We start from the raw sequence: 42,918 nt of genomic DNA, 5'->3' as shown, positions 1-42,918 counted from the left end.
GGTCGGGGGTCGGGGGGCGGGCTGAGCGGGCTGGAACGCTCTCAGCCTCGCACGTTCTCAGCCTCGTACGGTACGGCGACGGCCCCGGGCCGCGGCGGTACGGCGACCCGCGCGCGGGCGGGCGGTCACCAGCTCCGGCGCCCGGGTCGGAGCCGTCGGGGCGTGCAGGGCGCCGGCGACCTCCAGGGCCAGGGCGATGTCGGCGGGGCCGGTGCCGGCGCCGGTCGCGGTGTGCTCGACCTGCGTGATCATGACGTGCTCCTTCGCGTGGTGTCGGCTCAGTTCTGTGAACCCGACCGCAGCTTCGCCAGGTCGGCCTTGACGGTGTTGATCGGGATGGCGAAGCCGAGGCCCACGCTGCCCGCGTCGGAGGAACCCGAGCCGGCGGCCGAGTACATCGCCGAGTTGATGCCGATGATGTTGCCGTTCATGTCGATCAGCGCGCCGCCGGAGTTGCCGGGGTTCAGGGACGCGTCGGTCTGGAGCGCCTTGTACGTCGTCGTGGACGAGCCCGTGTCGCCGTTGAACTCCTGGCCGCCGAACTCGAACGGCCATCCGCCGCCGCCCTGCTGCTGTTGCTGCTGCCCCTGTCCCTCGTCCGTCGAGACCGTCACGTCACGGTCGAGCGCGGACACGATGCCGCTGGTGACCGTGCCGGTCAGGCCCTCGGGGGAGCCGATCGCCACGACCTCGTCGCCGACCTGGACCCCGTCGGAGTTGCCGAGGGTGGCCACCGTCAGTCCGGAGGCGTTCTGGAGCTTGATCAGCGCCAGGTCCTTGCTGCTGTCCGTGCCGACGACCTCGGCGGTGTACTGCTTGCCGTCGCTGGTGGTCACCTTGACCTGCGAGGCGCCGGAGACGACGTGGTTGTTGGTGATGATCTCGCCGTCACTGGTGATGATCACGCCGGAGCCGGTGGAGGAACCGGCGTTGGACTGGGCGCTGATCTCGACGATGCTCGGGCTGACCGCCTTGGCGACCCCGGAGACGGTGCCCTTCTGGCTGGAGGGCACGACGTTGGTGCTGGTGGAGCTGGAGGAGGCGACGGTGTCGTTGCCGGTCAGCTCCTGGATGCCGTAGGCCGTGCCGCCACCGATCGCGGCGGCGACGATCGCCACGGCGGCGAGCAGCGCGACGGGGCCGCGGTTGCGCTTGGCCCTGCGCGGCCGGCCGACGGGCTCGGCGAGGAGAGCGGTGGGCGCCGACGGCTGGTGCGCCGGCGGGGGCGGCCACTCCGGGTTCACGGGGGAGGAGGCCTGCTGCTGGTACGGGTTCTCGTACTCGCCGCTGCGGCGGAAGCTCTCGGTCATGGATACGAGCTTGTCGCCCGACCATGAGAGCTTCCTGAGCGCCGGCTGAGAAGCCCGGCAGAAGGCCGTATGCCCGATGTAAGGACGGTTCTGGCGACTGTCGGAGCGTTCTCAGAGAAGCTTCATGCAGGCGCCCCGACAGGCCCCAAGAGGGGCGCGGGGAACTGCGCGACCCGCCACGGACGACCGTGCGGCGCATGACGGCCCTCGCAGCGGAGCTACCCGCACCCGCACGACCGTCGGGCGACAAGCCGCGACGGAAACACCTTCAGCCGCTCCCGCCGCGACCCCGCGACCCGCAGCCCGTCATCGAGGACCAGATCCACGGCAGCCCGCGCCATGGCGGACCGGTCCGACGCGACCGTCGTCAGCGGCGGATCCGCGAGCGCCGCCTCCTTGATGTCGTCGAACCCGGCGACCGCCAACTCCCCCGGCACATCGATCCGCAGCTCCCGGGCCGCCCGCAGCACACCGAGTGCCTGGTCGTCGGTGGAGCAGAAGATCGCGGGCGGCCGCCGCGGCCCGGCCAGGATGTCGAGCGCTATGCGATACGCGTCGTAGCGGTTGTACGGCGCCTCGAAGATGCGACCCTCCGTGGGGAGCCGCGCCTCCGCCATCGCGCGCCGCCAGCCCTCGACGTGGTCGGAGACCGGGTCGCCGACCGCGGGGGTCTCCGCGGTGCCGCCCATACAGGCGACGTACTCGTAGCCGTGCTCGATGAGGTGGCGTACGGCGAGCTGGGCGCCGCCCAGGTCGTCGGTGACGACGGCGACGTCGTCGATGGCCTCGGGCCGCTCGTGCAGGAGGACGACCCGGGCGTCCCAGGCCTCGATCTCGGCGGCGGCCAGGTCGTTCAGCGCGTGGGAGACGAGGATCAGCCCCGAGACCCGCATCCCGAGGAACGCCCGCAGATAGTGGACCTCGCGCTCGCCGACGTAGTCGGAGTTGCCGACGAGAACCATCTTTCCCCGCTCGGCGGCGGCCCACTCGACCGCGTGCGCCATCTCCCCGAAGAAGGGCTGGCGCGCGTCCGGGACGATCAGGCCTATGAGATCCGTGCGCCGCGAGGCCATGGCCTGGGCGACCCGGTCGGGCCGGTACCCCAGTTCCTTGATCGCGGCGAGGACACGCTCGCGCGTGGCCGGGGCGACCGGCCGGGGTCCGTTGTTGATGACATAACTGACGACGGCAGTAGAGGTCCCTGCCAGCCGCGCAACGTCATCCCGAGTCACCTTGGCCACGCGCGGAGTCTACGCGGATGGACCCACTCTGGGCAGGGCGTGAAGGAGCTCCCTTGCCGCCCGGCCGTCACTCTCCTGTGCGAAAGCGACGCCGGTGACGCCCTGCCCGAGCGTCCGTCACGTCTTTCTACGCCTCGGCCCGGGCCTCGACGCCGTCCAGTGCGGTCATCTCGTCCGCATCCTCCGCCTTTGCCTGCCCGGCCTTGGCCTTGGCCTCGTCGCCGGAGCGGTCGCCCTTCTCCGGCGTAACGAATCGATAACCGACGTTCCGGACGGTCCCGATCAGCGACTCGTGCTCGGGGCCGAGCTTCGCGCGCAGTCGTCGTACGTGGACGTCGACCGTCCGGGTGCCGCCGAAGTAGTCGTAGCCCCATACCTCCTGGAGCAGCTGGGCGCGTGTGAAGACGCGGCCCGGGTGCTGGGCGAGGTATTTGATGAGCTCGAACTCCTTGAAGGTGAGGTCGAGGACCCGCCCCTTGAGCTTGGCGGAGTAGGTCGCCTCGTCGACCGACAGGTCGCCGTTGCGGATCTCCATGGGGGAGTCGTCGTTGACGATCTGCTGGCGGCCCATGGCGAGCCGCAGCCGCGCCTCCACCTCGGCCGGACCCGCGGTGTCCAGCAGGACGTCGTCGATGCCCCAGTCGGCGGTGACGGCGGCGAGGCCGCCCTCCGTCACGACGAGGATGAGCGGACAGCCCGGACCGGTCGAGCGCAGCAGCTGGCAAAGGCTGCGCACCTGGGGCAGGTCGCGTCGGCCGTCGATGAGGATGAGATCGGCGCCCGGGGTGTCGACGAGGGCCGGCCCCTCCGCCGGAGCCACGCGCACATTGTGGAGCAGCAGGCCGAGAGCCGGGAGCACCTCCGTCGACGGCTGGAGGGCATTGGTCAGGAGCAGCAGTGAACTCATACGTCTGGTTCCTCCTCGGTCCCTGCGAGGACGTGTGCGGTGCGTCACCTGCTCTGCGATCCCGGGGGCCCCGTACATCCGCGGTCACCTGGAGTTTCCCGCTTCGTATACAGCGCTTCCGAAAGCACAAAAGGACCCGGGGGCTACGCTGCCCGAGTCCTCTGTCCAGCAGAATAGCCGACATGGGCGCTGGCACGGCAGATCATGTGGCACGATCGACGGTTCGTCCGAACTCTGAGACGGCCAGACGTACACCTTTGCGGACGTTTCTGTACACGGACGACGGAGTGACGATCGATTCCGTATACGACCCGGGTGCGGTCGTATACGACGCCTCACGTCCATCTTCCGGCGACCTGGCGTTCGTCGTCGCCCACGGCTTCACGGGCGACGTGGACCGGCCGCATGTGCGACGGGTGGTGGAGGCACTCACCCGGCACGCCGCCGTCGTCACCTTCTCCTTCCGCGGCCACGGGGCGTCCGGCGGGCGATCGACGGTCGGGGACCGCGAGGTGCTCGACCTGGCCGCCGCGGTGCGCTGGGCCCGCGAACTCGGGCACACACGCGTGGCGACCATCGGCTTCTCCATGGGCGGCTCCGTGGTGCTGCGGCACGCGGCGCTCTACGGCGAGACGGGCGTGGGCAGCGCGGAGGTCGGGCCGTCCGGGCGCACCGGAGCGGGTACGGACGCGGTCGTGTCGGTGAGCGCCCCGGCGCGCTGGTACTACCGGGGCACGCCCCGGATGCGCCGGCTGCACTGGATGGTGACCCGGCCCGAGGGGCGTCTGGTCAGCCGCTACGGGTTCCGTACCCGGATCCATCACCGGGGCTGGGACCCGGTGCCGATGTCCCCGGTCGAGGCGGTCACGCACATCGCCCCGACCCCGTTGCTGATCGTGCACGGCGATCTGGACGGCTACTTCCCCCTCGATCACCCCCGCATGCTGGCCCAGGCGGCCGGTGACCACGGCGAACTCTGGCTGGAGCCGGGCATGGGGCACGCCGAGCACGCGGCCGCCGAGGAACTGCTGGCCCGGATCGGTCACTGGGCTGCCGCGCGGGCGGGCTAGCCTGGTCGATGCTCACCGCCCCTTGCTTCCTCTTGCTTCCCGGCGGTGATCACGTCGATCGATTGAGGAACCAGATGGCAAAGGTCACGGTGCGCTACTGGGCCGCCGCGAAGGCCGCAGCCGGGGTCGCCGAGGAGCCGTACGACGCGGCCACGCTCGCCGACGCGCTGGACGCGGTGCGTGCGCGACACCCCGGGGAACTGACGCGCGTACTGCAGCGATGCTCGTTCCTCGTCGACGGTGACCCCGCGGGCACCCGCGGACATGAGACGGTACGGCTGGCCGACGGCGGCACGGTCGAGGTGCTCCCGCCGTTCGCAGGAGGGTGAGATGACCAACCAGCCGTATGAGGGCGGGGCCCCTTATCAGGGCCAGGGCTCCCAGCAGGGGCACGAGGGCTACGACCCGTACCAGCGGCAGGCGCCGCAGGGGTGGCCCGCTCAGCAGCAGGCGTACGACGATCCGCACGCCGCCCAGCAGTACACCCAGCAGTGGCAGGGGCAGACCTGGGAGACCCAGGTGCAGCAGCCGGTGACGCCGCCTGCGTCGGCCCAGGCGCAGGACGCGGCCTATCTGCCGCCGCAGGACGGGGCGGCGGGGCCGTACGTCGGCTACCAGGGCGCCTCGGAGTACCAGGGCGGGGAGTACCGGGGCGCGCATGGCTCCGGCTATCAGGCGGGGGGCTGGGACGGTGTGCCGCAGGGGCACGCGCACGTCCAGCCTCAGCAGCAGGCGCAGCCGCAGGCACCGCAGGCGCAGGCCGACACTGACGCCGAGCAGGGTGACGGGCGCGGCTACGGTCCCGCCACCGTCGCCGGGAACTCCCGTGTCACCGACGCCCAGCGGGCCCGGCTGGAGGGACGTTCCCCGATCATCGAGCCGGGGATGCAGCCGGCCGCGCTCACGGCGCTGCTGGGGCTGCTGCTCTCGGTGGCGGCGGCGGTCGGGTCGTACGCACTGCTCGTACCGCTGGTCGCCCTTCAGGCGGTGACGGCCGCGGGCTGGTTCCGGCTGAACGGCATGTGGCCTGCCCGGCAGGGCATCGCGCTCGCCTTCGCGGGGGCGCTGACGGCGGACGTGGCGTTGCTCGTCGCCGACCGTGCGCCGGCCGCGATTCTCGGCACGCTGGGTGTGTGGGTGCTGCTGACGCTGGTTCTTCAGCTGCGTTCGCACGCCGATCCGGACGAGCGGATGTCCGGCCTGATGGCGACGGTGGCCTCGGCGGCGCTGGCCATCGTCGCGTCGGGGTATCTCGCGGCGGAGGCGGATGCGGTGACCGTGGGGGCGGTGGCGGTCGGGGTTGCGGTCGTGGTCCGTGCGCTGCCGTTGCCCGCGGCGGCTTCCGTGGTCGTGGCGTTGCTTGCGGGGCTCGGTTCCGGGGCTGTGGTCGGTGCGATCACCGGGGTGGGGTCCGGTGGGGCCTTGCTGGGCGGTGGTGCGGCGGTGTGCGCGCTGATCGGGCATCGGGTGGCCGGCTACGACTATCCGTCGCGGTTCGTTCACTTCACGGCGGGCGTTGCGCTGCCGCTCGCCGCCGCGGCGCCGGTGGTCTATGTACTGGGGCGGGCGTTGGCCTGAGGCCCCGGACGGGCGACAAGGCTCCGACCGGCGTCGAGCGTGACCCCCACCTGTCACAGGTGATCGACAATTCGCCGGTCGACCCCCGGCCCAGGGTTACCCTCGCGCTGGACGGCCACCCGGTCGTCCATGACCGCTCAGGTGGGGGAACACCACAACATGCGCGCCCTGCGGATACTGCTGATAGTCGTCGTGATCCTGGGCGGCCTGTTCGTGCTGGCCGACCGGCTCGCCGTCGGGTTCGCCGAGGACGAGGCCGCCGGGAAGCTCCAGGCCAGTGAGAACCTCGATGCCGCCCCGGACGTGTCCATCAAGGGGTTCCCGTTCCTCACCCAGGTCGCGAGCGGCTCGCTGGACGACGTCGAGGTCGGCATCAAGGACTACGAGGCCACCGCCGGCACCGAAGGCAAGACGATCCGGATCGACGACCTCACGGCGAACATGAAGGGCGTCGAGTTCTCCGGCGACTACAGCTCCGCCACCGCGGCCACCGCCACCGGCACCGCGTCCATCACCTACGCCGAGCTGCTGAAGACGGCCAAGTCCGAGCCCACCCAGGTCGCCCCGGGCGTCACCGCCAGCGTGGTCGGCCTCTCCGACGGTGGCAACGGCAAGATCAAGGTCGCCGTCGAGGCCACCGTCCTCGGCACCAAGCTGCCCAACCCGGTCTACGTCCTCAGCTCGGTCACCGCCCAGGGCGCCACCGTCCGGGTGAAGGCCGACACCCTGCCCAGCTTCGGCGGCGCCGACATCGCCGAGAGCCGCGCCCGCGCCATCACCGACTTCGAGCAGAAGATCGACGGCCTGCCCGGCGGCATCCGGCTCGACAAGGTCCAGGCGGCGCAGAGCGGCGTCGAGATCACGGTGCAGGGTTCGAACGTCCGCCTCGCCGGGTAGTACGGCGAGCGGCGGGCGCGCCGCGTCCAACTGGCGAGACGGCGTCGTCCGCACCGTAGATGTGACGGGCGGCGCATGCGGGCGGAAGCCGTGCGGCGGCGGTCCCGAGGACCTCTCCATCCCATATTCCGGACGATCGCGTCTCAGGATGCGACACGCCGGTGACACGCCCGCCTGTCCGTCCCTACGATCGAGCACATGAAGCGACAGGCGGATCTCACGAAGCGGCGGGCAGTAGACCTCTGCCGCGTTGCCGCCATGCTCTGTCGCCCCTTCTGAGCGGAAGCTCCGACTTCCGCGTTTCCCCGCGCCCTGACCAGGGCACAGGTGCGCCGTCTCGGCACGAGCGCGCGCACCCCTCTCGCACTCGCACGCCCCGCCGCAACTGCCCCGGAGGAGAGAAGAGCATGAGCCGCAGCGACGTCCTCGTCGACGCCGACTGGGTCCAGGAAAACCTGGATAACCCCGGTATCGCGATCGTGGAGGTGGACGAAGACACGTCCGCCTACGAGAAGAACCACATCAAGAACGCGATCCGCATCGACTGGACCAAGGACCTGCAGGACCCGGTCCGCCGCGACTTCATCGACCAGGAGGGCTTCGAGAAGCTCCTGTCGGCGAAGGGCATCGCCAACGACACGCTGGTGATCCTCTACGGCGGCAACAACAACTGGTTCGCGTCCTACGCCTACTGGTACTTCAAGCTCTACGGCCACGACAACGTCAAGCTCCTCGACGGCGGCCGCAAGAAGTGGGAGCTGGACGCCCGCGAGCTGGTCGAGGAGGTCCCGGAGCGCGCCGAGACCGTCTACAAGGCCAAGCCGCAGAACACCGCCATCCGCGCCTTCCGCGACGACGTCGTGGCGGCCATCGGTTCGCAGAACCTGGTCGACGTCCGTTCGCCCGACGAGTTCTCCGGCAAGCTGCTCGCGCCGGCCCACCTGCCGCAGGAGCAGTCGCAGCGTCCGGGCCACGTCCCGTCCGCCCGCAACATCCCGTGGTCCAAGAACGCCAACGACGACGGCACCTTCAAGTCGGACGACGAGCTCAAGGAGCTCTACGCCGACGAGCAGGTGGACCTGGCGAAGGACACCATCGCCTACTGCCGCATCGGTGAGCGCTCCGCGCTGACCTGGTTCGTGCTGCACGAGCTGCTCGGCGTGGAGAACGTCAAGAACTACGACGGCTCCTGGACCGAGTACGGCTCCCTCGTCGGCGTTCCGATCGAGCTCGGCGCCAACAAGTAACCGACCCAGCAAGCAAACCCGACCGGCCTTCCTTCCGGTCAGACCCCAATCTGGAGAAAGACATGTGTGGAGCGAAGGCCGGCGGCCCCGACGCCTCGACGATCAAGCCCGGTGAGACCACCATCCAGGGTCAGGTGACCAAGGACGGCGAGCCCGTCGTCGGCTACGTCCGACTGCTGGACTCGACCGGCGAGTTCACCGCGGAGGTCCCCACCTCCGCCACGGGCCAGTTCCGTTTCTACGCGGCTGAGGGCACCTGGACCGTCCGCGCCCTGGTCCCCGGCGCCACGGCCGACCGTACGGTCGTCGCGCAGCACGGTGGCCTGGCGGAGGTCGCGATCGCGGTCTGACGCGACTCGGTTCCTGAAGGGCCGTATCCCACGGGTTGGACGCCTGGGGTGCGGCCCTTCGGCATGCGCGGGCGGCAACCGGACCTACCCTGGACATATGTACGCACGGCGACGTCACCTCTACTTCGCCATGATGGGGACGTGCATCACGCTCTTCGTCCTGGCCTGGGGCGTCGTGCGCCTCTGGTCGATTCCGGCGGCCGTCGCCATGTGCGTGGTCGCCATGGTCATCCCGCCGCTCGCCGCGATGGTCGCGAACCGGCGGGGGCCGGAGGACCGCTGGTGGGACGACCCCTCCGGCGACCCGAAGTCCGACGAGTGGTGGGACGAGCTGGACGGCAAGAAGCGCCCCCACCCGTAAAGCGTGTTGCACAAGGCTGTGTTCGGGCAGGCCAGAGCGGGTGAGCGGGGTTGTCTGGTCATGATGCGAGGGCGAGGTTGTGCATGTGGGCGACGGCCTGGACCGCGTGGTGGAGGCCGTCGCCTCGTTGGCGGCAGTCGCGGAGGATCTTGTAGTTCTTCATCCGGCCGATCACATGCTCCACCCGCGCACGCACCTTCCGGTGGGCTGCGTTGTCGTCCTCCTCGCCCGCCAGCAGGGGCCGGTGGGGGCGTTTGCGGTGGGGCACGACCATCCCGCAGTTGAGGTACCCTTGACCTTCGGACCCTTGCGGAAGATGTCCAGGGTGCCCAGCAACTCGGTCTGGAAGCGCGACGCGTCCCGCACTGCCGTCCGGTTCTCCAGCCGGGTGAGCGTGAGGCTCACGCTGTAGATGTCCTCGACGAGATCCTGCTGGAGCCCGCTGCCGTGGCCGTCTTCGCCGTCGTCGGGGCCGGCACGGCGTACGGGATCGCCGGCATGGAGCGGACCGATGTGCCGGGGCTCAAGACCGAGTCGGACGGGCGGTGGACGTACCCGACGCTGAGCAAGCCGCCCCTGCCGTCGGGCAGCCCGCAGCCCTACGCGCCGGAGAACAAGGCCGAGGCGCACTACGCCGACCTGCGGGCGCTGCTGCTGCCCGCGCCCGAGGGAGCCGTGGACGACAAGGCACTGCGCGGCACGGACGGCTGGCTGGCCACGAAGGACTTCCTGGCGGAGTACTCCGACAAGGACGAGCGCGACGAGCTCCGGCAGAAGCTCGTGGACGCCGGCCTGCGCCATGTCGCCGCCCGCGGCTGGACCACGCAGGACGGCACCCACACCCGTATCTACCTGCTCCACTTCGACACCGCGGCCGTCGTGGACGATCTGACCGGCAAGGTCGCCCCGTACAGCGGTCCGGGCTACAAGGTGCGCGGTACCGAGGCCATGGTCCTGGACAACGGCTTCGCGGAGGTGCCCTGGCCCGGCAAGTTCTCGCGCGTCGCCTACGCCGAGTCCGAGCCGTACGGCGCCGAGCAGGTCCGGCAGGCGTACCTGGCCGCCGGGGACGTCCTCGGTGTGGTCGTCCAGTCACGGAAGGGCACCGCGAAGGCCGTACCGTTCCAGCAGACGGTGACGTTGCAGAGCCAGCTGCTCGGCTGACCCCGCGAGGGCGTACCTCGCAAGGAGGGCCGGACCCCGGCCGCGTAAGCTGGGGCCCGGCCCTTTACGTACCGCACTACCTCCGCTCAATCGAGGAGCACCCCGTGGAGATCTTCTTCGAAGCCCTGCTGGCCCTGGTCTGCGTCGGCGTCCTCGCCTTCGCCGGACTGGCCGTGAAGAAGCTGTACCAGGGCCAGCGCTGACCCACGTCTAGGAAAACGCCGCTCATGATCGAGATTCCGTCCGACCTCCACAAGGACCTCCTCCCGCTCGCCTTCCTGCTCGGCAACTGGGCCGGCGCGGGCGTGCACGACTTCCCCGGTTCCGAGAAGTGCAACTTCGGGCAGGAGGTCACCTTCGCCCACGACGGCCGCGACTTCCTGGAGTACCAGTCCCACACCTGGGTCCTGGACAACGACGGGAACAAGGTCCGTCCCCTGGAGTCCGAGCACGGCTTCTGGCGCATCGACGCCGACCGCAAGGTCGAGGTGACGATGGTCCGCGACGACGGTGTCGTCGAGATCTGGTACGGCGAGCTGGCCGCGAAGAAGCCCCAGATCGACCTGGTCACGGACGCGGTGGCCCGCACGGCCGCCTCCGGCCCCTACACCGGTGGCAAGCGGCTGTACGGCTACGTCAAGAGCGACCTGATGTGGGTCGGCGAGAAGCAGACCCCCGAGGTCGAGCTGCGCCCCTACATGTCGGCCCACCTGAAGAAGGTCGTCACCCCGGAGGACGTCGAGCGCTGGGCCAAGGCCCTCCCGGACGACATGCCGGACGACGGCATCGCCTTCTTCAAGTAGCCCTAGACTCGTCGGTGTGGTGAGCACCGACTGGAAGAGCGACCTCAGGCAGCGCGGCTACCGGCTGACGCCGCAGCGGCAACTCGTGCTCGAAGCCGTGGACACCCTTGAGCACGCGACCCCCGACGACATCCTCATCGAGGTGAGGAAGACGGCGTCGGGGGTCAACATTTCCACCGTCTACCGCACGCTGGAGCTGCTGGAGGAGCTGGGCCTGGTCAGCCACGCCCACCTCGGCCACGGCGCTCCCACCTACCACCTCGCCGACCGCCACCACCATCTGCACCTGGTGTGCCGCGACTGCGAGAACGTCATCGAGGCGGATGTCGCGGTGGCCGCGGACTTCACGGCCAAGCTGCGCGAGCAGTTCGGCTTCGACACCGACATGAAGCACTTCGCGATCTTCGGGCGTTGCAGGGACTGTTCCCTGAAGGGTTCAAGTACCACGTCGTAGGCTTGGCCCCATGAAGAGCCCCCTGCTGACCCTGCCCGGCGCCGTGCCCGCCGAGGGCGTGGACGAAGGTGTCGCCGCCCACTACGGCGATCTGTTCCGCGAGCAGCGCGCCCTCGCCGACGGCACCGGATTCGTCGACCTGTCGCACCGCGGAGTCATCGCCGTCTCCGGCGACGACCGGCTGAGCTGGCTGCATCTGCTGCTCACCCAGCATGTCAGCGACCTGCCCACGGGCGAGGCCGCCGAGGCGCTGATCCTCTCCGCGCACGGTCACATCGAGCACGCGCTGTATCTGGTCGACGACGGCACGACGGTCTGGATCCATGTCGAGCCCGGCACCCAGGAAGCGCTGATCGCATACCTGGAGTCGATGAAGTTCTTCTACCGGGTCGAAGTCGCCGACCGGACGGCCGACTTCGCGGTCGTGCACCTGCCCGCCGGGTCCATCGCCGAGGTGCCCGAGGGCGTCGTCGTACGCGAGACGGCGTACGGCCGTGACCTGTTCCTCCCGCGCGCGGACCTGGAGTCGTACGCGGAGAAGGCCGGCCCGCCGGCCGGGATCCTGGCGTACGAGGCACTGCGCGTCGAGCACCACCGCCCGCGCCTCGGCTTCGAGACCGACCACCGCACGATCCCGCACGAGCTGGGCTGGATCGGCACGGCGGTGCACTTGCAGAAGGGCTGCTACCGCGGCCAGGAGACGGTCGCCCGCGTCCAGAACCTTGGCAAGCCCCCGCGCCGCCTGGTCTTCCTGCACCTGGACGGCAGCGAGGTCCATCTGCCGACTCCCGGTACGGAGATCCGGCTGGCCGACGAGGACCCCGACGGCCGCAAGATCGGTTTCATCACGACGTCCGTACGACACCACGAGCTGGGCCCGGTCGCGCTCGCGCTGGTCAAGCGGAACGTGCCGCTGGACGCGCGGCTGGTGGCGGGGGAGACGGCGGCGGCGCAGGAGGTCGTCGTCAGTCCCTAGAGCTCCGGGGCCGCCTAGAGCTCCAGGAGCACGGTGAACGGGCCGTCGTTCGTCAGGGACACCCGCATCTTGGCGCCGAACCGGCCCGTCGCCACCGTGGCGCCCAGGGCGCGCAGCTGGGCCACGACCTCATCGACGAGCGGCTCGGCGACATCGCCCGGGGCGGCGGCGTTCCAGGTGGGCCGGCGGCCCTTGCGCGCGTCGCCGTACAGGGTGAACTGGCTGATGACGAGGAGCGGGGCGTCGATGTCGCTGCACGACTTCTCGTCGTCCAGCATGCGGATCGACCAGAGTTTGCGGGCGAGTCCGGCCGCCTTCTCCTTGGTGTCCTCGTGGGTGACCCCGACGAGCACGCACAGCCCCTCGCCGTCGATCTCCCCGACCGTCTCCCCGTCCACGACGACGCTCGCGCCGTCCACCCTCTGCACCACAGCTCGCATGGCGTCATCATGCCGTCTGCACGACGGTGCCTCATAAGGGGCTTCTTTTTTGATCCCTAACCCCCCATCTGGGGCTGTTCATGGGCACTCGGTCACATAGTGGCCACTTGGGATGGCACGATGCTCCTCACACGCCGGTCGAGGGGACGGTAGAGGCACATGAGCACACCGAGTACCGAGCAGCCTCCAGGGGCTGTCGTGTTGACCCACACCGCCCAGCTGGACGGCCTGCGGCCGCCCACACAGCGCACGGCCGACGATCCGGGCCCCGGCCCGCACACGCGGCTCCCCGTGGAACGGCCCGGGCAGGACCTGACCCCGCTCAGTCTGCCCGAACTGCGCACCCTGCGGCGGGACGCCCAGCGGGACGAGGCGGACCTGAGTTATGTGAGAAGACTGCTGCAGGGCCGGATCGACATTCTGCGGGCGGAGTTGGCGCGGCGCTCCCCGGCGGGCGCGGCGTCCGTCGTGGACCGTCTCCCGGAGATCCTCACCGACGCCCCGGCCCGCCAGCGCTCCTCGGCCCGCCATGTGACGCTGGGCACCCCGCAGAGCGAGGAGTACCGGCGGCTGGCGGCCGAGATGCTGGCGGAGGTGGAGCTGTCGGATCTCCAGGCCCGCACGGACGACGAGCTGAACACCGCGATGGGACGGCTCGTGCGCTACGAGCAGCAGGTGTCGGGCCGCCGCCAGCGCCTTCAGCGGACGGCGGACGACTGCGGCGCGGAGATCACCCGGCGCTACCGGGACGGCGAGGCGCAGGTGGACGACCTGCTGACGTAGTCAAGGGCGGGAGAGGCGAGTCATCCACAGGCTGTGGAAAGTTCGTCGGGAGTGGCGGGCGGCGGGGCGAGGAAAATTCGGCGACACCTCGCGCCCGCCCGCCTACCGTGGCCCCATGAGCAGTCCGCAACCCGACATCGACGTCCGCTCGATCACCGAGTCGGACTTCCCCGACTGGATCCGGGCCCTGAACACCGGCTTTCTGCGCAGCCCCGAGGTCGCCGAGACGGAGATCGCGGACCGGGCGTCCTACATCGTCCCGGACCGCACCCTCGGTGCCTTCGACGCCGGCCGCTGTGTCGCCACGTTCCGTTCCTTCGCGCAGGAGATCACCGCGGTCGGCGGCGCCACCGTCCCCGCCGACGCCATCTCGAACGTCACCGTCAGCCCCACCCACCGCCGCCGCGGCCTGCTCAGCCGGATGATGGCCCACGACCTGGCGGCCGCGAAGGACCGCGGGGACGTCGTGGCCACCCTGATCTCCGCCGAGTACCCGATCTACGGCCGCTACGGCTTCGGCCCCGCCACCTGGACCGCCCAGTGGACCATCGACGTCCCCCGCACCGGCCTCGACCCCAGATGGGCCGGGCCCGAGGGCGGCGGCCGTATCGACATCGTGGACGCGGCGGACGTACGCAAGATCGGCCCGGAGCTGTTCGAGCGGGTGCGGCGGGCCCAGCCGGGTGCCGTCGACCGGGGCGAGCGGTGGTGGCAGGTCAGCACCGGGGCGGTGCGCCTGGACCGGTCCCCGTGGACGGAGCCGTTCTTCGCCGTGTACCGCTCGGCGAGCGGCGAGGTCGAGGGGCTGGTGAAGTACACGGCGGACGACCACTGGGGCGACGGCAAGCAGCCGCTCAACACGGCGTCCGTGACCTGGCTGATCGCGTCGACCCCGACGGCCGAGCGCGACCTGTGGCACTACCTCTGCTCGATCGACTGGATCACGACGGTCAAGAGCGGCCGGCGGGCCCCCGACGACCTGCTGCCCTTCTTCCTCCCCGACCCGCGGGCGGCCAGGGTCACGACACTGGTGGACTGGCTGTGGGTGCGGATCCTGGATGTCGTACGGGCCATGGAGGCGCGCACGTACGACGGGCGGGGCACGCTGGTGATCGAGGTCGTGGACGCATCCGGGCTGACCGGCGGGCGCTACCGGCTGGAGACGTCGGCGGACGGGGCGTCCTGCACGCCGACGACGGCCGCCGCGGAACTCACCCTCGACGTCGCCGATCTGGGCACCCTGTGGCTGGGCGACGAGTCGGCCGTGCGGCTGGCCGCGCTGGGGCGGGTGCGGGAAGAACGAGCGGGCGCCGCCCTGGTGGCCGACGCCCTGCTGCGTACGTCCAGGCGACCTTGGTGCCCGGACATCTTCTGAGGCTCCTCTCTGTCGGACGACAGGTCTGCTCATCCGTAGCGAGCTGTTCAGTTGTGGTTGTTGTCCATTGGTGCCTGTTCAGTTGTGGCTGTGCGTTCGGTGTTCAGTTGTCGATGTGAAGTTGTGGCTGTGCTGACCGACCGGGCTCCCGGCTCCCCTCCGGAAGGGAGCCCGGCCAGCCGAACCTGGTCCCCGGGCCTTCGTGAGAAGGACCTAGTGGGCGAGCAGCATGACGAGGATCACCGCGCCGATGCCGCCGATCATGGTGTTCTTGGCCTTGATACCGATGGTCAGCGCGAGGAAGGCGATGATGCCCATCGGCCCGTACTTCCACTGGATGAGTTGCTCGAAGCCAATGACGAGCGCGGCGACGGCGAGGTAGACGAGCGGCATGCAGGTCTCCCTTCGGGGACGGTGGTCGACAGAACCGACGCTTGTGGCCAACACACTTGAAGTTTGACCATGTTGCTTAAGTTGGCGACCAACTTCACTGTACTTATCACCGCTTGGAAGCGACTCATAACCACCTTCCCCGGAACTGCCTAAAGATGGCGGGAAGTTGTAGTGTTTGGTCGTGGAGCCGAAACACGCCTCCGTCAATGGGCGGAAGAGGTCACAGCGGCCACAGAAGTCACATCGGCAGGTGGCCGACGAGCTGCGCGCCCGGATCACCTCGGGCGAGTTGCGGCCCGGTCAGCGCATGCCCACCCAGGCCAAGCTGGCCGACGAGTTCGGCGTCGAGCGCGGAGCCGTACGGCAGGCGCTGCGCATCCTGCAGTCGGAGCACCTGCTCACGAACGTGTCCAAAGGCGCCCCGGCCACCGTCGCGCCCGACCTCGCCAAGGCGCTGACCGGCCCCGGAGCCCCGCCGACGTCCACCATGGTGGCCCTCGCCCCGCGCATCGCCTCCGCCTTCGCCGCCCCGCACGTGGAGATCGACGCCCTGTGCCTCACCGCGGTCTCCCTCACGCTCGCCATGGGCGAACCGCTGCGCCAGATCCACGCCGGACAGCTGAAACCGGCCAAGGTCGACGTCCGTGTCCTGCTGCCGAGCCGGGACATCCCGCTCGCCTTTCCGATCTCGGTGGAGGACTCTGCCGAGGACGTGGACGCAACGCTGCGCCGCCGCTGGCTCGCCCAGCGCAACGCCCAGGGCCAGGTGCTCCGGCACAACCTGCTGGCGCTGCGCTCCACGCACGGCATCGATGTGCAGGTCACCTTCCGGGCGCTGCCGTTCACCCCGCCGGTGAAGCTGTACCTGCTCAACGGCACGGAGGCGCTCTTCGCCTACTACACGCTGAGCCGGCGCGACGTGGAGATCGGCCAGCAGCATCTTCAGATGTACGACGCCCCGGGCATCCAGTCGACGCTGTTCGCCTTCGAGCAGGGGGCCGGGCTGCGGGACATGACGTTCGTGGAGCAGTCGCACGTGTGGTTCAACGCGCTGTGGGAGACGATCAGTTCGGAGCTGGTGCTCACGAGCTGATCATCCCCCACATCGTGTGACCTGGGTGTTCGCCTTGACTCATAGAGCGGGTCCCGAGACCAGGACCGCAAGGACGACGGCCCCGATGGAACTGACGGCCGGGCTCTTGGCCTTGATGCCTATGGTGAGCAGCAGCAGGCCGATAATGCCGGTGGCACCGTACTTCCACTGGAGGGTCTGCTCGACGCCTACGACGAAGACGGCGGAGAGGAGTGCGAGGACGGGCATCGGTGTTTCCCCCTTCGGGTTCCTGGGGATGGAAGGATTACTTCCGCCAACTCAACCAACTAGTTGCCAACTCTGACTAAGTTGTCCCCACTTGGCCCATACTTTGAAACAAGCTACAAACAACTCCCACTAGATGGGTGCGAGTTGTAGCGTTTTGGTCGTGACCCAGGAGAACGTGGCAGTGAACGGCAGCAGGAGACTCTCGCCCCAGGAGATCGCCGACGTCCTGCGGGAGCGGATCCGCGTCGGAGACCTCAAGGCGGGCGACCGCCTGCCCACGCAGGCCGAGCTGGCCGAGGAGTTCGGCGTGGAGCGAGGCACCGTACGCCAGGCCCTGCGCGCACTCCAGGAGGACGGCCTCCTCACCAACGTCAGCAAGGGCAGCCCGCCGCGCATCGCGCTGCCGACCCCCACGCGGGGAGCCCCCCAGCCGACGATGGTCAGCCTGGCGCCCCGGCTGACGGAGGCCTTCGCCGCACCGCACGTCCGCGTGGACGTCGTCTGCCACACCTCCGAGACCCTGATGCTGGCCCTCGGCGAACCACTGCGCCTCATCCACGAGGGCTCGACCCACCCCGAGTCGATCGACGTCCGCATCCTGCTGCCGTCGCGGGACATCAACCTCGCCTTCCCGGTACTGGTGGAGGGCCGGGGGGAGGGCGACCCGGTCCACGACCGGTGGCTGGCGATGCGCAACGCCCAGGCGCAGGTGCTGCGGCACAACCTGCTCGCCATCCGGTCCACCCTCGGCATCGACGTCCATGTCACCTTCCGCGCGCTGCCGTTCACCCCGCCGGTGAAGCTCTATCTGCTCAACAGCGACGAAGCGCTGATCGGCTACTACGTCCTGACCGAACGGCAGGAGGAGTACGAGAGCCAGACCCTGGACATGTACGACGCCCTGGGCTCCAAGTCCCTGCTCTTCTCCTTCGTACGACAGGCCGGACAGCGCGACGCCGCGTTCGTGGAGGAATCCCAGAAGTGGTTCGACGCCCTCTGGGAAACCATCACCACGGACCTGACACTCTCCTAGTGACTTCAGATACGACGCAGACTGAACCCGTGACCGCAGAGACCGAGAAAGACACGGAACAGCTCCGGGAACTGATCGCGCGCACCCGCATCGTGCTCTGGGACTTCGACGGACCGATCTGCCGGCTGTTCGCCGGGCACAAGGCCGAGCGGGTGGCGATCGACCTGGTGGACTGGCTGGAGGGGCGGGGGCTGCACGGGCTGCTGACGCAGGACGAGCGGCAGTCGCTGGACCCGCACGTCGTCCTGCGCGCCGTCGACCGCCGGCATCCCGGCAGCGACCTGGTCGCGGAACTGGAGGAACGTCTCACCCAGGAGGAGCTGCGGGCGACCTCCTCCGCGATGCCCACCGCGTACGCCGACCCCCTGATACGCACCTGGACGGCGGTCGGATCCCGGTTGGCCATAGCCACCAACAACTCCCCCCGAGTGGTCCGTGCCTACCTGAACAGCCGGGGGCTGCTTTCCTGCTTCAGCCCCCACATCTACGGGCGCACCCAGAACCTCCACCAGCTGAAGCCGGACCCGCACTGCCTCAACCGGGGCCTGAGCGCCATGGGCGCGGCGCCCTCGTCCGCCCTGATGATCGGTGACACCCCCACGGACCTCGCCGCCGCCAACAGTGCCGAGGTCCCCTTCCTGGGCTACGCGCGTAACGCCCGCAAGGAGAAGCTGCTGCGGGAGGCGGGGGCCACGTGTGTCGTCGAGTCGCTGAGGTCGGTTCTGGCGCTGGTGCGCGCTCAGGCCTGACTCATCAGGAAGACGAACACCACCACCGCCCCCACCGCGAGCCGGCTGTGCCGGGCTCGGACGCCGACGATGACGGCCGACAGGACGAGCAGTCCAATCACCCCCAACCTCGCCTGCGCCATCAGGCCCAGGGTCAACTCCGCTAATGCGCACAGCGCCTGAAACAGCACCATGTCCCCCACCCGCACCCTTCGAATCCATGTGAGGCGCCCAACTGTCCGGTAAATTGGGCTGGTTGGCCTGAGATTGGTTTTCCCTGGCGGCGAGATCCCTTAACTGGACCGGCAGTTGGACTGACTGGTTGACTGAAATTTGTGTGCAGGTGGGTGAGAAGCGGTACGGTCGGCATGTGGGTGGACAGCGCGCCGCCGAGGGTGGCGGCAAGGAGTTCGAGCGGGTGCTGGAGGCACTCGTCCTCCGTATGTCCGACGGGACCTACCCCCTGGGATCCCTGCTGCCCCCGCAGCGCGAACTGGCCCAGGACCTGGCGGTCTCCCGGGACACCGTCCAACGGGTGCTGAAGGAGCTCTCCGAGCGGGGGCTCGTCGAGTCCCGGCAGGGCAGCGGATCCCGGGTGACCGGATCGCCGGCGGCCCAGGAGCGCCGCAGGCCCGCCGTCCACGCGGCGCGTTCCGGCCGTATGACGCTCGGCCCGCATCTGGACAGGGCGTTCGAGCGGTCCGAAGTCGTCCTGGACGTCTTCACCTTCACCTCCGAGTCCCTGGCCGCGCACATCTGGATCCAGGCCGAGCGGATCCGCTCCGGGGCGGTGGCCCCGCAGCGCATCGCCCTGCGCATGCTGCTGCCTTCGGAGGACATGCAGCTGCCCTTTCCACGCGCCATCGCCGACCCGGACGACCCCCGGCCGCTGGAGCGGGTGCGGGGGATAACCCGACGCAACACCCAGTCGCTGCGGCTCGCCCTGGAGGAGCTGAAGGCCGAGAGGTTCGTGGCGGACGTCGACGTCGCGGTCCGGTGGGCGCCGCTCACCCCGGCGTTCAAGCTCTACCTCTTCCACGGCACCGAAGCCCTGCACGGCATGTACAAGGTGGTCGAACGCCCCATCGTGCTGGACGAGGGGACGGTAGCCGCCATCGACGTCATCGGGCTCGGTGCCGTCCTGGAGCACTACGTGGCGGACGACGACCCTGACTCGCCCGGCTCGGTCTTCGTCACCGAGCGCCAGACGTGGTTCGACTCCGTGTGGGAGTACCTGGCGACCGAGTGAGGGGCGCGCGGGTCAGTGCGTCAGGGGTGCCGACAGCGCGTGCATGACCGGCTCGAACGAGCCGACCACGTCCCGCGCGCCCTCACGCCGCATCCGCGCCGCCGTCCCCGCGTCCCGCGTGAAGCCGAGGAACGGCACCTTCGCGGCCCGGGCGGCCGCCAGGTCGGTGAGCTGGTCGCCGATCAGCAGGGTCCGGGACGGGGACGGGTCGCCGAGCTCGGCCAGCGCGCGGGTGATCACGTCGGGGTGCGGCTTCATCAGATGCGGGTCCTGGGGATCGCGGCCCAGTACGGCCGTGAAGTGCTCCAGGAGGTCCTGCCGTTCGAGGTACTCGCGCACCGGCTCGGCCGAGTTGTTGCTCACGATCAGCAGGGCCTTGCCGAGCAGCGCCAGCGCGCCCACCAGCTCCCGCGCGCCGGGGGTGGGGGCCGCCCGGCGCACCGCCGTGTACTCGTGCCGGGTGACGATGCCGTCAGCCCAGTCCAGCCGCGTCCCGCGGCGGCCGCCCGTGCGCCGTACGGCCATGTCGGCCAGGTGGCGCAGCACGCCGTGGGAGTCGGCGCAGTCCTCCACACGACGGTCGAGCCGCCCCCACTCCAGCCGCGCCCGGTCCTTGACCTCGTCGGCGATGTACGCGGTGCAGGCGCCGCCGAACAGGTCGCACACGGGGCCGTCGAAGTCGAGCAGTACGGCGTCGGCCCGGTCGAGGACGTCGCGCAGCGTGTCCAGGTCACCGTGGCCGTCGTACGTGGTGCATGTCGTCGTCACCGGCACAGTGTGCGGCGGTCCGGACCGGCGCCGGACGCCGTGACCTGTGGTGTCGGCTCCGGCAGCGCCCGTACGGGTCAACGCGAGGCTCACCCGACTCACGGGTTCGGCGCGAACGGACGAATCACTTCTGGCACGATGCGCACTCACAGGGGGGTGCAGTGCACCACTTCCCCGCCACTTGCGCGGGGACCGGTCGAGAGAGCGGGCGATGTCAGCCGAACGGGTGTCCCCGACACGGGAACGAGCCGTCCAGATGAGCGGCGGTGACGCGAGTGCGGTCGAAGGGCCGCTAGAGGGCTATCACCACGAGACGTATGTGATTCCCCTGCCCGACCCCGCGGGCGAGGACGACGAGGACGCGGACCCAGTCCGGGCCAAGTGCCGTTCACCGCGCGGCGAGCTGCTCTGGTTCGACCGGCGCTGCTTCGTCTCGGAGGAGCAGCTGCTGGCGGCGCTCCAGGGCCGGATCAGCGGGATCCCGGAGCTCATCGAGGTGGGCGAGATCCGGCTGCAGCGGTTCATCGAGGGCCGCACGCTCGGCTCGCGATACGCCGCCGGACGGATGGTCCCCGAGCAGGTGCTCGACCAGATCCTCGGCCTGTTCCGGCAGTTGATCCATGTCTCCCCGGGGTCCCTGCAGGCCGAACGGCGCTGTCTGATCGAGGACCGCGCCGAGGACGGGGACTGCGAGGGGTTCCTGGAGGGGCTCGTCCGGTTCGCCGAGGAACGCGTCTACCAGGACAACCTCCCCTCCTTCGAGGGGCTGTTCCGCGCGCTGGGCGTGGACGAGGACTCCTTCCGCGCGCTGCGCAAAAACGTTGTGGTCCCGGGGCTGGCGGAACGACCCTTCTGCCTCCTGCACGCCGACCTGCATCGCGAGAACTTCGTCCTCGACCGGACAGCCCGACTGTGGACCATCGACTGGGAGCTGGCCATGCTCGGTGACCCGCTCTACGACCTCGCCACGCACCTGTATCTCATGCGCTATCCGACCGAGCAGGAGAACCGTTTGATCGACCTGTGGTGTGCGGTGGCCGACGACATCAGACCCGGCAGTACCGAGGGCTGGCGCGACGACCTGCCGAGACTGCTGGACTTCAAGCGGGCCCAGAGCGTGTTCACCGACGTCATCCGGGCGACCCAGATCCTGGACAACGGCGGGGCGTTCAGCTGGCGGCGATGGCCGGTCGAGGCCAGAAGGGTGCAGCGGGTACTGGCCCGGGCGGCCGTACCGCTGGGGCTCGACGACGTGCCGAGCCTGCGTACCGTGGCCACCTCACTGCTCGACTGGCACCGGCTGCACGGCCCGCGCACCTCATAAGGTCGGCAGGGAGACTTTCGCCCGCGAGGCGCTCCCACGTGCTCTACAGTCTCGAACTACCTGTTCTCCCTCCCTCAGGAACGCGCAGCACAGGAACGCCATTTGAACGCACGACTCGCACCTCAGCCCACCGTGTACGCGGAGTTCGTCCGGTTCGCCGAGGAACACGGACAGTCGCTCCAAGGGCATCACCACATCAACTACCGCGTGCCGCTGACCCCGCAGATGGCGTCGGTGCTGTGGCAACCGGTGAACATGCCCGTGCTGGTGCGGATACCCCGCCCCGACATCCTGCGTGTCGTGTTCAAGACCTGGGCGAACGAGGCCCGCGTCCTCGACGCCATCAGAGACACGGTCGACCACGCCCCGGTGTGCCTGGCGCACGACTGGATGAGCTCGGCCGTTCACTCGTACGTCCAGGGCGTCCCGCTGTCCAAGACCTGCCGTGACATCGCGAAGATCGACCGCTCGCTGATCGAGGTGATGGCGGAGGGGCTCGCGCGGCTGACCGGGGTCGACCGCGACGCGGTCCCGCCGCTGCCGCCCGGGTGGCCGAGGCCGCCCGAGAGCCAGGAGTTCCTGCGCACGGTCGTGGAACTGACGGAACGGGACGTCAGGGAGCCCAACTGGCAACGCTTCCACCGCATATTCGAGCGGCTCGGGGTGCGGCCCGGCGCCCTGATGCGGCTGGCCGGCCGGGTGCCCCGGATGACCAGGCGGCCCTTCAGTCTTCTCCATGGCGACCTGCACCGCGACAACGTCATCGTGACCCGCGACGGCGACCCGCCCCTGGTCTTCGTGGACTGGGAGCTCGCCTCGTTCGGTGACCCGCTGCATGACCTCGCCGTCCACCTCGTGCGCACCGGCCACACCCCGGCCCAGCGGGACGCGGCGATCAACGCCTGGACCAAGGAGGTCCAGCGGCACAGCCCCGAGGCCGCGAACGGGCTGGACGACGACCTCGGGCACTACATCGCCTTCGAGCGGACGCTGTCCGTCTTCCCGGACGTGATGCGGACCCTGGACGCGCTGGAACGACGCCCCCCGCACGAGCAGCGGCTGAGGGCGGCCACGGTCCGGGTCCACAACGCGCTGACGGCCGCCGCGGAACTGCTCGACATCGACCCCGTCCCGCCCCTGCCCGAGATCTGGTGGCTGCTGAAGCGGTGGACGGAGTTCATCCACGGCGCGCCGATCGACAGTGTCCGCCGGGTGCCCGTGCAGTGGACCCCGGACCGCGCGCATCCGTGCCGCCCGGAGTTCCGCGACCCGTGCGTGAAGAACGCCCTGGCCGACGAGTGCCGGGCCCCCGAGAGCCGGCTGCTGCGGGGCACGGCCCACGTCAACGCGGTGGTCGTGGCACGGGTCGCCGGGGCGGACGTACCGGTCGTCGTGCGGCGCCGCAGGACGGGAGCGGAGCGCCAAAACGATTCGAGGAGGCTCGACGAGTCCACCGTTCTGCGGGCCCTGGAGGAGGAGGACGTGCCGGTGTCGGCGCCGCGTGTGCTGGCGTCGGGCGAGGGCGGCCGGCGGCCCGGCGCGTTCGCCGTCCAGACCTATCTGGGCCCGAGCGACGGATCGGCCCCCGAGCACCCGGTGGACGGCCTGCGGCCGCACGAGGCGAAGAGCGTGGTCGACCAGCTGTGCGCCCTGACCAGGGTGGACTACCTGGCGCTGCGCCCGAGGGCGCCGCGCGACGACTACTACCGGCAGCTGACGGACGAACTCGTCGACGACGTCCGGTATCTGCCCGACGACGTGCGCGCCCTCGCCGAGGGCATAGGCCTGCCCGGCCATCGGCAGCTGCGCGCCATCCTGTCGCGGTACACGGTCGAGCCGCGCACGCCGACCCTGCTGCACGGTGACCTGCACCCGTGGAACCTGGTGCGCACCCTGGACGACCGGTTCAACATCGCCCTCATCGGCTGGGACCGGGCCCGGGTCGGTGACCCCCTCTACGACCTGGTGCGGCACACCTGCCTGGCGCGGACCGACGACCGCCGCAAGCACTTCATGAAGCGCCACTGGGAGCGCAGCCTGCCGCGCCACTACACCCGGGGCTGGCTGTCCGACTGGAGCAAGTACGAGCGTCTGGAGATCGTCCGCGCCGCCTACGAGGACCTCGGCCACCTGGTCTCGGGCAGACACCTGGACGTCCCCCGGGTCCGGACGGCCGTGGACTCGTACGCCTGGACGCTCCAGGCGGCCCTGGCCGAGCTGAACCTCGAACCCCGTCGCGACAACCCCTACCTCCTGCGCGCCCTGCCGCACTAGCCGCCGGGCGCGGGGCGGGCCGCGCGTAGGCTCACCGGCATGAGCGAGACCGGCATGAGCGAGGCGGGCGCGGGCGCGATGGGGCTGCGGGAGCGGAAGAAGCAGCGGATGTACGAGACCGTGTCCGAGACCGCCATCCGCCTCTTCGTCGAGAAGGGATTCGACGCCGTCTCCGTGGCCGAAGTGGCCGCCGCCGCCGAGATCTCCAAGCCGACGTTGTTCCGGTACTTCCCGGCGAAGGAGGACCTCGTCCTGTACCGGATCGCCGATCACGAGGACGAGGCCGCGCGGATCGTGCGGGAGGGGCCCTCGCCCGTCGAGGCGCTGCGGCGGCACTTCCTCGACGGGATCGAGCGGTGTGATCCCATCACCGGGCTCAATGATCATCCCGCGGTGCTCGCCTTCCACACGCTGGTGTACGGCACTCCGGCCCTCGTCGCCCGTATGTACGCCTACCTGGAGCGCTCGGAGGCCGCGCTCGCCGAGGCGCTCGGCGGAGGGCTCGACGCACGGCTGGCGGCCGGGCAGATCGTCGCCGTGCAGCGGATCCTCGCGCAGGAGAACTGGCGGCGGATCTCGGCGGGGGAGCCGGTGGCCGAGGTCAAGCGCGACGCGGTGGCGGCGGCGGAGCGGGCGTTCGGGCTGCTGGAGGCGGGGTTGCCGCCCTCGGTGGGCCGGGCATCCGAACATGAGGTCGAGTAAAGAATTTAACTCGGTTACGTTATTTGGGTACGCTTCCTGGAATGACGACCACCGACCCTGCCCTGCGGCACACCCTCATCCGCGAGCGCGTCCACCACGACCGCTGTCGCACCGCCCTCGCCGGCATGGTCGACGGCGCCGACGAACAGGTCGTCATCGGTGAGAACGCCTCCGCGTCCGGCGCCGACGCCGAGGTCCTCGGCTACCAGCTGCGCAGCAAGGCCAAGGCGCTGCACGAGCTGCCCGAAGGTCCGTTGTTCTTCGGGCGGCTCGACTTCAGCGGCGGGGAGCATCAGGCGCTGCACATCGGGCGGCTGCGGATCAGCGAGCACCCCGCCGAGCCGCCGCTCGTCGTCGACTGGCGCGCCCCCGTCTCCCGCGCCTTCTACCAGGCCTCCGCCCGCGACCCGCAGGGCGTCGCCGTACGGCGGCGGTTCGGCTGGGCGCCGGGCAGCCGAGGGGAGTCCGGCGACCTGACCGGCCTGGAGGACGAGCACCTCGACCAGGGCGAGTCCCGGGCGAGCGAGATCGTCGCCCGGGAGATCGAACGCCCCCGGGTCGGTCCCATGCGCGACATCGCCGCCACCATCCAGCCCGAGCAGGACGATCTCGTACGGGGCGACCTCGCCGTCTCCGTGTGTGTGCAGGGGGCCCCGGGCACCGGCAAGACCGCCGTCGGCCTGCACCGCGCCGCGTATCTGCTCTACACCCACCCGCAGCGCATCCGGCGCGGCGGACTGCTGATCCTCGGGCCCAACCCGACCTTCCTGTCGTACATCTCCGAGGTGCTGCCCGCGCTCGGCGAGACCGGGGTACGCCAGTCCACGCTGCGCGACGAGATCGGGCGGCAGCCGGTCAGAGGGGTCGACGGCGAACGCGCGGCCGTCGTGAAGCACGACGCGCGGATGGCGCAGGTCCTGCGGCGGGCCCTGTACGCGCGGGTGCGCGGGGGCGAAGGCGTCGGCCCGCTCGCCGTTCCCGACGGCTCGTACCGGTGGCGGGTGTCGGAGGGCGAGCTGCGGCGGATCGTGGCCGGGGTGCGCGCCGAGGAGCCGCCGTACGCCGTGGGCCGGGAGCGGGTGCGGACACGGGTCGTGCGGCTCATCCAGGAGCAGGCCGAGCGGCGCAGCGGGCCGCCGGGCGCCGCGTGGCTGCAGAAGATCTCGCGGGCGCGGGCGGTCGGGGCGTACGTCGACGCCGTATGGCCGCGGGTCCGGCCCGAGGAGGTCGTGGCCCAACTGTTCATGGAACAGGGGGTGTTGGAGGCAGCCGCGGACGGACTGCTCGACGGCGGCGAACAGCGGGCGCTGCTGTGGGCCAAGCCGCCGCGGTCCTGGAAGTCGGCCCGCTGGTCCGCCGCCGACCTCGTGCTCCTCGACGAGGTGGCCGGGCTCATCGAGCATCCGAAGGGGTACGGCCATGTCGTCGTCGACGAGGCGCAGGATCTGTCGCCCATGGAGTGCCGGGCCATCGCACGCAGGGCCGCCTTCGGTTCGGTGACCGTGCTGGGGGATCTGGCGCAGGGGACGACACCGTGGGCCGCGCGGTCGTGGCGGACGGTACTGGGACATCTGGGCAAGCCGGACGCGGTGGTCGTACCGCTCACCATCGGGTTCCGGGTGCCGGGGGTGGTGCTGGAGCTGGCGAACCGGCTGTTGGAGCGGGTGGACGTGGAGGTGCCGGCGGCCCGTTCGCTGCGCGGGGACGGTGAGCTGCGGTTCCGGGAGGCCGACGGCGATCTGCCGGGCGCGGTCGTCGGCGCCGTACGGGACGCGCTGGGCCGGGAGGGGTCCGTGGGCGTCGTCGCGGCCGACGCGGACGTGGCCCGCGTGCGGGAGGCGCTGGGGGCCGCCGGGATCGAGACGGGGGGTGCGGACGAGATGGGGGCCCGGGTGGCCGTCGTCCCGGCGAGCGTGGTGAAGGGGCTGGAGTACGACCATGTCGTCGCCGTGGAGCCGGCGGCGATCGTGGAGGCGGAGCGGCGGGGGCTGCACCGGCTGTACGTGGTCGTGACGCGGGCGGTGGCGGGGTTGGAGGTGGTGCATGGGAGGCCGTTGCCGTTCTGAGCGCGTTGCCGTTCTGAGGGCGTCGCGTTCCCGAGGGCGGTGCGGCGACGGCCTCCCATGCACCGTCGTTCTTATGCGGCGGCGTCCAGAATCGGGATCAACTGATCCTCCTCGTAGGCCAGATGCGCCTCCAGCTCCGTCGTGAGGCGCTCCACCTCGCGGCGGGCCGTGTCCGGATCGGCGTTCTCGTCGCCCACGACCCGGCGCAGGTCCTCGACCAGCTCGGCGATCCGTTCGTGCTCGTCCCGCAGCCGGGCCAGCGTGGGCGCGAGCTCGGGGTGGCGGTCCTCCAGGATCGGGAACATGGCGAGGCCCTCGCCGGTGTGGTGGTTGTGGAGCCCGGCGCAGAAGGTGAGGCAGTTGACCCGGAGTTGGGCGCCGAGGGAGGGCCCTGCACCCCCCTCGCCGCCCGCGTTGCTCATCTCCTTTCGGATCAGGGCGAGTTCGCGACGAAAGGCATCGTGGACGACCTTGAGGCCCTCGCCCATGGAAGAGGCGTTGATGGTCCCGGGGCCACCCTGGGCCAGGCTGTGCAGGGCGATCACCGGGATCACCCGGTCCGTCTTCTCCTGGTACTCCGCCCAGCCCGGGTCCGCCTCCACGGCCCGAGCGAAGGCCCGGTCCCGTTCCTCGCCTTCGAGGACGACCGCCTGCGCCTCGTAGGTGAACGCACCGCTCTCCACGGTGACCTGCGGGTTGGCGACGAGGTTGTGGAACCACGCCGGGTGCCGGGGCGCGCCCGCGGCCGAGGCGATGACCAGGACACGGTCGTCGACGTCGGGGAGGTAGCCGACGGGGGTGGTGTGGGGGCGGCCCGTGCGGGCGCCTGTGGTGGTGAGCAGAAGGAGCCGGGCGCCTTCGAAGTAGCCGCCGACGCGGCCCTTGTTGGCGCGGAACTCCTCGATGACCTGCTGATTGAAGTCGATGGGCATGCTCAGGTTTCTCTGTCTCTTTCTCTTCGGTGGTTCCGCACGGTCACTGGTTTCCGTACGGAGGGAAGGCGAAGAGAAAAAGAGGCGGACCCCTGGTCCGCCGCCACGACCTCAATCAGAGGCCGGGCAACACCCAACTCGCTCACGGCACAAGGCCGACCCGGCAGTCATACCGGCGACAGTAGCGCAGTCCCCCGCCAGGGGTGATCCTGTTTTTGCGATGCTCCTCTTCCTCGACGTCGACGGAACGCTCATCCCCTTCGGGTCGCAGCGGCCGTACCCGCTGTACGAGCCGCCCCGCACCCTGCCCGTACGAGCCGCCCCGCACCCTGCCCGGTCCGCCCGCCCACCCCCTGCTCACCCGGGTCGACCCCGCCCTCGGCACCCGCCTGGAGCGGCTCGCCGAGCTCGGCTGCGAGCTCGTGTGGGCCACGACCTGGCTCGACGACGCGAACGCCGCCCTGGCACCTTGGCTCGGCCTGTCCCCGCTGCGGGTGGTGGACTGGCCGGACGAGGACGCGGAACCCTGGCTCGGATCCCGCGCCCCGCACTGGAAGACCCGGCCGCTGGTGGACTGGGCGGCGGGCAGACCCTTCGTGTGGGTCGACGACGAGATCACCGACGTCGACCGGGCCTATGTGGCCGCCCACCACCCCTCGCCCGCCCTGCTCCACCGGGTCGACCACCGCCACGGACTCACCGAAGGCGACTTCGCCGTACTGGAGGAGTGGATCACCGCCGGGAACGGCCCAGCAGCTCCGTGATCCGCATGAAGCCGTCCGTCCCGTGACCGAGCCCGATGACCCGGCGGGCCTGGCCCTCGGCGGCGCGGATCACGGCCGCCTCGATGCCGTGGGATTCGGATGCCTGGACGATGTGGGCCATGGAGGAGGCGGCGGAAGTGATCGGGTTGAGCTCGCCGGAGTATGTGGCGTCGTCGACGTCCGTCGCGAGCTCCTCGAAGAGCGGCGGCAGGATCGCGCCGATGCCCTGCGCGAACGGGGCCAGCTCCCGCGCGGTGATCCCCTCGGCTCGGGCCACGGCCAGGGCGTGCGCATAGCCGGCCATCGCCGTCCAGAAGATGTCGAGCAGGGCGATGTCGTACGCCGCCGCCCGGCTGACGTCCGCACCGAGGTGGGTGTGCGTGCCGCCGAGCGTGTCCAGTACGGGGCGGTGCTCGCGGTACAGCTCCTCGGGGCCGCTGAGCAGGAACACCGCGTCCGGCGTGCCGATGGTCGTGGCCGGTGTCATGATCGCGCCGTCCAGGTAGCGGATGCCGTGCCCGGCGGCCCACTCGGCCGTGTCGCGGGCCCGCGCCGGGGTGTCGGCGGTCAGATTGACGACCGTGCGGCCCTTGAGCGCGGCGGTGACGGCGTCCTGGCGCAGGACGGCGTCGGAGGCGTCGTAGTTCACCACGCACACCACGGTCAGCACACCGGCGGCGACCGCCTCCGCCGGGGACGCCGCGGCCGTCGCTCCACGGTCGAGGAGCTCCCGGTCCCGCCCCGGCGTGCGGTTCCAGACGGTGACCCGCAGCCCCGCGTCCAGGAACGCACCGGCCAGCGCCCGGCCCATCGGCCCGAGGCCGAGGACGGTGACGGATCCGGAGCCGGGGGCGGAGTCTGCGGAATCGTGGTCGTGAGTGGGCATGACTGAACTCCCTGTAGGGTGAAGATAATTGAGGACAAAAGGGGTGTGCCATGACGCGTCGGCGCCTTGACCCGAACGTCTGCGGGGTGACCGCCGCGATCGCGGTGGTCGACGGCAAGTGGAAGACGGTGCTGCTGTGGCTGCTGGAGTCCGGCCCGCACCGCCCGGCGGAACTGCGCCGCCGGCTGCCGGGCCTCAGCGAGAAGGTGCTGACGCAGGTGCTGCGTGAGATGGAGACGGACGGTCTGGTGCACCGTGAGGTGTACGACGAGCTGCCGCTGAAGACCGTCTACTCCCTGACCGACTTCGGCCGTGACCTGGCCGAGGCGCTCGGCCCGCTCGCCGCCTGGGGCCACCGCCGCCTGGAGCGACTGACCGAGGCCCAGCCGACCTCCTGACCTGCACGCCACCTCCGTCCGCCGCCTCGTGGATCACCCACATCAAGGGTCGGACGGCGGGGGAGTGCTGCCAAGTACGCACAAATAAGTGGGTACGACGGCGGCTGCCGCCCCCCGCCGCCCCCCGCCCCTTCCCGCGACAGGGCTACGACCGCGCCAGTTCCTCCCGGAACCCCTGGCGCCACGACGGATAGCGCGGCTCCCAGCCGAGCTCACGCCTGGCCTTGGCGTTGGAGAACCCACGCCCCTCGGTCATCATCGTCACCACCACGTCCCCGGCGAGCAGCCGGGCCAGCCACTTGGGCACCCGCAGCGGAGGCTTCGCCCCCGCGCAGTCGGCCAGATACGGCAGCCACTCACTGGCCGGCGCCGGCTCGTCGTCGACGATGTTGAACACGCCCCGCGCCCGCTGCTCCACGGCCAGCACGGTGGCGCTCGCCGCGTCGTCCAGATGCACCCAGGAGCAGTAGCCGGTACCGCCCCCGACCAGCGGGAACTGCCGTTTGCGTACGAGTTCGACCTGGTCGTCGGTGGCGCCGGGGCCGTAGAAACCGCCGTAGCGAAGAACCGTCCCGTCGGCCTTGAGGACGGAGTCCTGGATGTGCCGGATCGCCTCGCCGAGCGCGCGCAGCTTCCCGGTCTCCACGGGCAGCGGGTCCTCCTCGGTCTTCACCCAGCCGCCCTCGCGGACGCCGTTCCAGATGGCCGCGCTCTGTACGACGACATGCGGGACGCCGGTCGCCTCCGCGGCGGCCAGCAGATGGTCGGTTCCCTCGGTGCGCAGCCGGTTGGTGGAGGCGAACCACCGGTCGAAGTGCCTGATGTCGGGCTTGCCGGAGTGCGGTGCGGAGATCGCCGTCATCTGGTGCACGATCACGTCCGGCCGCGCCGCGGCCACCGCCTCGCCGACCGACGCCGCGTCGAGCCCGTCCATCACCACGCCCTGCGCGCCCATCCCCTTCACCAGGTCGAGCTTGGCCGCGCTCGTCGTCGTGGCCGTCACCTGATGCCCCCGCTCCACGAGCCGCGGCACCAGCCGCCGCCCGATGACGCCGGTCCCACCTGCCACGAACACCCGCATGACACTCACCGTCCCGATCGCGGAATACGACTACGAAACCTTGGACGAGCGTGCCCGCCCGTTCTGTGACATGGCGATGAGTTCCGCGTGCCGCACGGGTCTCCCGCATGAGGCTCTGCGAGAACCTCGGAGAGAACCTCTCGGCGAATCTCGGAACGAACATCGGAACGCATTCCGGAAGGTTGTGATGGCCATGCCGACCAGCTCCGCGTACGCCAAGGTCAACGGCGTGGAGATGTACTACGAGGTGCACGGCGCCGCCCGGGACCCCGGTACGGACGCCGCAGGGGGCGCCGACGCCCGGCTTCCGCTGGTGCTGCTGCACGGGGGCGTCACCACCGTCGGTCTGTCCTTCGCCGCCGTGCTGCCCGCCCTGGCGGCCGGCCGGCACATCGTGGCGCCCGAACTCCAGGGGCACGGGCACACCGCCGACACCGACCGCGACCTGACCGTGCCGAATCTGGCCTCCGACGTGGTGGCACTGCTCGACGAGCTCGGCATCCAGCGGGCCGACTTCCTCGGGTACAGCCTCGGCGGGCTGACCGCGCTGGAGATCGGCATCAGGCACCCCGGCCGCGTGGGACGGCTGGTGCTCGCCGCGACCCAGTACCACCAGGACGGCATCCACGACGAGGTCCACGCCGGCGACTTCGCCTCGCCACGGCTGCCCGACCAGGCCGACTTCCAGGAGATGGCCGAGGCGTACGCGGCGTGCGCGCCGCATCCCGAGCACTTCCAGGACTTCCTCGGCAAGATCTCGGTCGCGGCGAACGCCCCGCTGCCCTGGACCGCCGACGACCTGCGCACGGTGCAGGCACCCACGCTGCTGGTCATCGGCGACTCCGACTTCGTACGCGTCGAGCACGCGGCCGAGATGCAGCGCCTGATCCCCCGGTCCCGGCTGGCGGTCCTGCCCGCGACGACGCACATGACCCTGATGCGACGGACATCGCTGCTGCTGCCGATGGTGGGCGAGTTCCTCGACTGAGGGGCTACAGCACGCGGAGGTTGGTGAGCGGGATGTTCCACTCGTTCCGCTCGATGTTTCCATGGCCGTCCCAATCCGCGGCCGCGGCCGCGGCCGGTACCGCGACCAGCATCAGCCCGGCGACGACAGTGGCCAGGACGGCGACGACACGACGCATCACGATGCCTCCTCGACGACGGCGATCCCGACCACCCTGCGTCGAGCCGACGGCTCCGCCCGCCCGGACACGCCGCTCGGCCGACGGGTTCAGCCGCTCGGTCGCGGCGACTCCACCACGACGCACCCCGACCCGAGCCGCGACGACCGCCCGCCGGGTCGCATCACGAAGCACCGAGCTCGCAAGCCAGCCGCCCCAGCGCCTCTCGGATGCCTTGCCCGTAGCCGTCGTCGTTCAGCGCGCCCACGTGATGCTGCGCCTCGGCCAGATGGGCGCGTGCGCGGGGCCGAGCGCGGTGGTTGGTTCAACGCCAGTCGTCGATCACATACGCGTCGGGGTGGCTGTACCCGGGTTCGTTGGGCCTGTGCATGGTCACGCCCTGCAACCAGGTGCGGAAACCGCGGTTGATCATGCGCCGGTAGGCATCCGGGCGACCCAGGTTCATGCCGGCGTCCAGTTGCCCCAGCCCGCGCTCGGCGGCCAGCCGCTCGCACGCGTCGAGCAGTCGCTCGAACCGGTCGGCGGCCTCCGGACCAGGACGTACGGCGCCGAATTTGACGAAGCACACGTCGGCGCCGGCCTCCGACCCGGCTCCGCAGTGGCAGACGGCCAGGCCGTCGAGCTCGGAGCCGGCGCCATGGAGCAGGATGGTGTCACCGAGTCCCTGCGCGTGCGCGCCCACGATCTCGCGTTCCAGGCTCAGGCCCTTGTACACGGCTGAGGTCAGTGCGCGACAGAGGCTCAGTGCGTCGGGCCGCTCGGCGGCGGGCAGTTCGCCGTAGAGCACCCGGCCGGGGACTGCGGCACCGTTTGTGACCTGCTTCTTCATGATGGCTGTGAGGAATCGAGGCCAGAAACCGTACCGGCGGTAGAGCTCAAGATGCTTGGGACTGTGCGCGAAGGTGAAGAGGCCGAGGTGGCGATTCCCCCAGGCGTCGAAGCAGTCGATGACCGGCTCCATCAGACGTCTGCCGATGCCCTGGTCCCACAGATCCGGACGTACGGTCAGCGGTCCGAAAAACCCGACGCTGCCCCAGTTGGTGGCGAAGTTCGATCCAACCAGTTCGCCCTCGACCGTCGCCGCGAACGCCGCCCGCGGATCGGCCGCCCAGCGGGTGCGGACGTAGTCGACGGTCCCGAACGGATCAGGTGCCCCCAGAAAGGTCCCGAAGGCGGCCCTGCAGATCTCATCGGCCCGGTCCAGGTCCGCCTCACCCAGCGGGCGGACTGATGGGGCCGCGCCACTTTTGCGCTTCGCTGCTGGTGGGACCATCACTCGTTCCTTCCTGCCCCCGTTCCATCGCACCACGGAGGTGCGCCGCAGGCGAGGTGAACGGTCCGGCGACGTAGCCGGCGCCAGCACGACGGCAGCAGTGCCGTCTCGGCGGCGTACGAAGTAGTCCGGCGTCTGCCGGATCCGCCGGCCCCGGCCGCCATAGCGCCAGGACAGGCGGAACGGCTCCTTTCTGCATCAGCTTGCGCTGATCGGCGCCCCGCCTGGGACGTGTTGGCCTGGGCTGTCCCGCTGGGGCGAGGTTCGGCATGTGGCGGCGGGGAGCCGGGGTCAGCAGAGAGGCCCTCGACGAGCCAGGATCTGGATTCCCTTCGACTCGTGTCCGTTCATGGTGGCGACGGTGATTCGGCGGGTGTCGGCGATCTCGAAGTCTGCAAGCAGGGAGGTGAACCAGTCGCTCGGGTGGTGGCGGCAGACTGCGCCGTCGCCGGTTTCGAACACTCCGTAGGTGCCGTAGCGTTCCGCGAACCTGGCATAGCGGGCACGATTGCGCTCGTCGTCCTGTAGCAGCAGATCGCTGAGGTAGAGCGTTCCGCCCGGTTTGAGAACGCGGCTCAGTTCGCCCACCAGCCGTCGCTGTGCGTCGTTGCCGGGGATGCAGGTCAGCACCGCGAAGAGTATGACCACGTCGATGCTTGCGTCCGGGTGGGCCAGCGTCGGCGGTGCGTCCAGCACGGCGAAGCGCATCGTGGGATGCAGGGCGTGTGCTCGGGAGATCATTCCTGGTGCGGTGTCGACGCCGGCGAGGTCGGTGAAGCCCTGCTGTTCGAGGGCTTGCATGGTCCGGCCGTAGCCGCAGCCGTAGTCCAGGATCGCGGCATGCTCGTCGACGTCGTCCAGCCACGGCATGTGCAGTGGATGCGTGAACGTCTTGGTCGTCGCGGCGGCGTCCCAGTAGGCCGTCTGGCTGTTGAGGTCGGACATGGCGGGTACCCCCATCGCGCTCTGAAACAGCGGTCGCGCTGCCATGATCTCGGATCCTGTGATCATCTCGATGAGAAACCACTGCCTGGCAGTGGTGCGAAGACCTCTTTCCTGGGGCAGGCGCCGGTGGAATTCGGCTCTGACCAGCCTCATCTGCTCCTGCCCGGCCATCGCGAGGCTGCGCCAGTACTCAGACGCAGAGAGCGACATTGCTTCGACGATCTCTGGATCGGCCGCGCCGACGACAGTCCGGCGCGGCAGCACGACGTGGCGTGGCGCACTTTTGCAAGCGGGTGCTTGCAATAGTTAGCGAGGGTGCGGCAAGGTGGAGGCATGGCATCGCTCAACGTCGGCAATCTCGGTGAGTATCTGCGCGAACAGCGGCGCACCGCGCAGCTGTCGTTGCGGCAGCTCGCCGACGCCGCCGGGGTGTCCAATCCGTATCTGAGCCAGATCGAGCGCGGGCTGCGCAAGCCGAGCGCGGAGGTGTTGCAGCAGGTCGCCAAGGCGCTGCGGATCTCCGCCGAAACGCTGTACGTCCGGGCCGGCATCCTCGACGCCGAGCGGGACCGGGACGAGGTGGAGACGCGCGCCGTCATCCTCGCCGATCCCACGCTCAACGAGCGGCAGAAGCAGGTGCTGCTCCAGATCTACGAATCCTTCCGCAAGGAGAACGGGTTCGGGATATCCCCCGAGGAGGCCGAGGCCGAGGCCGAGGCCGAAGCCGAGGCCGAAGCCGTGGTGGAGGCGGTCCGGTCCGCCGGCTCGGATCCGGACTCCCCGCAGAGCGACGGCCAGTCCGACGACGCCGACGTACGCCGAAGCCGTAAGACCCGCAAGAACAGCACGGCCGACGGCGACCGAGAGCCCGCCGCGCGCCGTAGCCGGACGACCCGCACGACCCGCAACACCCGCACGACCCGTACGTCCGACGGCAGCGACGCCGACCCGGAGAACCCGACCGACCCGCAGCAGTCGGCCGGCTGACCAAGAGCCGCCGTACGCGCGACGCGCATCGGCGAGCACACATCAGCCGTCAGCCGTCCGGCCGCGGGGACCGAAAACCCTCACCTCGAAGCAACCCGGGAGGACCCTCACCATGGCCATCACCGACGACCTGCGTAAGACCCTCAGCGACCCGACCCCGCTCTACTTCGCCGCCGGCACCGCCGACCTGGCCCTCCAGCAGGCCAGGAAGGTGCCCGCCCTGGTGGAGCAGCTGCGCGCCGAGGCCCCGGCCCGGTTCGAGGCCGTACGCAGCACCGACCCGAAGGCCGTCCAGGAGAAGGCCACCAGCCGTGCCAAGGAGGCGGGCGCCAAGGCCAAGGAGGCCCAGGAGACCCTCCAGACCAAGGTCAACGAGTTCGTCACCAGCCTGGACGCCGACATCAAGAAGTTCGGCAGCAACCTCGACACGGACTTCAAGAAGTTCGGCAGCAGCATCGACGCCGACCTGAAGAAGTTCGGCGAGAGCGCCCAGGACCTCGCGCTGCGCACCCTCGGCGTCGCCGCCGAGTACGCCGTCAAGGCCCGTGAGACCTACGAGAAGGTCGCCGAGCACGGCGAGCAGACCGTGAAGACCTGGCGTGGCGAGGCGGCCGAGGAGATCGAGGAGCTCGCCGTCGTCGTCGAGCCCAAGGCCGAGCCGGTCGAGGTCAAGGACGACAAGGCCGAGGCCAAGCCGGCCGAGACCAAGCCCGCCGCCGAGGCCGCCCCGGCGAAGAAGGCGACGCCGGCCAAGAAGGCTCCGGCGCGCAAGGTCACCGCCAAGAAGACGACCCCGCCCGCCAAGTAACACGGACGGGTGAAAAGGGACCGGCCGGCACGGGCCGGGCACTTAGCGAGTGCTCGGCCCGTTGTTCGGGTAGCGGTCCTGCGGTTGCGGGTACGGTGACCGCGTAGGTACGAGCCGAATCGGGTGGTGGACGTTGTGCTGATGCAGGGCTTCGCGGGGTTCATGTGGCTGCTGAGCATGGCCCTGATCCTTTTCAGCGGCTTCGCGCTGATCGACGCGGCCGTCCGCCGTGAGGACGCCTACCGCGCCGCGGACAAGCAGACCAAGGCCTTCTGGCTGATCGTCCTCGGCCTCGCCTTCGTGGTGAACCTGATCTTCAACATCCTGTCGTTCCTGCCGATCATCGGCCTCATCGCGACCATCGTGTACATGGTCGATGTCCGCCCCACCATCAAGAACCTCCCGGGCGGCGGCCGCAGCAGGCGCGGCGGCTCCAGCAGCGACGGCCCCTACGGTCCCTGGAACGGCGGCCGCTGATCAACGCGGCTGATCGACGACGCCCCTGGCTGATGGACCGCGCCCCTGGCTGATCGACAGCGCCCCTAGCTGATGGACAACGGCCCTGGCTGATCCACAGCGCCCCTAGCTGATCGGCAACGCCCCAGGGGCGCGGGGAACTGCGCGACCAGCCACAAAGCACCCGCAGACGGCACATCACAGAAATCAAACGGCGAGTCTCCGCAGCGGAGCGCAACCGCCCGCTCAGACCCCGCGATCCAGCAAAAGCACAGCCACGTCATCCGTCAGCTCCCCGCCATTGAGGTCCCGAACCTCATTGACGGCCGCCCGCAGCAACGCCTCCCCGCGCAACCCCTCGGACAGCTGCCGCCGGACCATCTCCACCATGCCGTCCTGCCCGAGCCGCTCCCGGCCCTGGCCGATACGGCCCTCGATCAAGCCGTCGGTGTAGAGCATCAGACTCCACTCGGCGCCCAGCTTGACCTCCATCCGAGGCCACCGTGCCCCCGGCAGCAGACCGAGCGCGGGCCCGTTGTTGTCGTACGGCAGCAGCTGCGCAGGCCGCCCCGGCCGGGCCAGCAGCGGCGACGGATGCCCTGCCAGGCACAATCCGGCCCGTCGGCCGTCAGGCGCGATGTCCACGGTGCAGAGGGTCGCGAAGATCTCGTCGTCGGCCCGCTCGTGCTCAAGAACCTTCTGCAGCGTTCCCAGCAGCGCGTCCCCGCACAGCCCGGCCAGCGTCAGCGCCCGCCAGGCGATCCGCAGCTCCACACCGAGGGCGGCCTCGTCCGGCCCGTGCCCGCAGACGTCGCCGATCATGGCGTGCACGGTGCCGTCGGCGGTGCGGACGACGTCGTAGAAGTCACCGCCCAGCAGGGCACGCGAACGCCCGGGCCGGTAGCGCGCGGCGAACCGCAGCGACGAGCCCTCCAGCAGCGGCGTCGGCAGCAGACCGCGCTCCAGACGCCGGTTCTCCTGCGCCCGCAGCCGGCCCTCGGCCAGCCGCCGCTCGGCCGTGTCGGAACGTTTCCTCTCCACGGCGTAGCGGATCGCACGGCTCAGCAGCCGCCCGTCCAGTTCGTCCCGGAAGAGGTAGTCCTGCGCGCCGACGCGCACGGCTTCGGCGCCGCGCTCGGCGTCACCGGATGCGGTGAGCGCGAGGACGGCGTGCCGGGGCGCGATCTCCAGGACGTGCCTGAGTACGGCCAGCTCGTCGTCGTCCGCGATCCGGCCGGGCGCCGCCAGCGCGAGGTCCAGCAGGATGCAGTGGACGTCGTCGGTGAGCAGCCGCTCGGCCTCGGTGAGGTTGCGGGCGGTGCGCACACGGATCGGCCTGCCGGCCGAGTCGTGCAGCTCGGGCACCATCGCGGAGCCGCCGGGATCGTCCTCGATCAGCAGCAGCGTCAGGCTGTTATGGGTGGTGTTCTCGACCGTTTCACGCTTACGCAGGGCCACCTCCCGAGAGGTGCCGCCTGGGGACGCAGCCGGCGCCTGACCAGTCTCCACGGCCGGGATCGCTCTCTGCCGCGGTACGGGTACGGGCATCGTGTTGAGTTCCTTCCCTCCCCCCGAGGGCATGGTGGGAGCGAGGGGTCTCGATCCACCGACGGGGACCATAGCGGGTGTCGGCGCCGCAGCGGAATGGTGTGGAGCACGCCGTGTGGAGGCTGGCCGCTGTCATATGCCGCGTTCCGTACCGCAGTTGGACAGGGCGGCGCACCGGCAAGGATGACGAACGTCACGTCAAAGCGGCGTTTGGTGGCGATGTGACGTGGGGTGGGTCACGTGGCCCGAGTCACGACCCGCAGGTCACAAGACGCCCTGAATCCTTACGCATCGGGCCGAACCACCCCGAGGATCGGCATCGACCCGGCCCCCGCGACCGTCACCGTCCGCCCCGGACGCGGGGCGTGGATGATGGCGCCGCCGCCGATGTACATGGCGACATGGCTCGCGTCGTCGTTGTAGATGATGAGGTCGCCGGGCCGCATGTCCTTGATGTCGATGCGCTTGAGCTGCTTCCACTGCTCCTGCGAGGTCCGCGGAATCCCGCTCCCGGCACTCGCCCAGGCCTGAGACGTCAACCCTGAACAGTCATACGTCTTGGGCCCCTCCGCACCCCATTCATACGGTTTGCCCAACTGTGCGCCGGCATACTTGACGGCCTTTCGCCCCTGCTCGGACGCCTTGCCCTTGACGTCCTTCAGTGCGCCGGAGTCCAGCCAGGCGGTCTGCGCCTTGTAGGCGGCCTCCTCCTCCAGCTTCTTGAGCCGCTCCAGCTGCTCCTTCTCCAGCTGGGACTCCAGCTGTTCGGCCGCCTTGATCTGCTTCTCGATCTTCTTCTGGGCGGCGGCCTTGGCCTTGCGCCCGGCCTCCAGCTTCTGCCACTGGGCGGAGGCGTCCCTGGAGTACTGCTCCAAGTCCTGCTGGGTGCGCGTCATTTCCGCCAGGAGACCCTTGGTGGCGCGCTGCCCCTGAATCACTCGCCCGGCCCCGTCGAGGAAGGTCCGCGGATCATCGCTCAGCATCAACTTCGCCTCGTCGGGCAACCCGCCCAGCCGATACTGAGCGGCGGCAGCGGAGCCGGCCCGCTCCTTCAGCTCGGCGAGCTTCTCCTGCCCTCTGACGATCTTCTTGGCCAGCGAGACGATCTCGGCGGACTGCTTCTCGGCCGCCTCCTCGGCGGCGTTGTACTGGTCGGTGGCGACGGCCGCGGAGTGGTAGAGCTTCTCCAGCTTCTTGCGGACTTCCTCAAGCTCCTTGTTCGACACGGGGGTCGGCGAGGAAGAGGGTGAGGCGCTCGGGGTCGGTGAGGGGGAGGGTGCCGCGAAGGCGGTGCCCGGTGCCGCCAGTACGGTGACCGCGCAGACGACGGTCACGGCCATCATGAGCAGGCCGCGCTTGCCCGTACCCATACTCGTGCCCCCAAACTGATGTCTCGTCAGTAACTTACGAGCGTCCGGGGGATCGTGCCATGACGGCGCGCAAAGCGACAGAGGTCTGCTTCCCCCCATTCACTCCCCGTCATGACGATCTCCCCGCCTTTGTGACGAACGACTCGCGGAGATCGTTCCGTGATCCGCGGTCGACCGGGGAAACGGGAGGGAAAGCGCCGGGAACGAGACAAGGGTGACCTAGGTCCGGGGCTCCAGCGCCTCCCACCGCACGGTCACTTCCCCCTGCCGCCACCGCCCCGGTCCGTCGGACACCGGCCAGTCGCCCGCGAGATCCCGCACGGCCCGGATCCAGCGCTGCCGGGCACCGTACGAGGCGTAGGGCGCCGCGGCCGCCCAGGCGCGGTCGAAGTCCCGCAGAAACGCATGGACCGGTTCACCGGGCACATTGCGATGGATGAGCGCCTTGGGCAGCCGCTCGGCGAGATCCGACGGCCGCTCCAGCGACCCCAGCCGCGCGGCGAACGTCACCGTCCGCGGCCCCTCCGGCCCGAGCGCGACCCACACATGCCGGCGCCCGATCTCGTCACAGGTCCCCTCCACGAGCAGCCCGCCCGGCGCCAGCCGCGCGCACAGCCGCTCCCAGACCCCGGCGACCTCCCCCTCGTCGTACTGCCGCAACACATTCGCGGCCCGCACGAGCACCGGCCGCTGCGGAATCGGGACCTCGAAGCCACCGTGCCGAAAAACGAGCCCCTCCCGCTCATACGGCTTGGCGGCGGCAACCCGAGCCGGCTCGATCTCCAGCCCGACCACCGTCACCCGAGGCGCGACGACCCGCAGCCGCCCCAACAACTCGACGGCCGTCCAAGGAGAAGCGCCATACCCGAGATCAACAGCTACGGCATCCGCAACCCGGCGAAGCTCACGCCCCTGCGTATGGGCGATCCACCGGTCCATACGGCGCAACCGATTGGGATTGGTGGTCCCGCGGGTCACCGTTCCCACGGGGCGGGAAGCGCGGGCATTCATACGGACGAGCGTATGCGCCGGCAGGCACACCAGGCGCCACGCCCCGGCACAACCCCGACCCCCGACCCCCGACGCACGGGCGGTGCGCAACGCGAACCCCCACCGAACCGGGCCCGGCCGCCGCGGGCATCAGGCACCAGGCATCCGGCATCCGGCAGGCACCCCACGCACCCAGGCCCCGAACAGTTGAGCGACCGCCGGTAATTCCTAGGCAAAAACCACTCCACCAGGAATGGGAACCCAACCCTCCGGCGTTGCACCGCCTTGGAGGGCGCTCAACCCTCCGTCCGGCATGCCCGCAGCCAAGGAGGACCGCCACGTGAGCCAGTACGTCAGCAGGCTCAGGCACCGCTCCCAGGCGGCGGCCCCCTCACGACTCAGGCTCCACCGCCGCCCCCGCCGCGTAGCCATGCTCAGCGTGCACACCTCCCCGCTCCACCAGCCCGGCACCGGCGACGCCGGCGGCATGAACGTCTACATCGTGGAGCTGGCGCAGCGCCTCGCCGCGATCAACATCGAGGTCGAGATCTTCACCCGCACCACCGCCACCGACCTCCCCCCCACCGTGGAACTGGCCCCCGGCGTCCTCGTCCGCCACATCGACGCCGGCCCCTACGAGGGCCTCAACAAGGAAGACCTCCCCGCCCAGCTCTGCGCCTTCACCCACGGCGTGATGCAGGCCTGGGCCGGCCACCGCCCCGGCTACTACGACCTGGTCCACTCCCACTACTGGCTCTCCGGCCACGTCGGCTGGCTGGCGGCCCAGCGCTGGGGCGCCCCCCTGGTGCACGCCATGCACACCATGGCCAAGGTCAAGAACGCCAACCTCGCCGACGGCGACACCCCCGAACCCGCCGCCCGGGTCATCGGCGAAACCCAGATCGTCGCCGCAGCGGACCGCCTCATCGCCAACACCGCCGAGGAGGCCGACGAACTCGTCCGGCACTACGCCGCCGACCCCGGCAAGGTCGCCGTGGTCCACCCCGGCGTCAACCTCACCCGCTTCGCGCCCGCCGACGGCCGAGCCGCAGCCCGCGCCCGCCTCGGCCTCCCGCAGGACGCCCTGATCCCGCTCTTCGCCGGCCGCATCCAGCCCCTGAAGGCCCCGGACGTCCTGCTGCGCGCGGTGGCGGTCCTCCTCGACGAGCACCCCGAGCTGCGCTCCCGGATCGTCGTCCCGATCGTCGGCGGCCCCAGCGGCAGCGGCCTCGCCAAGCCGGAGGGCCTGCAAAAGCTCGCCGCCCGGCTGGGCGTCGCGGATGTCGTACGGTTCCGCCCGCCCGTCGGCCAGGAGCAGCTCGCCGACTGGTTCCGGGCGGCATCGGTGCTGGTCATGCCGTCGTACAGCGAGTCCTTCGGCCTGGTGGCCATCGAGGCGCAGGCGGCCGGCACACCCGTACTGGCCGCAGCGGTCGGCGGCCTGCCGGTCGCGGTCCGGGACGGCCGTACCGGATTCCTGGTCCAGGGCCACAACCCCGCCGAGTACGCGCGCGTGCTGCACGCCTTCGCCGACGACCCGCACCTGGCCACCCGCATGGGCGACGCGGCCTCCCGGCACGCCCAGTCCTTCGGCTGGGACACCTCGGCGGCCGCCACGGCGGACGTCTACACGGCCGCGGCCCAGGCCCACCGCCGTCGCGTACGCTCCCACCATGGCTGACGCACAGAAGACGGCGCAGGTCGTCGAGGGGGCCCTGAAGGACGCCGACCTGGAGTGGGAGAGCCCCGCCCCCGGCAACTACGTCGTCAAGCTCCCCGGCACGCGCAAGCTCTCGACGACCGTGTCCCTGCTCGTCGGCCGCCACTCCCTGTCGCTGAACGCCTTCGTCATCCGCCACCCCGACGAGAACGAACCCGGCGTCCACCGCTGGCTCCTGGAGCGCAACCTCAAGCTCTACGGCGTGAGCTACGCCGTGGACCGGCTCGGCGACATCTACGTCACCGCGAAGCTCCCGCTCGCCGGCGTCACGGCCGACGAGATCGACCGCCTCCTCGGCCAGGTCCTGGAGGCGGCGGACGGCGCCTTCAACACCCTCCTGGAGCTCGGTTTCGCGTCCGCGATCCGCAAGGAGTACGAGTGGCGCGTGGCGCGCGGCGAGTCGACGCGGAACCTGGACGCGTTCACCCATCTGATCCAGCGGCCCTCGGAGTGACGTAGGGACCTGAAAAGGTCCGCACCAACTCACCCCGCACGACCCCTTCCGTACTCCTGAGGGGCCGTGGCATGCTCGCGCCCATCGCACTTCTGAACGTGGTTCACATCCATGAAGAGCCGCATGGGAAGGACGCACGGACCATGGGCAATGCGCACCTCACCAGACGAACCCTGCTGGGCGGAGCCACGGCCGTGGCACTCGCGACGGCGACCGGCACGGCACAGGCGGCCCCCGGCGCCCCCGATGCCCCCATAGCCTCCGGAGTCCCCAAAGCCTCCGGAGTCCCCAAGGCGGCTTRCGAAGTCCCCTCCCTCTGGCAAGAGTTCACCCGCACCCCCTTCACC

General features: G+C 70.3%; 47 protein-coding genes and 3 pseudogenes. 31 read left to right on the top strand and 19 right to left on the bottom strand.

Annotated features, from left to right (window positions below; all coding sequences use genetic code 11):
• Positions 1-57: 57 nt before the first annotated feature.
• The 4 genes from EAO75_RS40865 to EAO75_RS40850 form a co-directional block, all read right to left on the bottom strand.
• Positions 58-252, bottom strand: coding sequence for a hypothetical protein (locus EAO75_RS40865; protein ID WP_148000096.1), 195 nt, complete (start codon positions 250-252; stop codon positions 58-60).
• Between the two features lie 26 nt (positions 253-278).
• Entirely contained in the window at positions 279-1,310 is a 1,032-nt protein-coding gene (locus tag EAO75_RS40860; RefSeq protein ID WP_148000095.1) for a S1C family serine protease, read from the bottom strand.
• Between the two features lie 218 nt (positions 1,311-1,528).
• The gene (locus EAO75_RS40855) at positions 1,529-2,551 is read right to left on the bottom strand and encodes a LacI family DNA-binding transcriptional regulator (RefSeq protein WP_148000094.1); all 1,023 of its coding nucleotides are present in this window, start codon (positions 2,549-2,551) and stop codon (positions 1,529-1,531) included.
• Between the two features lie 127 nt (positions 2,552-2,678).
• Positions 2,679-3,458 (bottom strand): response regulator transcription factor, encoded by a 780-nt coding sequence (locus EAO75_RS40850; RefSeq protein ID WP_148000093.1) that lies wholly within the window; start codon positions 3,456-3,458, stop codon positions 2,679-2,681.
• Positions 3,459-3,640: 182 nt separating this feature from the next.
• Between EAO75_RS40850 and EAO75_RS40845 the strand changes: the two genes are divergently transcribed.
• From EAO75_RS40845 to EAO75_RS40815, 8 genes are all read left to right on the top strand, one after another.
• Positions 3,641-4,528 (top strand): alpha/beta hydrolase, encoded by an 888-nt coding sequence (locus EAO75_RS40845; RefSeq protein ID WP_187284775.1) that lies wholly within the window; start codon positions 3,641-3,643, stop codon positions 4,526-4,528.
• A gap of 74 nt (positions 4,529-4,602) precedes the next feature.
• Positions 4,603-4,857 (top strand): MoaD/ThiS family protein, encoded by a 255-nt coding sequence (locus EAO75_RS40840; RefSeq protein ID WP_148000092.1) that lies wholly within the window; start codon positions 4,603-4,605, stop codon positions 4,855-4,857.
• A gap of 1 nt (position 4,858) precedes the next feature.
• On the top strand, positions 4,859-6,106 hold the full coding sequence (locus EAO75_RS40835) for a hypothetical protein (RefSeq protein ID WP_148000091.1): 1,248 nt from the start codon (positions 4,859-4,861) through the stop codon (positions 6,104-6,106).
• A gap of 159 nt (positions 6,107-6,265) precedes the next feature.
• Positions 6,266-7,003 carry a DUF2993 domain-containing protein gene (locus tag EAO75_RS40830; protein ID WP_148000577.1) on the top strand — a complete coding sequence of 246 codons (738 nt, stop codon included), beginning with the start codon at positions 6,266-6,268 and terminating at the stop codon, positions 7,001-7,003.
• Positions 7,004-7,201: 198 nt separating this feature from the next.
• A complete protein-coding gene (locus tag EAO75_RS48775) occupies positions 7,202-7,282 on the top strand; it encodes an Ms5788A family Cys-rich leader peptide (protein WP_350751515.1) in 81 nt (26 codons plus the stop codon).
• Between the two features lie 128 nt (positions 7,283-7,410).
• Positions 7,411-8,250: a sulfurtransferase gene (locus tag EAO75_RS40825; RefSeq protein ID WP_148000090.1), complete on the top strand. Its 840-nt coding sequence runs from the start codon at positions 7,411-7,413 to the stop codon at positions 8,248-8,250.
• A 62-nt stretch (positions 8,251-8,312) separates the two neighbouring features.
• On the top strand, positions 8,313-8,600 hold the full coding sequence (locus EAO75_RS40820; RefSeq protein WP_030957144.1) for a DUF1416 domain-containing protein: 288 nt from the start codon (positions 8,313-8,315) through the stop codon (positions 8,598-8,600).
• 97 nt (positions 8,601-8,697) lie between these two features.
• Positions 8,698-8,961, top strand: a complete 264-nt coding sequence (locus EAO75_RS40815) for a DUF3099 domain-containing protein (protein ID WP_148000089.1) — start codon at positions 8,698-8,700, stop codon at positions 8,959-8,961.
• A gap of 58 nt (positions 8,962-9,019) precedes the next feature.
• On the opposite strand, the pseudogene EAO75_RS40810 reads toward EAO75_RS40815, so the two are convergent.
• Positions 9,020-9,250 (bottom strand): annotated as a pseudogene (locus EAO75_RS40810) (transposase family protein); the annotation flags it as partial.
• A 53-nt stretch (positions 9,251-9,303) separates the two neighbouring features.
• Here EAO75_RS40810 and EAO75_RS40805 point away from each other — a divergent pair.
• From EAO75_RS40805 to EAO75_RS40785, 4 genes are all read left to right on the top strand, one after another.
• A complete protein-coding gene (locus EAO75_RS40805) occupies positions 9,304-10,125 on the top strand; it encodes a hypothetical protein (RefSeq protein ID WP_410092856.1) in 822 nt (273 codons plus the stop codon).
• 227 nt (positions 10,126-10,352) lie between these two features.
• Complete coding sequence (locus EAO75_RS40795) at positions 10,353-10,928, top strand: FABP family protein (protein ID WP_148000086.1); 576 nt, start codon at positions 10,353-10,355, stop codon at positions 10,926-10,928.
• A gap of 16 nt (positions 10,929-10,944) precedes the next feature.
• Positions 10,945-11,382 (top strand): Fur family transcriptional regulator, encoded by a 438-nt coding sequence (locus EAO75_RS40790; RefSeq protein ID WP_148000085.1) that lies wholly within the window; start codon positions 10,945-10,947, stop codon positions 11,380-11,382.
• Positions 11,383-11,392: 10 nt separating this feature from the next.
• Positions 11,393-12,358: a YgfZ/GcvT domain-containing protein gene (locus tag EAO75_RS40785; RefSeq protein ID WP_148000084.1), complete on the top strand. Its 966-nt coding sequence runs from the start codon at positions 11,393-11,395 to the stop codon at positions 12,356-12,358.
• A 14-nt stretch (positions 12,359-12,372) separates the two neighbouring features.
• Here the strand turns inward: EAO75_RS40785 and dtd are convergent, their stop codons facing one another.
• Complete coding sequence (gene dtd / locus EAO75_RS40780; RefSeq protein ID WP_148000083.1) at positions 12,373-12,798, bottom strand: D-aminoacyl-tRNA deacylase; 426 nt, start codon at positions 12,796-12,798, stop codon at positions 12,373-12,375.
• 159 nt (positions 12,799-12,957) lie between these two features.
• Here dtd and EAO75_RS40775 point away from each other — a divergent pair, with 159 nt between their 5' ends.
• Both EAO75_RS40775 and EAO75_RS40770 read left to right on the top strand, forming a co-directional pair.
• Positions 12,958-13,581: an aerial mycelium formation protein gene (locus tag EAO75_RS40775; RefSeq protein WP_148000082.1), complete on the top strand. Its 624-nt coding sequence runs from the start codon at positions 12,958-12,960 to the stop codon at positions 13,579-13,581.
• Positions 13,582-13,696: 115 nt separating this feature from the next.
• Positions 13,697-14,956 carry a GNAT family N-acetyltransferase gene (locus EAO75_RS40770; RefSeq protein ID WP_148000081.1) on the top strand — a complete coding sequence of 420 codons (1,260 nt, stop codon included), beginning with the start codon at positions 13,697-13,699 and terminating at the stop codon, positions 14,954-14,956.
• Positions 14,957-15,169: 213 nt separating this feature from the next.
• Here the strand turns inward: EAO75_RS40770 and EAO75_RS40765 are convergent, their stop codons facing one another.
• Entirely contained in the window at positions 15,170-15,349 is a 180-nt protein-coding gene (locus EAO75_RS40765; protein WP_148000080.1) for a hypothetical protein, read from the bottom strand.
• Positions 15,350-15,524: 175 nt separating this feature from the next.
• On the opposite strand from EAO75_RS40765, the gene EAO75_RS40760 reads away from it, so the two are divergent.
• Positions 15,525-16,442: a winged helix-turn-helix domain-containing protein gene (locus tag EAO75_RS40760; protein WP_148000079.1), complete on the top strand. Its 918-nt coding sequence runs from the start codon at positions 15,525-15,527 to the stop codon at positions 16,440-16,442.
• 39 nt (positions 16,443-16,481) lie between these two features.
• Here EAO75_RS40760 and EAO75_RS40755 read toward each other — a convergent pair whose 3' ends face one another.
• On the bottom strand, positions 16,482-16,670 hold the full coding sequence (locus EAO75_RS40755) for a hypothetical protein (RefSeq protein ID WP_148000078.1): 189 nt from the start codon (positions 16,668-16,670) through the stop codon (positions 16,482-16,484).
• Positions 16,671-16,824: 154 nt separating this feature from the next.
• On the opposite strand from EAO75_RS40755, the gene EAO75_RS40750 reads away from it, so the two are divergent.
• Positions 16,825-17,703: a winged helix-turn-helix domain-containing protein gene (locus EAO75_RS40750; protein WP_148000077.1), complete on the top strand. Its 879-nt coding sequence runs from the start codon at positions 16,825-16,827 to the stop codon at positions 17,701-17,703.
• 29 nt (positions 17,704-17,732) lie between these two features.
• Positions 17,733-18,452, top strand: a complete 720-nt coding sequence (locus EAO75_RS40745; protein WP_261989623.1) for an HAD family hydrolase — start codon at positions 17,733-17,735, stop codon at positions 18,450-18,452.
• Here the strand turns inward: EAO75_RS40745 and EAO75_RS40740 are convergent.
• The gene (locus tag EAO75_RS40740) at positions 18,443-18,625 is read right to left on the bottom strand and encodes a hypothetical protein (RefSeq protein WP_187284774.1); all 183 of its coding nucleotides are present in this window, start codon (positions 18,623-18,625) and stop codon (positions 18,443-18,445) included. The two genes, EAO75_RS40745 and EAO75_RS40740, sit on opposite strands and share 10 nt — an antisense overlap.
• 176 nt (positions 18,626-18,801) lie before the next feature.
• On the opposite strand from EAO75_RS40740, the gene EAO75_RS40735 reads away from it, so the two are divergent.
• Complete coding sequence (locus EAO75_RS40735; RefSeq protein WP_148000074.1) at positions 18,802-19,680, top strand: winged helix-turn-helix domain-containing protein; 879 nt, start codon at positions 18,802-18,804, stop codon at positions 19,678-19,680.
• Between the two features lie 12 nt (positions 19,681-19,692).
• On the opposite strand, the gene EAO75_RS40730 is transcribed toward EAO75_RS40735, so the two are convergent.
• Positions 19,693-20,448: an HAD family hydrolase gene (locus EAO75_RS40730; RefSeq protein ID WP_261989622.1), complete on the bottom strand. Its 756-nt coding sequence runs from the start codon at positions 20,446-20,448 to the stop codon at positions 19,693-19,695.
• A gap of 256 nt (positions 20,449-20,704) precedes the next feature.
• On the opposite strand from EAO75_RS40730, the gene EAO75_RS40725 reads away from it, so the two are divergent.
• The 4 genes from EAO75_RS40725 to EAO75_RS40710 all read left to right on the top strand — a co-directional run bounded on the left by EAO75_RS40725 (position 20,705) and on the right by EAO75_RS40710 (position 26,814).
• Positions 20,705-21,772, top strand: a complete 1,068-nt coding sequence (locus tag EAO75_RS40725) for an aminoglycoside phosphotransferase family protein (protein ID WP_148000073.1) — start codon at positions 20,705-20,707, stop codon at positions 21,770-21,772.
• A gap of 102 nt (positions 21,773-21,874) precedes the next feature.
• Positions 21,875-24,046 carry an aminoglycoside phosphotransferase family protein gene (locus EAO75_RS40720; RefSeq protein ID WP_148000072.1) on the top strand — a complete coding sequence of 724 codons (2,172 nt, stop codon included), beginning with the start codon at positions 21,875-21,877 and terminating at the stop codon, positions 24,044-24,046.
• 39 nt (positions 24,047-24,085) lie between these two features.
• Positions 24,086-24,748 carry a TetR/AcrR family transcriptional regulator gene (locus EAO75_RS40715; RefSeq protein WP_261989621.1) on the top strand — a complete coding sequence of 221 codons (663 nt, stop codon included), beginning with the start codon at positions 24,086-24,088 and terminating at the stop codon, positions 24,746-24,748.
• 41 nt (positions 24,749-24,789) lie between these two features.
• Positions 24,790-26,814, top strand: a complete 2,025-nt coding sequence (locus EAO75_RS40710) for a HelD family protein (protein WP_148000071.1) — start codon at positions 24,790-24,792, stop codon at positions 26,812-26,814.
• A gap of 71 nt (positions 26,815-26,885) precedes the next feature.
• Here the strand turns inward: EAO75_RS40710 and EAO75_RS40705 are convergent, their stop codons facing one another.
• Positions 26,886-27,746 carry a nitroreductase/quinone reductase family protein gene (locus tag EAO75_RS40705; RefSeq protein ID WP_148000070.1) on the bottom strand — a complete coding sequence of 287 codons (861 nt, stop codon included), beginning with the start codon at positions 27,744-27,746 and terminating at the stop codon, positions 26,886-26,888.
• A gap of 220 nt (positions 27,747-27,966) precedes the next feature.
• Here EAO75_RS40705 and EAO75_RS40700 point away from each other — a divergent pair.
• A pseudogene (locus EAO75_RS40700) lies at positions 27,967-28,510 on the top strand (HAD domain-containing protein).
• Here EAO75_RS40700 and EAO75_RS40695 read toward each other — a convergent pair.
• Positions 28,479-29,396: an NAD(P)-dependent oxidoreductase gene (locus EAO75_RS40695; protein WP_148000069.1), complete on the bottom strand. Its 918-nt coding sequence runs from the start codon at positions 29,394-29,396 to the stop codon at positions 28,479-28,481. The pseudogene EAO75_RS40700 and the gene EAO75_RS40695 sit on opposite strands and share 32 nt — an antisense overlap.
• 50 nt (positions 29,397-29,446) lie before the next feature.
• Here EAO75_RS40695 and EAO75_RS40690 point away from each other — a divergent pair, with 50 nt between their 5' ends.
• Entirely contained in the window at positions 29,447-29,794 is a 348-nt protein-coding gene (locus tag EAO75_RS40690; RefSeq protein WP_148000068.1) for a winged helix-turn-helix transcriptional regulator, read from the top strand.
• Between the two features lie 145 nt (positions 29,795-29,939).
• On the opposite strand, the gene EAO75_RS40685 is transcribed toward EAO75_RS40690, so the two are convergent.
• Positions 29,940-30,875, bottom strand: a complete 936-nt coding sequence (locus tag EAO75_RS40685) for an NAD-dependent epimerase/dehydratase family protein (protein WP_148000067.1) — start codon at positions 30,873-30,875, stop codon at positions 29,940-29,942.
• 193 nt (positions 30,876-31,068) lie between these two features.
• Between EAO75_RS40685 and EAO75_RS40680 the strand changes: the two genes are divergently transcribed.
• Complete coding sequence (locus tag EAO75_RS40680) at positions 31,069-31,863, top strand: alpha/beta fold hydrolase (RefSeq protein WP_261989619.1); 795 nt, start codon at positions 31,069-31,071, stop codon at positions 31,861-31,863.
• A gap of 4 nt (positions 31,864-31,867) precedes the next feature.
• Here the strand turns inward: EAO75_RS40680 and EAO75_RS46275 are convergent, their stop codons facing one another.
• The 3 genes from EAO75_RS46275 to EAO75_RS40670 all read right to left on the bottom strand — a co-directional run bounded on the left by EAO75_RS46275 (position 31,868) and on the right by EAO75_RS40670 (position 34,502).
• Complete coding sequence (locus tag EAO75_RS46275; protein WP_187284772.1) at positions 31,868-32,023, bottom strand: hypothetical protein; 156 nt, start codon at positions 32,021-32,023, stop codon at positions 31,868-31,870.
• 301 nt (positions 32,024-32,324) lie between these two features.
• Positions 32,325-33,293, bottom strand: a complete 969-nt coding sequence (locus EAO75_RS40675) for a GNAT family N-acetyltransferase (RefSeq protein WP_148000065.1) — start codon at positions 33,291-33,293, stop codon at positions 32,325-32,327.
• A gap of 291 nt (positions 33,294-33,584) precedes the next feature.
• Positions 33,585-34,502 carry a class I SAM-dependent methyltransferase gene (locus EAO75_RS40670; RefSeq protein ID WP_261989618.1) on the bottom strand — a complete coding sequence of 306 codons (918 nt, stop codon included), beginning with the start codon at positions 34,500-34,502 and terminating at the stop codon, positions 33,585-33,587.
• A 69-nt stretch (positions 34,503-34,571) separates the two neighbouring features.
• Here EAO75_RS40670 and EAO75_RS40665 point away from each other — a divergent pair, with 69 nt between their 5' ends.
• The 3 genes from EAO75_RS40665 to EAO75_RS40655 all read left to right on the top strand — a co-directional run bounded on the left by EAO75_RS40665 (position 34,572) and on the right by EAO75_RS40655 (position 36,510).
• Positions 34,572-35,225, top strand: a complete 654-nt coding sequence (locus tag EAO75_RS40665; protein ID WP_148000064.1) for a helix-turn-helix domain-containing protein — start codon at positions 34,572-34,574, stop codon at positions 35,223-35,225.
• Between the two features lie 112 nt (positions 35,226-35,337).
• Entirely contained in the window at positions 35,338-36,033 is a 696-nt protein-coding gene (locus EAO75_RS40660) for a hypothetical protein (protein WP_148000063.1), read from the top strand.
• 141 nt (positions 36,034-36,174) lie between these two features.
• On the top strand, positions 36,175-36,510 hold the full coding sequence (locus EAO75_RS40655) for a DUF2516 family protein (protein WP_187284815.1): 336 nt from the start codon (positions 36,175-36,177) through the stop codon (positions 36,508-36,510).
• 225 nt (positions 36,511-36,735) lie between these two features.
• On the opposite strand, the gene EAO75_RS40650 is transcribed toward EAO75_RS40655, so the two are convergent.
• The 3 genes from EAO75_RS40650 to EAO75_RS40640 form a co-directional block, all read right to left on the bottom strand.
• Positions 36,736-38,037, bottom strand: coding sequence for a PP2C family protein-serine/threonine phosphatase (locus EAO75_RS40650; RefSeq protein WP_148000062.1), 1,302 nt, complete (start codon positions 38,035-38,037; stop codon positions 36,736-36,738).
• 284 nt (positions 38,038-38,321) lie between these two features.
• Complete coding sequence (locus EAO75_RS40645; protein WP_148000061.1) at positions 38,322-39,407, bottom strand: C40 family peptidase; 1,086 nt, start codon at positions 39,405-39,407, stop codon at positions 38,322-38,324.
• Positions 39,408-39,626: 219 nt separating this feature from the next.
• Entirely contained in the window at positions 39,627-40,418 is a 792-nt protein-coding gene (locus tag EAO75_RS40640) for a class I SAM-dependent methyltransferase (protein WP_148000060.1), read from the bottom strand.
• Between the two features lie 319 nt (positions 40,419-40,737).
• Between EAO75_RS40640 and mshA the strand changes: the two genes are divergently transcribed.
• The 3 genes and pseudogenes from mshA to EAO75_RS46780 form a co-directional block, all read left to right on the top strand.
• Positions 40,738-42,078 (top strand): D-inositol-3-phosphate glycosyltransferase, encoded by a 1,341-nt coding sequence (gene mshA / locus EAO75_RS40635; protein WP_148000059.1) that lies wholly within the window; start codon positions 40,738-40,740, stop codon positions 42,076-42,078.
• On the top strand, positions 42,071-42,571 hold the full coding sequence (locus tag EAO75_RS40630; RefSeq protein WP_148000058.1) for a YbjN domain-containing protein: 501 nt from the start codon (positions 42,071-42,073) through the stop codon (positions 42,569-42,571). The genes mshA and EAO75_RS40630 overlap by 8 nt, the downstream gene beginning before the upstream one ends.
• A 143-nt stretch (positions 42,572-42,714) precedes the next feature.
• Positions 42,715-42,918, top strand: a pseudogene (locus EAO75_RS46780) (hypothetical protein); the annotation flags it as partial.

The sequence above is a fragment of the Streptomyces sp. UW30 genome (genome assembly GCF_008042075.1).
Taxonomy (GTDB): domain Bacteria; phylum Actinomycetota; class Actinomycetes; order Streptomycetales; family Streptomycetaceae; genus Streptomyces.
This window is presented reverse-complemented; position numbering and strand designations above follow the sequence as displayed.

Bases quoted from the DNA above. Each gene is read 5' to 3' on its own strand.
- EAO75_RS40865 (WP_148000096.1), bottom strand. From the start codon at position 252: ATGATCACGCAGGTCGAGCACACCGCGACCGGCGCCGGCACCGGCCCC.
- EAO75_RS40860 (WP_148000095.1), bottom strand. From the start codon at position 1,310: ATGACCGAGAGCTTCCGCCGCAGCGGCGAGTACGAGAACCCGTACCAG.
- EAO75_RS40850 (WP_148000093.1), bottom strand. From the start codon at position 3,458: ATGAGTTCACTGCTGCTCCTGACCAATGCCCTCCAGCCGTCGACGGAG.
- EAO75_RS40845 (WP_187284775.1), top strand. From the start codon at position 3,641: ATGGGCGCTGGCACGGCAGATCATGTGGCACGATCGACGGTTCGTCCG.
- EAO75_RS40840 (WP_148000092.1), top strand. From the start codon at position 4,603: ATGGCAAAGGTCACGGTGCGCTACTGGGCCGCCGCGAAGGCCGCAGCC.
- EAO75_RS40835 (WP_148000091.1), top strand. From the start codon at position 4,859: ATGACCAACCAGCCGTATGAGGGCGGGGCCCCTTATCAGGGCCAGGGC.
- EAO75_RS40830 (WP_148000577.1), top strand. From the start codon at position 6,266: ATGCGCGCCCTGCGGATACTGCTGATAGTCGTCGTGATCCTGGGCGGC.
- EAO75_RS48775 (WP_350751515.1), top strand. From the start codon at position 7,202: ATGAAGCGACAGGCGGATCTCACGAAGCGGCGGGCAGTAGACCTCTGC.
- EAO75_RS40825 (WP_148000090.1), top strand. From the start codon at position 7,411: ATGAGCCGCAGCGACGTCCTCGTCGACGCCGACTGGGTCCAGGAAAAC.
- EAO75_RS40820 (WP_030957144.1), top strand. From the start codon at position 8,313: ATGTGTGGAGCGAAGGCCGGCGGCCCCGACGCCTCGACGATCAAGCCC.
- EAO75_RS40815 (WP_148000089.1), top strand. From the start codon at position 8,698: ATGTACGCACGGCGACGTCACCTCTACTTCGCCATGATGGGGACGTGC.
- EAO75_RS40795 (WP_148000086.1), top strand. From the start codon at position 10,353: ATGATCGAGATTCCGTCCGACCTCCACAAGGACCTCCTCCCGCTCGCC.
- EAO75_RS40785 (WP_148000084.1), top strand. From the start codon at position 11,393: ATGAAGAGCCCCCTGCTGACCCTGCCCGGCGCCGTGCCCGCCGAGGGC.
- dtd (WP_148000083.1), bottom strand. From the start codon at position 12,798: ATGCGAGCTGTGGTGCAGAGGGTGGACGGCGCGAGCGTCGTCGTGGAC.
- EAO75_RS40775 (WP_148000082.1), top strand. From the start codon at position 12,958: ATGAGCACACCGAGTACCGAGCAGCCTCCAGGGGCTGTCGTGTTGACC.
- EAO75_RS40770 (WP_148000081.1), top strand. From the start codon at position 13,697: ATGAGCAGTCCGCAACCCGACATCGACGTCCGCTCGATCACCGAGTCG.
- EAO75_RS40765 (WP_148000080.1), bottom strand. From the start codon at position 15,349: ATGCCGCTCGTCTACCTCGCCGTCGCCGCGCTCGTCATTGGCTTCGAG.
- EAO75_RS40755 (WP_148000078.1), bottom strand. From the start codon at position 16,670: ATGCCCGTCCTCGCACTCCTCTCCGCCGTCTTCGTCGTAGGCGTCGAG.
- EAO75_RS40740 (WP_187284774.1), bottom strand. From the start codon at position 18,625: ATGGTGCTGTTTCAGGCGCTGTGCGCATTAGCGGAGTTGACCCTGGGC.
- EAO75_RS40725 (WP_148000073.1), top strand. From the start codon at position 20,705: ATGAGCGGCGGTGACGCGAGTGCGGTCGAAGGGCCGCTAGAGGGCTAT.
- EAO75_RS40715 (WP_261989621.1), top strand. From the start codon at position 24,086: ATGAGCGAGACCGGCATGAGCGAGGCGGGCGCGGGCGCGATGGGGCTG.
- EAO75_RS40710 (WP_148000071.1), top strand. From the start codon at position 24,790: ATGACGACCACCGACCCTGCCCTGCGGCACACCCTCATCCGCGAGCGC.
- EAO75_RS40705 (WP_148000070.1), bottom strand. From the start codon at position 27,746: ATGCCCATCGACTTCAATCAGCAGGTCATCGAGGAGTTCCGCGCCAAC.
- EAO75_RS40695 (WP_148000069.1), bottom strand. From the start codon at position 29,396: ATGCCCACTCACGACCACGATTCCGCAGACTCCGCCCCCGGCTCCGGA.
- EAO75_RS40690 (WP_148000068.1), top strand. From the start codon at position 29,447: ATGACGCGTCGGCGCCTTGACCCGAACGTCTGCGGGGTGACCGCCGCG.
- EAO75_RS40685 (WP_148000067.1), bottom strand. From the start codon at position 30,875: ATGCGGGTGTTCGTGGCAGGTGGGACCGGCGTCATCGGGCGGCGGCTG.
- EAO75_RS40680 (WP_261989619.1), top strand. From the start codon at position 31,069: ATGCCGACCAGCTCCGCGTACGCCAAGGTCAACGGCGTGGAGATGTAC.
- EAO75_RS40675 (WP_148000065.1), bottom strand. From the start codon at position 33,293: ATGGTCCCACCAGCAGCGAAGCGCAAAAGTGGCGCGGCCCCATCAGTC.
- EAO75_RS40665 (WP_148000064.1), top strand. From the start codon at position 34,572: ATGGCATCGCTCAACGTCGGCAATCTCGGTGAGTATCTGCGCGAACAG.
- EAO75_RS40660 (WP_148000063.1), top strand. From the start codon at position 35,338: ATGGCCATCACCGACGACCTGCGTAAGACCCTCAGCGACCCGACCCCG.
- EAO75_RS40655 (WP_187284815.1), top strand. From the start codon at position 36,175: ATGCAGGGCTTCGCGGGGTTCATGTGGCTGCTGAGCATGGCCCTGATC.
- EAO75_RS40650 (WP_148000062.1), bottom strand. From the start codon at position 38,037: ATGCCCGTACCCGTACCGCGGCAGAGAGCGATCCCGGCCGTGGAGACT.
- EAO75_RS40645 (WP_148000061.1), bottom strand. From the start codon at position 39,407: ATGGGTACGGGCAAGCGCGGCCTGCTCATGATGGCCGTGACCGTCGTC.
- EAO75_RS40640 (WP_148000060.1), bottom strand. From the start codon at position 40,418: ATGAATGCCCGCGCTTCCCGCCCCGTGGGAACGGTGACCCGCGGGACC.
- EAO75_RS40630 (WP_148000058.1), top strand. From the start codon at position 42,071: ATGGCTGACGCACAGAAGACGGCGCAGGTCGTCGAGGGGGCCCTGAAG.